General features: G+C 46.3%; 46 protein-coding genes (2 of these 46 cut by a window edge). 27 read left to right on the top strand and 19 right to left on the bottom strand.

All coding sequences use genetic code 11. The features are described 5' to 3' along the window. Window positions 1–1,452, bottom strand: partial view of a sodium:solute symporter gene (locus R7Z47_RS01050; RefSeq protein WP_225473766.1) — the 5' portion only. Its footprint begins 90 nt before the window's first position; the window shows 1,452 of its 1,542 coding nt (coding positions 1–1,452); its start codon is at window positions 1,450–1,452; its stop codon lies beyond the left edge, outside the window. Between the two features lie 339 nt (window positions 1,453–1,791). Between R7Z47_RS01050 and R7Z47_RS01045 the strand changes: the two genes are divergently transcribed. The 3 genes from R7Z47_RS01045 to R7Z47_RS01035 all read left to right on the top strand — a co-directional run bounded on the left by R7Z47_RS01045 (window position 1,792) and on the right by R7Z47_RS01035 (window position 5,468). Beyond that, window positions 1,792–3,087, top strand: a complete 1,296-nt coding sequence (locus R7Z47_RS01045; RefSeq protein ID WP_053303918.1) for an MFS transporter — start codon at window positions 1,792–1,794, stop codon at window positions 3,085–3,087. A gap of 101 nt (window positions 3,088–3,188) precedes the next feature. Next, window positions 3,189–4,205 carry a nuclear transport factor 2 family protein gene (locus R7Z47_RS01040; protein WP_005374772.1) on the top strand — a complete coding sequence of 339 codons (1,017 nt, stop codon included), beginning with the start codon at window positions 3,189–3,191 and terminating at the stop codon, window positions 4,203–4,205. Between the two features lie 177 nt (window positions 4,206–4,382). After that, the gene (locus R7Z47_RS01035; RefSeq protein WP_054576566.1) at window positions 4,383–5,468 is read left to right on the top strand and encodes a porin; all 1,086 of its coding nucleotides are present in this window, start codon (window positions 4,383–4,385) and stop codon (window positions 5,466–5,468) included. A 69-nt stretch (window positions 5,469–5,537) separates the two neighbouring features. Here R7Z47_RS01035 and R7Z47_RS01030 read toward each other — a convergent pair whose 3' ends face one another. From R7Z47_RS01030 to hisD, 4 genes are all read right to left on the bottom strand, one after another. Further along, a complete protein-coding gene (locus R7Z47_RS01030; protein ID WP_054576565.1) occupies window positions 5,538–6,251 on the bottom strand; it encodes an alpha/beta fold hydrolase in 714 nt (237 codons plus the stop codon). A gap of 1 nt (window position 6,252) precedes the next feature. After that, window positions 6,253–7,257, bottom strand: coding sequence for a cupin (locus tag R7Z47_RS01025; protein ID WP_017634482.1), 1,005 nt, complete (start codon window positions 7,255–7,257; stop codon window positions 6,253–6,255). A gap of 83 nt (window positions 7,258–7,340) precedes the next feature. Beyond that, window positions 7,341–8,075, bottom strand: a complete 735-nt coding sequence (locus tag R7Z47_RS01020; protein WP_017820108.1) for an SDR family NAD(P)-dependent oxidoreductase — start codon at window positions 8,073–8,075, stop codon at window positions 7,341–7,343. A gap of 1 nt (window position 8,076) precedes the next feature. Next, window positions 8,077–9,369 carry a histidinol dehydrogenase gene (gene hisD / locus R7Z47_RS01015; protein WP_005442059.1) on the bottom strand — a complete coding sequence of 431 codons (1,293 nt, stop codon included), beginning with the start codon at window positions 9,367–9,369 and terminating at the stop codon, window positions 8,077–8,079. Window positions 9,370–9,658: 289 nt separating this feature from the next. Here hisD and R7Z47_RS01010 point away from each other — a divergent pair, with 289 nt between their 5' ends. From R7Z47_RS01010 to R7Z47_RS00955, 12 genes are all read left to right on the top strand, one after another. Continuing rightward, a complete protein-coding gene (locus tag R7Z47_RS01010) occupies window positions 9,659–10,408 on the top strand; it encodes an HpcH/HpaI aldolase family protein (RefSeq protein ID WP_262606638.1) in 750 nt (249 codons plus the stop codon). Window positions 10,409–10,558: 150 nt separating this feature from the next. After that, on the top strand, window positions 10,559–11,515 hold the full coding sequence (locus R7Z47_RS01005; RefSeq protein ID WP_053350174.1) for a LacI family DNA-binding transcriptional regulator: 957 nt from the start codon (window positions 10,559–10,561) through the stop codon (window positions 11,513–11,515). Between the two features lie 267 nt (window positions 11,516–11,782). Further along, window positions 11,783–12,778: a TRAP transporter substrate-binding protein gene (locus R7Z47_RS01000; protein ID WP_213866684.1), complete on the top strand. Its 996-nt coding sequence runs from the start codon at window positions 11,783–11,785 to the stop codon at window positions 12,776–12,778. 57 nt (window positions 12,779–12,835) lie between these two features. Then, window positions 12,836–13,399 (top strand): TRAP transporter small permease, encoded by a 564-nt coding sequence (locus R7Z47_RS00995; protein ID WP_085569423.1) that lies wholly within the window; start codon window positions 12,836–12,838, stop codon window positions 13,397–13,399. Beyond that, complete coding sequence (locus R7Z47_RS00990) at window positions 13,396–14,676, top strand: TRAP transporter large permease (protein ID WP_047102426.1); 1,281 nt, start codon at window positions 13,396–13,398, stop codon at window positions 14,674–14,676. Before R7Z47_RS00995 ends, R7Z47_RS00990 begins: the two co-directional genes overlap by 4 nt. Before the next feature lie 512 nt (window positions 14,677–15,188). Next, window positions 15,189–16,163 (top strand): ester cyclase, encoded by a 975-nt coding sequence (locus R7Z47_RS00985; protein ID WP_017820104.1) that lies wholly within the window; start codon window positions 15,189–15,191, stop codon window positions 16,161–16,163. A 49-nt stretch (window positions 16,164–16,212) separates the two neighbouring features. Next, window positions 16,213–17,208: an ester cyclase gene (locus tag R7Z47_RS00980; RefSeq protein ID WP_262606639.1), complete on the top strand. Its 996-nt coding sequence runs from the start codon at window positions 16,213–16,215 to the stop codon at window positions 17,206–17,208. After that, a complete protein-coding gene (locus R7Z47_RS00975; protein ID WP_005383442.1) occupies window positions 17,201–18,934 on the top strand; it encodes a sodium:solute symporter family transporter in 1,734 nt (577 codons plus the stop codon). The genes R7Z47_RS00980 and R7Z47_RS00975 overlap by 8 nt, the downstream gene beginning before the upstream one ends. A 216-nt stretch (window positions 18,935–19,150) precedes the next feature. Further along, a complete protein-coding gene (locus R7Z47_RS00970) occupies window positions 19,151–20,158 on the top strand; it encodes a LacI family DNA-binding transcriptional regulator (RefSeq protein WP_005374731.1) in 1,008 nt (335 codons plus the stop codon). 146 nt (window positions 20,159–20,304) lie between these two features. Continuing rightward, window positions 20,305–20,949, top strand: coding sequence for a recombinase family protein (locus tag R7Z47_RS00965; protein WP_318129761.1), 645 nt, complete (start codon window positions 20,305–20,307; stop codon window positions 20,947–20,949). Then, window positions 20,946–22,130 carry a multidrug effflux MFS transporter gene (locus R7Z47_RS00960; protein ID WP_262606640.1) on the top strand — a complete coding sequence of 395 codons (1,185 nt, stop codon included), beginning with the start codon at window positions 20,946–20,948 and terminating at the stop codon, window positions 22,128–22,130. The genes R7Z47_RS00965 and R7Z47_RS00960 overlap by 4 nt, the downstream gene beginning before the upstream one ends. 77 nt (window positions 22,131–22,207) lie before the next feature. Further along, window positions 22,208–22,852, top strand: a complete 645-nt coding sequence (locus R7Z47_RS00955; protein WP_262606641.1) for an START domain-containing protein — start codon at window positions 22,208–22,210, stop codon at window positions 22,850–22,852. Window positions 22,853–22,932: 80 nt separating this feature from the next. Here the strand turns inward: R7Z47_RS00955 and R7Z47_RS00950 are convergent, their stop codons facing one another. Next, window positions 22,933–24,687: a hypothetical protein gene (locus R7Z47_RS00950; RefSeq protein ID WP_262606642.1), complete on the bottom strand. Its 1,755-nt coding sequence runs from the start codon at window positions 24,685–24,687 to the stop codon at window positions 22,933–22,935. A 427-nt stretch (window positions 24,688–25,114) separates the two neighbouring features. Here R7Z47_RS00950 and R7Z47_RS00945 point away from each other — a divergent pair, with 427 nt between their 5' ends. Both R7Z47_RS00945 and R7Z47_RS00940 read left to right on the top strand, forming a co-directional pair. Further along, window positions 25,115–26,068, top strand: a complete 954-nt coding sequence (locus tag R7Z47_RS00945; RefSeq protein ID WP_005374721.1) for a M23 family metallopeptidase — start codon at window positions 25,115–25,117, stop codon at window positions 26,066–26,068. Then, complete coding sequence (locus tag R7Z47_RS00940) at window positions 25,972–26,424, top strand: polymer-forming cytoskeletal protein (RefSeq protein WP_080659230.1); 453 nt, start codon at window positions 25,972–25,974, stop codon at window positions 26,422–26,424. The genes R7Z47_RS00945 and R7Z47_RS00940 overlap by 97 nt, the downstream gene beginning before the upstream one ends. Window positions 26,425–26,511: 87 nt before the next feature. Here the strand turns inward: R7Z47_RS00940 and R7Z47_RS00935 are convergent, their stop codons facing one another. Further along, window positions 26,512–29,262, bottom strand: a complete 2,751-nt coding sequence (locus R7Z47_RS00935; protein ID WP_017820097.1) for a M16 family metallopeptidase — start codon at window positions 29,260–29,262, stop codon at window positions 26,512–26,514. A 364-nt stretch (window positions 29,263–29,626) separates the two neighbouring features. Between R7Z47_RS00935 and R7Z47_RS00930 the strand changes: the two genes are divergently transcribed. After that, on the top strand, window positions 29,627–31,513 hold the full coding sequence (locus tag R7Z47_RS00930; RefSeq protein WP_262606643.1) for a methyl-accepting chemotaxis protein: 1,887 nt from the start codon (window positions 29,627–29,629) through the stop codon (window positions 31,511–31,513). 117 nt (window positions 31,514–31,630) lie between these two features. Here R7Z47_RS00930 and fecE read toward each other — a convergent pair whose 3' ends face one another. The 6 genes from fecE to R7Z47_RS00900 all read right to left on the bottom strand — a co-directional run bounded on the left by fecE (window position 31,631) and on the right by R7Z47_RS00900 (window position 39,717). Further along, window positions 31,631–32,395 carry a Fe(3+) dicitrate ABC transporter ATP-binding protein FecE gene (gene fecE, locus R7Z47_RS00925; protein ID WP_054700603.1) on the bottom strand — a complete coding sequence of 255 codons (765 nt, stop codon included), beginning with the start codon at window positions 32,393–32,395 and terminating at the stop codon, window positions 31,631–31,633. Between the two features lie 2 nt (window positions 32,396–32,397). Continuing rightward, window positions 32,398–33,369, bottom strand: coding sequence for a FecCD family ABC transporter permease (locus R7Z47_RS00920; RefSeq protein ID WP_005383459.1), 972 nt, complete (start codon window positions 33,367–33,369; stop codon window positions 32,398–32,400). Then, entirely contained in the window at window positions 33,366–34,325 is a 960-nt protein-coding gene (locus R7Z47_RS00915; protein ID WP_373417389.1) for a FecCD family ABC transporter permease, read from the bottom strand. The genes R7Z47_RS00920 and R7Z47_RS00915 overlap by 4 nt, the downstream gene beginning before the upstream one ends. Window positions 34,326–34,399: 74 nt before the next feature. Further along, window positions 34,400–35,323 (bottom strand): Fe(3+) dicitrate ABC transporter substrate-binding protein FecB, encoded by a 924-nt coding sequence (locus R7Z47_RS00910; RefSeq protein ID WP_213968218.1) that lies wholly within the window; start codon window positions 35,321–35,323, stop codon window positions 34,400–34,402. A gap of 101 nt (window positions 35,324–35,424) precedes the next feature. Beyond that, window positions 35,425–37,560, bottom strand: coding sequence for a TonB-dependent receptor family protein (locus tag R7Z47_RS00905; protein ID WP_262606644.1), 2,136 nt, complete (start codon window positions 37,558–37,560; stop codon window positions 35,425–35,427). Window positions 37,561–37,680: 120 nt separating this feature from the next. Further along, window positions 37,681–39,717, bottom strand: coding sequence for a TonB-dependent receptor (locus tag R7Z47_RS00900; protein ID WP_025768678.1), 2,037 nt, complete (start codon window positions 39,715–39,717; stop codon window positions 37,681–37,683). Between the two features lie 250 nt (window positions 39,718–39,967). Between R7Z47_RS00900 and R7Z47_RS00895 the strand changes: the two genes are divergently transcribed. The 5 genes from R7Z47_RS00895 to R7Z47_RS00875 are packed head-to-tail and all read left to right on the top strand — an operon-like array spanning window position 39,968 to window position 47,216. Next, window positions 39,968–41,179, top strand: coding sequence for an acetyl-CoA carboxylase biotin carboxylase subunit family protein (locus tag R7Z47_RS00895; RefSeq protein ID WP_213875784.1), 1,212 nt, complete (start codon window positions 39,968–39,970; stop codon window positions 41,177–41,179). Further along, window positions 41,176–43,008, top strand: a complete 1,833-nt coding sequence (locus tag R7Z47_RS00890; RefSeq protein ID WP_262606645.1) for an IucA/IucC family protein — start codon at window positions 41,176–41,178, stop codon at window positions 43,006–43,008. The genes R7Z47_RS00895 and R7Z47_RS00890 overlap by 4 nt, the downstream gene beginning before the upstream one ends. A 6-nt stretch (window positions 43,009–43,014) precedes the next feature. Then, window positions 43,015–44,220 carry an MFS transporter gene (locus tag R7Z47_RS00885; RefSeq protein ID WP_047731545.1) on the top strand — a complete coding sequence of 402 codons (1,206 nt, stop codon included), beginning with the start codon at window positions 43,015–43,017 and terminating at the stop codon, window positions 44,218–44,220. Further along, window positions 44,192–46,021 (top strand): IucA/IucC family protein, encoded by a 1,830-nt coding sequence (locus tag R7Z47_RS00880; RefSeq protein ID WP_213875780.1) that lies wholly within the window; start codon window positions 44,192–44,194, stop codon window positions 46,019–46,021. The genes R7Z47_RS00885 and R7Z47_RS00880 overlap by 29 nt, the downstream gene beginning before the upstream one ends. Next, window positions 46,014–47,216 (top strand): type III PLP-dependent enzyme, encoded by a 1,203-nt coding sequence (locus tag R7Z47_RS00875; protein ID WP_137282962.1) that lies wholly within the window; start codon window positions 46,014–46,016, stop codon window positions 47,214–47,216. The genes R7Z47_RS00880 and R7Z47_RS00875 overlap by 8 nt, the downstream gene beginning before the upstream one ends. Before the next feature lie 82 nt (window positions 47,217–47,298). Here R7Z47_RS00875 and R7Z47_RS00870 read toward each other — a convergent pair whose 3' ends face one another. Beyond that, window positions 47,299–47,745, bottom strand: coding sequence for a DUF302 domain-containing protein (locus R7Z47_RS00870; protein WP_318129759.1), 447 nt, complete (start codon window positions 47,743–47,745; stop codon window positions 47,299–47,301). A gap of 227 nt (window positions 47,746–47,972) precedes the next feature. Here R7Z47_RS00870 and R7Z47_RS00865 point away from each other — a divergent pair, with 227 nt between their 5' ends. Further along, on the top strand, window positions 47,973–49,964 hold the full coding sequence (locus R7Z47_RS00865) for a peptidase U32 family protein (protein WP_086047185.1): 1,992 nt from the start codon (window positions 47,973–47,975) through the stop codon (window positions 49,962–49,964). Window positions 49,965–49,994: 30 nt separating this feature from the next. Here R7Z47_RS00865 and R7Z47_RS00860 read toward each other — a convergent pair whose 3' ends face one another. From R7Z47_RS00860 to R7Z47_RS00840, 5 genes are read right to left on the bottom strand one after another with little or no spacing between them, the layout of a single operon-like run. Beyond that, on the bottom strand, window positions 49,995–51,644 hold the full coding sequence (locus R7Z47_RS00860; protein WP_262606647.1) for a glycosyltransferase family 39 protein: 1,650 nt from the start codon (window positions 51,642–51,644) through the stop codon (window positions 49,995–49,997). Beyond that, window positions 51,641–52,357, bottom strand: coding sequence for a class I SAM-dependent methyltransferase (locus R7Z47_RS00855; RefSeq protein ID WP_154204080.1), 717 nt, complete (start codon window positions 52,355–52,357; stop codon window positions 51,641–51,643). Before R7Z47_RS00855 ends, R7Z47_RS00860 begins: the two co-directional genes overlap by 4 nt. Before the next feature lie 13 nt (window positions 52,358–52,370). Further along, on the bottom strand, window positions 52,371–52,748 hold the full coding sequence (locus R7Z47_RS00850) for a GtrA family protein (RefSeq protein WP_025520528.1): 378 nt from the start codon (window positions 52,746–52,748) through the stop codon (window positions 52,371–52,373). After that, window positions 52,735–53,685, bottom strand: coding sequence for a glycosyltransferase family 2 protein (locus R7Z47_RS00845; RefSeq protein ID WP_137282956.1), 951 nt, complete (start codon window positions 53,683–53,685; stop codon window positions 52,735–52,737). Before R7Z47_RS00845 ends, R7Z47_RS00850 begins: the two co-directional genes overlap by 14 nt. Window positions 53,686–53,693: 8 nt before the next feature. Next, complete coding sequence (locus R7Z47_RS00840; RefSeq protein WP_262606648.1) at window positions 53,694–54,866, bottom strand: glycosyltransferase; 1,173 nt, start codon at window positions 54,864–54,866, stop codon at window positions 53,694–53,696. A 266-nt stretch (window positions 54,867–55,132) separates the two neighbouring features. On the opposite strand from R7Z47_RS00840, the gene R7Z47_RS00835 reads away from it, so the two are divergent. The 3 genes from R7Z47_RS00835 to R7Z47_RS00825 all read left to right on the top strand — a co-directional run. Then, window positions 55,133–55,378: a DUF3297 family protein gene (locus tag R7Z47_RS00835; protein WP_005374689.1), complete on the top strand. Its 246-nt coding sequence runs from the start codon at window positions 55,133–55,135 to the stop codon at window positions 55,376–55,378. 487 nt (window positions 55,379–55,865) lie between these two features. After that, window positions 55,866–56,576, top strand: a complete 711-nt coding sequence (locus R7Z47_RS00830) for an ABC transporter ATP-binding protein (protein ID WP_213901547.1) — start codon at window positions 55,866–55,868, stop codon at window positions 56,574–56,576. Beyond that, window positions 56,563–57,671 carry the beginning of an ABC transporter permease gene (locus tag R7Z47_RS00825; RefSeq protein ID WP_318129758.1) on the top strand. The gene runs 1,402 nt beyond the window's last position, so only the first 1,109 of its 2,511 coding nucleotides appear in the window; its start codon is at window positions 56,563–56,565; the stop codon falls past the right edge of the window. The genes R7Z47_RS00830 and R7Z47_RS00825 overlap by 14 nt, the downstream gene beginning before the upstream one ends.

Raw genomic sequence — 57,671 nt, 5'->3', positions numbered from 1 at the left:
GGTTGGCTTTGCAAAAAGATGTTTTTGATTATTGATAAAGATTTGTTGCTCGGCAGTCACAGCGCCCCAACGACGGCTCACTAACACACCAAACAAAAGGAAGACGAATGTACCAATTGGCGCGAACCACGGCCAAGCCACGTCGAGATACATCGCAGTAAACACCGCAATCACACTCATGATACTGCCAACGATCACGCCTTTCTCATTGGCTTTTGCCCAGAATAAGCCAAGCACGAATGACCCAAGACGGATACCAACAAAGATGGAAGTCAGGCTAGCGATGGTTTTGAGTACCGATTCATTCGATACAGCCAGAAGAGCTGGCACTACCACCATAGCCGCAGCGAGCAAACTCATCTTTCTTGCGACTTTTTCGTAGTGCTCATCATCGGCACTCTTGCGAACGAAACGCTTGTAGATATCAAACGTTGCGACGGTCGCCATTGAGTTGTAGGTAGAATCCAAGGTCGACATTGCGGCCGCCGCCAATGCGGAAATGATCAAACCAACGACGATTGGGTTAGTGTGGTTGAAGACGAAATCCAAAATCACTTCGTTGCTGTTTTCAAACGATTGATCTTGATAGAAAACACTCAAAAGAACACCGAGTACCGCGAAGAATAAGTACACAAAAAATGCACCGTAACCACACAACAGCATCGACTTCTGCGCCGTCTTTTCACATCTCGTCGCTAACGTGCGTTGGATGATCAATTGGTTGGTGCCGTACACACTCAAATGCAAAAAGCTCACGGCAACCACGCCTGCCCAGAGTGTGGTATCTACGCCTAAATCAAAGTCTAAGTTGATGATATTCAAGTGATCACGAGAAAGGTAATCTGCCGCATTAATCTCTGTCATTAGAATGGCAAAGATAGCGATGCTGCCTGCTACCAATACTGCAGATTGCAACATATCGGTCCAGATCACCGTGGAAATTCCGCCCGCATAGGTATAGCAAGCGGTGAAAATACTAATGTAGATAATGGCTTCAGAAATACTGATAGGCAGAACTTGCACTAAGATCAGCGCCACGGCATACAGAATCACACCCGCAGATATACATTGAACCACAATGAACACAATCGAGTTGATGGTTCTTGCATACACCCCAAAGCGGTGCTCAAGATATTCATAAATCGAAGTCAGGCCCAGCTTATAGAAGACAGGTACAAAGAAAATGACAGTGAAAAAAATAACGATGGGATAGTTAAGGTGAATACTCATCGCTTCCATGCCAGAGCTATAAACCCAACCTGGCATCCCTACAAACGTCATCGCACTAATGTAAGTCGCAAGTATCGAAACACCTGCCGTAAACCAGCCAAATTGCTTTCCACCCGTAGAAAAGTCGCCACCATTGCTGTAGCGATTATTCACTAAATAGCTGATTAATATGGTGATTAACACGTATAACGCAATCACCACAAAACTTGAGTACGTAACCATTTAAGGGTTTCCATAATTCTGGGTGCTAATTATTTGTGCTTGGATATTACTTTAAAAAAGCATATCTAAACGATAATCCCGCCATAACTGTGACTATAGTCACCAATATAGACGGTTATATATTCAAAAATGCCAAAAAGACCGATTTAATGAGACTCCTATCACTAAAAACCACTAATTGGGTACGCATTCATTTTAAAATTGATATTGATCACGGATCTAATGACCTTAAAAAAACTATGATTCACCACGACACGAAATCGAAGATGATCCCAATAAGATCGTGTTCTTTAAGTTTGAATAGCAACAAATCCTAAGTGAAATAGAGGTTTATCGGTCATGAATGCCAAAAGACACATGAGCGAAGTTCCTATGATTCAAAGGGTAGCTGCCTATCTAGCGATACTGGTTGGTTACTTTTTCTATTGTTATAACTTTGTAATTATTGACTACGTACGCCCATACATCGTTGAAGCGTATGATGGTATTAGCCTGTCAGACACTGCCCAGTTCTATACATGGCAGTCGGTTGGTGCACTTATCGGTGCATTGAGCTGTGCTTGGTTCGCAACAAAATTTGGTAAGAAATCCACTCTTATTACCATCACAGCCCTAAACGGTGGCGCAACGATCATCAATATGATGTTCACCGACTACACAACATGGGCAGCAATGCGTTTCATCATTGGTTTGTCACTGGGTGGTTACTTCACCGTGGCAGTAAGCCTAATGATCGGCCTATTTACGCCAACGGTACGTGGTAAGTTGACGGCATTCGCGTCTTCTATGTTCTCTGTAGCACTGATGGTAATGGGTGCGTATGCAGCGTTTATTGCAAGCATCGATGCACCATGGGAAAGCCTAATGCTTGTAGGTGGTATCCCACCATTGGCAGCCGCTGTGGTCATGATCTTTGTACTACCTAACGACAGCAAAGTGATCGCTTACGGTGAAGAAGAACAAGCAAAAGCGGAAGAATCAGACGCACCAGCGAAAACAGGCTCTTGGGGCGAAATGCTAAGCAAGCCTTACCGTAAGATCACACTAACGTGTCTATTGCTGGCTGGCCTTAACTTCTACGGTTTCCAGTTCTTTGGTGGCTTCGTAACCACTTACCTACGTGATGTACGTATGTTCGACGGTGCAACCATCGGTCTCATCTTCTCTATCTCAGCGTTTGGCTCACTTTTTGGTGCGTGGTTCTGGGGTTGGGCGGCTGACAAATTCGGTCGTAAGGTGAACGCATTTGGCTTCATCCTCGCGGGCATCATGGTTTCAATCTTCTTTGTTGCACCTGGCGACATGGTGATTGGCGGCCTAAACATGCTGGCTCTACTCGGCCTGATTTACAACTTCGGCCTGTCTTCTTCAGCGGTATGGGGTGGTTACTTCTCAGAACTGTTCCCAGCACACCTACGTAGCTACGGCGCAGCGCTATTCCACGGCGGTCGTATCCTCGGTATGTGGGCACCAATGGTACTTATCTTCATCCAAGAACGTACCGACCTACAAACCGCAATGTGGGGTTCACCAATCGTATGGATCCTTGCTGGTCTTCTATGGCTATCACTGCCAGAGACACTAAAAGGCGGCGTGTTCGATAAGAGCAAAAAAGCCGAAGCAGCAAAAGCGTAACTGAATTTCAAAAACTCCGGCTGGCTCCCCGGCCGGATGAAAAAACTTAATTTCGAGTCCTGTTCCCAAAGCCGACTCGACAGCAAATAAGAGAGTTTATTATGTCTAAATATCAAGAAGCGAAACGCGTTGTACGTGAATACTTCAGCGCAATGGAAAACGCAACTCACGAGAACGTGGCAGAAGTACTAAAAGCACACACTTCAGAAGATTACCTATGGCGTGGTGTTTACCCATTCCGTGAGCAACAAGGCGCTCAAGCAGCGGCTGACGTTTTCTGGGCTCCTTTGATGAAATCAATGACTCGCATGCAGCGTCGTCAAGACATCTTCATCGGTGGTGAGAACGAAGTAACATCAGGTGAAATCTGGGTAATGAGCATGGGTCACTTCATGGGTCTATTCGACGCTGAATACCTAGGCATGCGCCCAACTGGCAAGATCATGAACATCCGTTACGCAGAATTTAACTGTGTTGAAAACGGCAAGATCACTAAGACTGGCCTATTCCTAGACCTTCTAGGAGCGATGGACCAAGCGGGTTGTTACCCACTACCACCATCAACAGGTAAGCACTTCGTATACCCTGGTCCTCGTAACCACGACGGCCTACTGTTCGAAGACGCAGCACCAGAAGAAGGCGTAGCAACACTAGCACTAGTGAACAAGATGGTTGATGACCTATCTGCACTAAACGACAGCGGCGCTATGGGTTGCCCACCAGAAGTTCTTGAAAAGAGCTGGTCTAAAGACATGATCTGGTACGGTCCATGTGGTATCGGTGCGTCTTACACAATCCCTCGTTACCAACAGCAGCACCAATTGCCGTTCCGTAACAACCTGAAAGACAAGAAGTTTAATGGCCACGTATGTCGTTTCGCAGAAGGTAACTTCTCTTGTTTCTTCGGCTGGCCAAACCTATCTAACACACCAATCGGTGGTTTCCTAGGTATGACAGGTGGTGAAGTACGTGCAGACATGCAAGTGGTTGATGTTTACTACCGTGACGGCGACAAGCTATCTGAGAACTGGGTACTGATCGACCTTCCTTACTGGCTAAAACAGCAAGGTCTAGACGTGTTCGAACGTACTCAACAGATCCTAAACCCTTCTCTATAAGAAGTCCTAGGGGCGGATTGTCAACCCGCCTTTATGTTGCCTGAATACCCTCTCGGTTCAGGCGACATGCTCCCAACTCGTGCCTCAAGGATGGGGCACAACCTCAAGATAGAACCCTTATTCAAAACGGGCATGAACGCACGGTGGCTTTCTGCGCCCTGAATAATGAGATTGATGATGAAAAAGTCGACCCTTTCTGCAGTGATTTTAGCAGCGCTTACTTCTAGCTCAGCCTTTGCTGCACACACTTTTGTTAATGACGCTGGCGACAGCCTAACCATCGATGGCCGTTTCGATCTTCGCTACCAAGACCGTGGCGGTGATGACAACGGCGAATGGAACAGCGGCAGCTCACGTTTCGGTTTGAAAGGCCAAATGGGTCTGGATAACGGCTGGACTGGTTTCGGTCACGCGGAATGGGGCTACAACTCTGGCGCGAACGGCGAAAACATTTACGACCGCTTGCTATACGCAGGTGTTGATCACGAAAAATATGGCAAGATTGCTGCAGGTACTAAGCAGTGGTCTACCTTCTACGACGTAGCATGGTACACCGATTTAGGTCGTGTATTCGGTACTCGTGGCTCAGGTGTTTACAACCTAGCTGACTGGGGTATCGCATCCGGTGCTGGTCGTGCGGAAAACTCAATCACGTACCGTAATTCAATCAATGAAAAAGTGAGCTACGGCTTTACTTACCAAACCACGCGTGAAGATGTTGCTCTAGCAAGCAATGCGACAGCCTCACTGAAAAACGGCATGGGTGCGTCGATCACTTACAAACCGGTTGATGGCGTAACACTGGGTGCGGCTTACCATCAAAATGAAGTTGCGGATCTAGACGCAAGCGTCGTTGGCGCAGAAAACGGCGACAACATGCGCATCATGCTATTGGGCGCAAACTACAGCAACGGTGGCTTCTACGCGGGTGCGACTTTCCACGTTGGCGAAAACTGGGAAGCAGTGAGCCAAGGCGGTACGGACGTAATGTTCGATACCCTAGGTGGCGAAGTCTACACTTACTACCACTTCGACAACGGCCTACGCCCAACGTTGAACTACAACTACATGGAAGATCGTGGTGACGAGACACAAGGTTACGAGCGTAACTTGCTGATTCCTGGTCTTGAATACCACTTCCAGAAGAACAAATTCCTAGTTTGGACTGAATACCAGTTCGACCTAGGTAAAGATCAGTACGATGGCAGCAAATTCGAAAACCGTGATGATCAATTCGCGGCAGGTATTCGCTACTACTTCTGATAATACTCATCGCTCACCACCTATACCCAAGTAACCTTAAGGTGGTGAGTGATGAAGTTCTTATCAACACTAAGCAAAGTTATCTTGAAGCCAAGTAGTCATCACTTCACTAACAATTAAAGGCTGCTCAAGCGTAGATAGATGCCCACACTCCGGGATAACATGAAGCGTGACGTTTGGGATGCATCTCTCCATGAGCAGATGATTGTCTAGCGGACAAAGCTTATCTTCTTTACCTGTTATCACCAACGTAGGAGCTTGAATGTCCGCCAATAAAGGTCGAGCATCCGGGCGAGTTGCTAACGCTTTAGCATGCGCTTCAAATGCCTCCAAACCTACATTGACCGCCATGCCTTCTATACGCTCAGTTAACGCTTTGTCTTGCAAACGGCTTGGATGAATCAGCACAGGCATCAGAGTATCAGGTGTAATGCGTTCAAACTCACCACTTAACGCACGGCTAACCAGTGCATCACGCTTTTGTGTCACCTCTGGCTTTTCATCTGCTGCATTGGTATCCATGAGGATCAAGCCTTTGACTCTGTTTGGCGCTTGACGGTACACCTCAAAGGCAAGAATCCCACCCATTGATAAGCCACCCAAGACAAACTCCTGCGGTGCGTCTTGCAACACTCTCTGCGCCAGCTGTTCCATTGACGGCAATGAAGCCAGCGTCGGGCATGAAGGCTCAACCCAACTTGGCAACGCTCGGTTGACTTCCTCAAACAATGTGCCATCACAAAGTAGTCCGGGTAGCCAAACTAACGAGGTGGGTTGTGTCATTTTATTCTCCTGCAAGCGGCTTTGGTTGATCAGACCCAAGAATGCAATACGTCAAACTATTACCACGCAAGTTCGTCAGTGAGTATGACGCACCTTCTGGAACATTCAGCACATCACCGCGCGTTAAAACAACGTTAGCTTGTTCGCCTTGATGTGTGAGCACCACCTCTGTATCCCCATCAAAGTTGATAAGCACTTGTTTTTCTTCTCGGCAGTGTTGAGGAATCGAGCCACCTTCAGAAAGCTCATAAGCCATGATGCTCACTTCATCTTCACTCTTTACTTGGAAGTCATAGCTCGCCAAAGGGTGACCCGTTAAGGCGTATTGTTTCACGTTGCTTCCGCTGAAATCGCCTTTGATTTCACGATAATCTTTTTGCAGAGCGACAAATGGCATCATCTCTTCTGCGGTGTAGGTATCGAAGGTCGCGAGCTCTTCTTCGGTAAGCAGCGGCATCAATTCTGATTCTTGTGGCACCGGGTCGCCATTAATGGTGTCCACGAGTGTGCCATCGGCTTTGAGGTATAAACCATAACCTTGACTGTCTTTAATAACGTTTGGATGCCAAATAACGCCGCCACCTGAATCGTCGCCGCCAAGTACCGAGAACATAAAGCCGTAATCGCGGCCAACCACTTCAAATCCACGGAAGAGATTGGTTGGAATCGAGATGACGTCACCGTGAGACAACACCGCCTCGTGTTCGCCATCGTTCCCCCAATAAAAACGGAACTGACCTTTGAACACCAAGAAAAGCTCGGCGGTACGATGAGAGTGCAACGAATTTTTGATGCCCGGCGGTTGGCCTGCGGCACCAATATTAAAGCCCGCCGTATCGCGAATATGAACATGCTGACGACTGCTCTCTGCCACCCCAGCACCGATAATGCAGAAGTTATCTTTCAGATCACTGCCTGGCGTGCGCGCATCAATAAACGCACTCGTACCCGGAATCAGTTCCATGTAGCGGACCAGGTTATTATTCATTTTAGATTGTAGAGTCATTGTAAATCCTTGTTGTCCTTGTTTGGACCTAGCCTTTGAATTGTTAGTTACAAGCCTAAAGTTAGTTACAGACCGAAAGTGTGTTACAGACCTAAAGGTCGCCCACCATCAACCGCGATGGTATTGCCTGTCGAGAAGGTCAGAACCTCTGCCGCGGCGTACACGGCTTGAGCAACCTCTTCATCATTGGCTAAACGCTTGAGCGGTGTGGATTGTTCTTGTTGGTTACGCCAAGCATCGTCCAAGCCTTTGACAAATTCGGTGTCGACAAGCCCAGGCGCTACAGCCAAAACGCGAATCTCAGGGGACAATGCGCGAGCTAAAGAACGGGTCATGTTTTCTGCGGCAGATTTACTCGCGCAATAAGCAATGTTGCTGCCCATCGCAGTCTGTGCCGCGATAGAAGTAATGTTCACCACACAACCATTGGCTTGCTGGAGCAAAGGCTCAAACGCTCGAACCATGGCAAAAGGCGCACGGACGTTCACTTGGAAAATTTGATCAAATAATTGGTCATCCAAACTTTGCAGATCGGCATGCGCGACGAACTTCGTCATCCCCGCACAATTGACCAACAAATCTAGCTTGTCGCTCATCTCACTGACTTGATGTTTAAGCTGCTCAATCGCACTAGAATCTGCCACGTTCAGTTTGAATGCCAAATGCTCGTTACGTGGTAACGAAGAAAGCACGTCGTCGGCTGCTTTCTGATTACTGTTGTAAGTCAGAATTACGCGATATCCAGATTGAGCTAGCTTGCGACAAATGGCGGCACCCAGTCCGCCACTGCCGCCTGTGACTAAGGCAAGTTTCGACATATTACGCCTCTTCCACTTTGCCTTTGTAACGGCGTACACGAATATCTGCTTGCTCTTTGTGACCTGCAAAGCCTTCTAGTGCACACAAGCGAGAGCAGTATTCACCCACTTTTAAGGATGCTGCTTCCGTTACTCGCTGGTAAGTACAAGTCTTGATGAACTTACCTACCCAAAGACCACCGGTGTATCGCGCCGCTTTCTTCGTTGGCAGTGTATGGTTGGTACCAATACATTTATCGCCGTAAGAAACGTTGGTTTCACGACCTAGGAACAAGGCACCGTAGTTGGTCATGTTAGCTAGGAAGTATTTAGGATCTTCCGTCATCACTTGAACGTGTTCAGAAGCGATATCGTCTGCTACTTCCACCATTTCTTCGTAACTATCACATACGATCACCTGTCCGTAATCTGCCCACGCTTTACCCGCAACTTCCGCCGTTGGGAGAATGGTTAACTGACGTTCAATCTCTTTGATGGTCTCTTGTGCAAATGTCTCGCTGTTGGTCAACAAGACAGCTGGAGAGTTGTAACCGTGCTCGGCCTGCCCAAGCAAGTCCGCCGCTGCCAATTCTGGGTCACAGCCTTTCTCATCAGCAATGACTAAGGTTTCCGTTGGGCCTGCAAACAAGTCGATACCGACGCGACCAAACAACTGACGTTTTGCCTCTGCTACAAATGCGTTACCCGGCCCTACAATCATATCGACCGGTGCAATAGTCTCCGTCCCCAGAGCCATTGCACCTACCGCCTGAACACCACCGAAGCAATAGATTTCATCCGCACCCGCCATTGCCATCGCAGCGACAATCGCCACATTCGGCTGGCCATTAAACGGTGGTGCACAAGCAATAACACGTTTTACGCCCGCGACTTTCGCCGTCAGTACACTCATGTGAGCGGATGCAACCAATGGGTATTTACCGCCAGGGATGTAACAACCCACGCTGTTGACTGGAATATTTTTATGCCCCAGTACCACACCAGGCATGGTTTCTACTTCGACGTCTTTCATTGAGTCACGTTGAATTTGAGCAAAGTTTCGAACTTGTTGCTGAGCGAACTCGATATCATGACGAGTCGATTCATCAAGCGCATCCACACAGGCTTGGATTTGCTCTTCTGACAGGCGGAATTGCTCCGGCGACCAGTTATCAAACTTTTCAGACAACTCACGTACAGCGCTATCACCTTTCGATTCAATATCAGCAAGAATGTTTTCAACAATCTGACGCACTTTTGCGTCGTTTGATGCTGATGCTTCTTCAGTGATTCCGTTTTTTAAAATGCGTGCCATTGGGTTTCTCCTTGAACATTGAGGCTGACGAACGGTTATTTTTATGCGTTTGGATACGAATGCAAAATCAGATTAAACACTTAATTAACATTTGACAAGTTAAGTCAACAAACCACAAAAATAATCCTTAAGCCTTTGTATTGATTAATTTAAACAAATAAAATCAAGTAATAAGCACCTTGATTGAGTTTAATTTTTAATCAAAAATGAGTTTTAGATCACATCATTTTTACTCATCATTTATATTTCTACATGTTAGTTTTTGCATACCTTTGCAAAGGAGAGAATTATGAGCAATTTTAAGCAACGTCTGACTAAAGAAACGCTATTAGGTACATTTGTTAAAACCCCTCATCCTCACATTATCGAGGTATTGGCACTGGCAGAGTTGCCTTTTGTGGTACTGGATGCAGAGCACGCACCTTTCGATCGTTCCTCGCTTGATCTGTGCATCATGGCGGCCAGAGCGAATGACCTCGCGTGCGTGGTACGAGTACAAGACAGCGCTCCTTCAACCATTTTGAACGCGCTTGACTTTGGCGCGGCGGGTGTACAAATTCCCCATGTTTGTACTGCTGAGCAAGCGACGCAACTGGCGAAAATCTGCCATTACGGAGAAGGTGGCCGAGGGTATGCTGGTTCCAGTCGAGCAGCGCAATACGCCACTAAGCCCATGGTTGAACACTTAAAAGACAGCCGTGCGAATACGATTGTCATTGCACAAATTGAAGACCCTCAAGGGGTTGAAAATGTTGAAGCGATTGCCAATGTTGAAGGAATTGATGCGCTCTTCATTGGCCAAGTTGATCTCACTGTCGCTTATGGTGCTGATAGCGTTCATGATGAGAAAGTCGCACAAGCAAGTATGCGAGTAATCGAAGCGGCCAGAGCCGCCAATAAACCTGTTGGCATGTTTGTCGCGACGGCTCAACAAGCTCGGGAATGGCGTGAACTCGGCGTTAGCTTCTTTTGTGTTGGCTCTGAACACAAAATGATCATTGATGGCTTCAAGCAAGAGAGAAATGTGATGAATTCTTGAGTTTTCTCTGATATTTACGCCTTATCAATGTAATGCTCTAGACACAGAAATCCCCTAGCCCATACACTCAGCACGTATGAGAAGGTTCAATGGCCTTAAATAAGGAGTATCACCATTAAAGCGAAAGTAACTTCGATCGACGTCGCGAAGATGCTCGGCGTCTCTCAATCGACGGTATCTAGAGCATTCAGCCCGACTGCGAGTATTAGCGAGAAGAAACGCAAAATGGTGATGGATGCCGCAGCTAAGCTCGGATACACACCGAATGCCATCGCCCGAGGTCTGATTTCGAATCGTTCAGGCTTAGTGGCGATTGCGTTAGATAGCGAATCAAACCCAATGTACGACATGCAATCTCGTGCTTTGGCTGTCGAAATTCAAAAGCGAGGCGGACAAGTTGTGCTTTGCCCTATCGACAAGGACGACCTCGATCTCGCCATTTCACGCGCCATTGAATACCAAGTGGACGGACTCGTTATCGCCACCAGCCGTTTAACCTCACGCGCGTTTGCCCAATGCGAAAAGTTTGGCGTTCATTTAAGCTTGATTAACCGCTACGCCGAGGGTATTAATGCCAACAGCTCTGGTATTGATAACCGCTTGGCGGGCCAACAAGCAGCCGAGTATTTAACGCAGAAAGGCGCAAAACAGTGTGCTTATATCAGTGGCGATGCTGGCTCCATGACCAGTGAAGAGCGTTGGCTTGGTTTCTCTTCAAAGTTGCAAGAACTCGGCTCCCCATCACCAACCTTTATCCAAGCCAAGTACAGCTTTGAAGCAGGCTTAGAAGCAGCGAAAGCGATCTTGTCGCACACTAGCAAACCCGATGCAATTTTTTGTGCAAACGACATCCTCGCCATGGGTGTGATGGATGGCTTGCGACAAGCCGGAACAAAGATCCCCCAAGACTTCTCTGTGATGGGTGTAGATAACATTCCGATGTCTGCATGGCCGAGCTATGATTTGACCACCATTGCTCAACCAGTCGACAAAATTGTTAAACGAGCGGTTGAAGACTTGATGAATCGAATCAACGGCAACCTGGATGCAACTGGCGAATACCTTTTCGAGCAAGGCACCTTGATCGAACGTAGTAGCACCATTTAATAAATCCATTTTTATTCATTCTTCATAAACAAAATGCCTTGCTTTCGAGTAAGGCATTTTCTGTGATCGCGATTAAATTTTCACCAATCGTTATTTAATTCCTCATCAATTCATCAATCTTGTTATTGACTTGTTACTTTAATGTTTTATTTTGGATTCGTATGCAAAATGGATATGAATTGCTCAACTAATTTATAAAAACATAAAAAGTTGTGTGACTTGCCGACGAATGCCAATGGCAGGTCATACTAGAAACAAGGAAGAACGATGAAGAAAGCAATCCTTACTTCACTTACCGCACTGGGGCTTGCATTTAGCAGTATGAATACGTTTGCAACCAGTGTTATTCGTCTTGCTCATGACAGTCAAGAAACCTCTCCCGTACACAAAGCAATGCTCTATTTCGAACAACAAGTGGAAGCTCGCTCAAACGGTGAGATAGAAGTTGAAATCTATCCGGCAAGACAACTAGGCGATGTGCGTGAGACGACTGAACTCGTACAGCAAGGCAACTTACAAATGACGTTTGGTGCGTCAGTTTTACTCTCTCCCTATGTCCCAGAGTTTAACGTGCTGGACGTGTTCTACCTTTTTGATAGTGAAGAACAAGCCCACAAAGCACTCGACAGTGAGAAGATCGGACAGCCATTGCTAAGCGCTATGGAGTCAAAAGGCTTCCATGGTCTTGGCTTTATGGAGGTCGGCTTTCGTAGCGTGACCAACAACAAACAGCCAATTGATAGTATTGAGGACCTGAAAGGGCTAAAGATTCGCTCGGCATCTAACCCCACTCAAATAAGCGCGTGGAAATCTATTGGTACTGCGCCAACACCTCTGTCTTGGGGAGAAATTTTCACCTCGTTACAACAAGGCCTGATTAACGCTCAAGAAAGTGCTATCTACTCTATTTATGCCGAACGTTTTTACGAGGCACAAAAGTACCTCTCTTTAACTAACCATATATACACCAACTACGTGTTGTTCATGAACAAATCGTTTTGGGATTCACTGCCGGCCGAACAACAAGCGCTGATCAGTGAAGTAAGCAAAGAAACCATCGCAAAACAGCGTGAGCTCGCCGCTAAGCAAAACCAAGAAGTAATCAAAGAGCTCGAAGCAAAAGGCATGACGGTTAACATCGTCCCAGACGAGGTACGCAGCATCATGAAAGAAAAAATGAATGCAGCCGTGTACCAAGATCTGCGTAGCAAGACAGGTGAAGACTTGTTTGACAACGTGATTGCCGGGATAGAACGCCTATAACTCCCACTCTTTTGTACGATCTGGAAACAGGTCGTACTTTCCGTTTTGGAGGTGAATATGAAGTGGTTTCGCTTACTAGACAAATACCTAGAACCTACCCTTATCGTTATCGCGATCTCGACGATGACAACTTTACTGTGCTTGCAAATCGCCCTACGCCTGTTCGATGCAACGATCGCGTGGGCTGAAGAGCTGGCTCGTTATTTATTCGTATGGGCGATGTACCTGAGCATCAGCTACTGTATCCGAGATGATCGACACATCCGCATTCGTGTGTTCATCGATAAACTTCCGGGCAATTGGACGCAATTCAGTTTGATTGTCTCTGATCTTATCTACCTTGCCTTTAGTGCAACTGTCGCCTGGTTTGGATTTAAGGTTATAAACCGCAGCCTGCAACTCGGTCAGATTGCACCCGCAATGGAAATTCCTATTGCATGTTTGTATGCCTCTGTTTTAGTTTGCGCAATCTTAAGCTGCGTGCGCTTGGTAACCAGCATTTATCAACGTGTGAACGCGTGCTCCACCAGCAATGAACGAGTTCGCTTTTCTCGCCAACGCTATCGCCATATCAAAGCAAAGTACCGTACTTCTAACCGACTATTGGAGTTTAACGCATGACGTCTGCACTTTTGTTTGGCAGCTTTGGTCTGCTTCTGCTCATTGGCGTTCCGGTCGGTATTGCTCTGGCGGCAGCCAGTATGGTCGCGATACTCAGTCTGCCGTTTCTTAACATCGAGTTTTTAGTCCAAGGAATGGTAACAGGGCTCGACTCTTTCCCTCTCCTCGCCGTCGTTCTTTTTACCTTAGCAGGTAACCTTATGAGCCAAGGAGGGATCTCAAAACGATTATTGCATGTGGCGGAGGTCTTCTTTGGCCACTTTACTGGCGGGCTTGGCATCGTGGCCATTGTGGCGTGTATGTTCTTCGCTTCCATCTCTGGTACAGGGTCTGCCACTGTTGCCGCTATCGGCCTGACGATGATTCCCTCGATGGTGAAGAAAGGCTACGACCGCAGCTTTGCAGGTGCTTTAATCGCTTCCTCCGGCGGAATTGGCGTCATTATTCCACCCTCTGTGGTGATGATCGTCTACGCGATCACTGCTGAAGTCTCCGTCACTAAGATGTTCATGGCGGGCATCATTCCTGGCTTGGTCGTCGGTATGGTATTGATCGGCTACTGTCTAATTGTCTCAAAAATGCGGGGCTACACAGGTAACGAACGCAAAGCGACTTGGGCAGAGCGTCTTGCTGCGCTAAAAGAAGCCAGCTGGGCAATGCTACTCCCCGTGATCATTCTCGGCGGTATCTATTCCGGTATCTTCACACCTACCGAATCAGCCGCCATTGGTGTGCTCTATGGCTTATTCTTTGGCATGTTTGTTTATAAAGAGCTCAAACCAGCGCAAGTGGTGAAAATCATTCTAGAGTCGTCACTGTTAGTTGGCGCAGTGCTCGTTATTGTGGGTGCGTCCGTGACGTTTGGCCGCATATTGACCCTAGAACGTCTACCGACCGAGATCGCTCAGTTCATTCTATCGATTACCGAAAACAAACTGCTGATACTGCTTTGCATCAATGTTCTGTTGTTGCTTGTCGGTACCTTCATGGAAACGCTGGCGGCCATTGTTATTCTCACACCAATTCTGCTACCCATTACGTCAGCACTCGGCATGGACCCCGTTCATTTTGGTATCGTGATGATCGTGAACTTGGCCATTGGCTTTGTTACGCCTCCTCTGGGTGCCAACCTGTTTATGGCAAGTCAGGTAGGCAAAGTACCGATAGAGTCGCTCTCTAAAGCCATCATGGGTTGGATTGGTGCAATGATAGTGGCGTTGATGTTGATTACCTTCATCCCTGCCATCTCGCTATCGTTACCTGCGCTTTTATCCTGATCGTTGCACTCATAGAGCGCTTATGACTGTTATAGCCACTAGATAAATACCTTTCTAGTGGCTTATTCGTTATCTACTTCCGATTTAATAAAAAAGCCTTTAAGCATTCGTATGCAAAAGGAAAATTTGAAAGATATAAGTATAATTGACACCAAAATAACTGAATATTAGCGATAAAGTCTATTTGGGTGCCTTGATCTGCATGATTATCAGTTTTGGCTTAATCATTTGTTTCCATTCAAACAGATAAAAATAAATTAAGCGATTAAAAACAATAAGATATTAGAAAATTCATACAAAAAACTTTGACCTCCTTTCTTATTAACACGTCTCGATAAGAGATAGCTTCCATCTCTCCTGTACTTTTTTAGTTTATTTTCCGCTCAATTGTTAAAAATCCGATCATCAGCACGCTATTTAAACAATCGAAAAACAATCCGTTGACAAAATGGCAACATGATATATTTTGAATACGTAATCAAAACATAATTATTCAATTACGGAGGTGATTTATGGCCATGGTTGGCTTCGATGAAAAGTGGCGTGACTTTCCCGACTACATTCTTGGTATCACAAAAGAGATTTGGGAAGACCGAGGTTTAAACACCTTAGAACACTACTACTCTCCCGACATTGTTGTGCGTACTCCACTCTCTATCGTTCAAGGAAACGAAGGGGTGATCAGTGCAACAATGGCGACACTGGCCGAGTTTCCCGATCGCACGCTATATGGCGAAGACGTCATTTGGTCAGGCACCCCGGAACAAGGCATGCTTTCTTCTCATCGAATCATCTCTACTGCAACACACAGTGGCAACGGCTTCTATGGGCAAGCTTCGAACCGCAAGCTTCGTTTCCGTATTATCGCAGATTGCCATGCTATCAATAACCAAATCAATGACGAATGGTTGGTTCGCGATCAAGCCGATATCGCGAAACAACTGGGCATGACGTCAGAAGAGTTTGCACGCCAACAAATCGAATTTGAAGGTGGCGTGGAATCAAGCCCATTTCCGTTCACTCCTGAAGTCGACATTCCTGGACCTTATTTGGGCGTAGGCAACGACAACGAATATGGTCAGCGCTACGAAGCAATTCTCAGAAGCCTTATGAATGCCGAGTTCTCTATAGTACCGAAAGAGTACGACCGCGCTTGCATCGGCGAATACACTGGCGGTCAAACTGCCCTATCACACTCGGAAGTCGATCATTTTTGGATGGCACTTCGTGCGTCTTTCCCAAATGCTCAATTTACCGTTCACCATCGTATTGGCCGAGATGACGACATGATGTCACCACGCGCTGCAATTCGATGGTCTTTGCACGGTAAGCATGAGGGATATGGGATGTTTGGTAAACCTTCAGGAAAAGAGGTTTACATCATGGGGATCAGCCACGCTGAGTTTGGCCCTTGGGGTCTTCGTCGCGAATTCACTTTGTTTGACGAGACCGCAATCTGGAAGCAAATCCTGCTTCAGCAAGGCTAACGGCTGACTAAACACTATTTATTAAAATCACAGACAGTAAGGAAGCAACATGTCACTCAACATCATCGAACAGTTCTACCAGAACTACTTCAAAGCCGCAGACATCGAGCAAAAACAGGCCGCTCTGCAAACTTTGAACCCTGACGTAAAATGGTGCGTGGCGCACCCTGTGAACGATCTTAATGGCCCAGATGCAACCCACGAATCTTTCCTCTCACCACTTGTTAATGCTTTGCCTGACGCCGAGCGCCGACCAATAATTGTGATGCACGGCGAATACGAAGGTCGCACTTGGTACAACTCTACCGGCTATTTTATCGGTACATTTGAACAACCACTGTTTGGCATCCCAGCAACAGGGAAAACACTCTACTTGCGTTACACCGAAATGGTGTGTGTGGAGAACGACCAAATCACCGAATCTTACATGATCCCAGACTTCATCGACGCGATGAATCAAGCAGGCTGCAACCCTCTTCGTAAAAGCTTAGGTCACGATGGCTTGGTCCCTTCTCCTGCGACTTCTAATGGTATCCAACATTCTGTTGTGTCTTTGGAAGAAAGTGAAAAGAGCGCCCAGCTGGTTGAAGATATGCTGTCTTGCTTGGGTCGTTTTGATGGCAAAGATCTTTTCTCGATGGATCTTGAAAACTACTGGCACAATGACTTCATGTGGTACGGCCCTGCTGGTATTGGTACTACGCGCGGTATCAAAGGTTTCCGTAACCACCATCAAGCGCCATTTGTGTTTGCCTTCCCTGACCGAAGTGTCGATATTGAGGTCAATTTTTTGGCCCAAAATGACTACGTATCCACAGGTGGTTGGCCACATATGCATGGTACTCACACTGGTCACAGTGGCTGGCTCGGTCTTGCCCCAACCGGAAAACACATCGAACTTCGCGTTATGGACATTTGGCGACGCGAAGGCGATTTACTGAAGGAAAACTGGGTGGCGATCGACATCGTTCATATCCTGCTGCAACTTGGCTATGACGTGTTTGCACAAATGAAAGAACAGTTAGAAGGACCTAATTATGCATGAGTTTGGCGCACTTAACTGGAGCATCCTTGGTGGATACATAGCCCTAACGCTAGTATTGGGTGCGGTGATTGGTAAGCGAGTAACTTCAGCTAGCCAATTCGCTTTGGGTGATAAGAGCATCCCTTGGTGGGCGATCGGTATTTCTGTCGTTTGTACTTACGTGAGTGCCATGTCGTTCCTTGGCGGGCCAGCTTGGTCTTACAAAGAAGGCCTGTCGGTTATCGCGATTCACCTCAATTATCCGCTGGTGATCTTCTTCATCGTGGCTGTGTTTATGCCGTTTTTCTACAACAACGGTTTAACCTCTATCTACGAGTATCAAGAACGACGCTTCGGTAAGGCTTCACGACTGACTTTGTCGTTTATCTTCCTTATCAAACAAGCATTGAGCTCGGCAGCCGTACTCTATGCGACAGCAATGATTTTAGAGTTCATTACTGGTATCGACGTGATGTACTGCATCATGATCGTCACTGCAATTGCCCTTATCTACACCGTAATGGGCGGTATCGCGGCTGTCATTTGGACCGATGTGATTCAAGCAGTAATCTTATTTATTGGCGCATTCATCATCATTGAAGCCGTTTGGAATGGCATGCCTGCTCCAATGACGGAGGTCATGGCAGAACTCAAAGCGAAAGGAATGACCGATGCCCTACAGACAAGTTTTGACCTAAGCCAAGTAACGACGGTATGGGCTGGTGTTATCGCAATGACGATGTTCCACACCACCGTGTATGGCGGTAACCAGATGATGGTACAACGATGTATGGCCGCGAAAAACATGGGCGATGCGAAAAAGGCAATGCTGATGATGGGCTACGTGGCCTTCTTTATTTACTTTGTCTTTATCTTGCTTGGCGTCCTGTTCAACGCTTATTACGACGGTAAAGAGTTCGAAAACGGCAACACCATCATTCTTCATTATGCGAGTGAATATGGAATGCCAGGCTTGATGGGCATCATTGCCGCTGCGATTCTGGCGGCAAGTATGTCGAGTCTCGATTCCGCATTTAACTCAATGGCGACCGTTTCTGTGGCTGACTTTTACAAACGCTTCTACAAGCAAAACGAGTCGGAAGAGCATTACTTAAAGGTATCGCGTTTCTTCACGGTGGCGTGGGCGATTTTGGTCATCATTCCAGCGATCATGTTTGCCACCAGCACAGGCTCGGTACTGGAAGTGCTGAGTAAGGCAGGCTCTTACTTTGTCGGTGCGAGCTTCTGTATGTTCGTCCTTGGTTTCTACTCAAAACACATTACGGAAAAAGGCTTGTTAATTGGCGTTGCTGCTAGCTTCTTGGTGATTTGGTATGTAGCCGTTGCGACCGATATTGCGTGGCCTTGGTATTGCGTGATTGGCGTCCTTGTGAATGCCGTTGTCGCTTACATTGCTAGCCTTCTCCTGACGGGTAAACAAGATGAAATGCATCTTTACACAGTGAAAGGCCAGCAAGCGGAATATGCTCGTCTAAATAAACCAATCAAGGAAGATGGTTGGTATGTCGTTCCCGGCAAAATCGATGCTCCATGTTATGGTTTACTAGTGATGTTTGTATTCTCTCTCGTGATGCTTTGGGGGATCAACGCGTTTACCGACAACGCTCCTATGCTGATTAACTTTATGCGTGGCTGCTCTATTCTTGTCGCTACCGCTTGCATCGGATACATGGGGTATTCACTCCTCTCCCCGAAACGTAAAGTTGCAGTCAAACAAGCAAATTAATCTTCTTTACGTAGATACTGTACGTCCAACAAACGGACAGTATCTACGCACTAGCTCTAGTGCTAGCTCAAAGCAAATCGAATGGGTTAACCCACATTTTGCTTTTTAATACTCCAAAGCCATTATTCTACTTAGGATACCCGTTAGAACATTTATGAATACGTACCTATTTATGCTAGTCTTATGACCTCAATTACTGGCAACTAAGTTTTATTCATGAAATCAATTAAACACGTAGTCACATCAAAAGATGTGGCAAAGATGGCAGGCGTCTCTCAATCTACTGTATCGCGCGTGTTTGTTCCGGGTAGCTCAGTATCCGAAAAGACCAAGCAAAAAGTCTTTGAAGCGGCTAAAGCCCTTAACTACCGCCCTAACGCCTTTGCACGTAGCCTGACCACAAACGAATCGAAATTGATAGGTTTGGTGTTTCCTGATGCGGATTACCCTATCCATATGAAAACACTGCAATTAATTTCCAGTGAGTTACAGAAAAAAGGTTATTCTGCCGTATTGATTCCATGGCAAGTGGATGAAGAAGAGGGTCACTCAATCCCAAATATCTTCCAGTATCGCGTCGATGGTGTCATTGCCGCTTCTGCAACCTTCAATAAGTCCCTTTATGAAGAATGTGAAGAGTTTAATATCCCAATTGTTCAATACGCACGAGTTGTTGAAGGTACTAGGAGTAGCTACGTTATCAGTGACAACTACGAAGCAGGCCAACAAGCCGCGCAACTTCTGCACAAAAGTGGCGTGAAGAACGCGGTTTATTTGACGGGAGAAGTGCCAACCTTTACGAATGACGAACGTCAAAGCGGCTTCTGCTCTGAATTTGAAGACCTAACCGGCAAGACGCCACGCATCATTGAAGCCAGCTATGACTACGCGAGCTCACTTGATAAAGTCCGTGCCATACTGGCAGACAAAAATCGGCCTGAAGCGGTGTTCTGTGCAACCGATAACCTTGCTATGGCGGTCATGGATATCGCCCGTATAGAATGCGGGTTGAGCATTCCTCAAGACTTACAAGTCATTGGCTTTGATAATATTCCTCAGACAGAATGGTTAAGCTATCAATTAACCACATTCCGCCAGGATTTCCGTCGCCTCGCTCGCGAGTGCGTGAAGATCATTGTTGATCAAATTAATACGAAAAACGGAAGCCTAGTAAAAATGATGGTGCCAGTGAAGTTAATCGAGCGACAGACAACAAAAGCTTAAATAGCTATAGCCAGCCATTCGGTTGGCTTTTTTATTTGCCTCTGACTCCCAAACGGCTCATTTAGTGTTGTCAGCATTAATGAACTCATGTATATTTATGAGCCATTACACTATATGAACCAAACAAAAAAAGGCTCATAATCCTTATGACCACGTATCTTTACACTCGTTATTCGCCAAAAAATCGAGTTTACCAAGAGCACCTCAATACTCTAAAAGCTTTTGCGCCCGAAGCTCAGCATTTTGAGGATAAGGTTCGTGGTTGCATGCCTCCAACCGAGAGAGAGGCATTCTTACAACTGCTCGATTCCGTCAGAACTGGGGATACGATTGTGCTCTGGTGGCTGACCGCATTTGGTCGCGACTTTAGTCAAGCATTGAACACAATAAAAATGCTACTCGATAAAGGGGTAACATTGAAAACCGTATGTGAATCAATAACTTTTGAGCCAGGTTCTGTTCAAACTCAAACACTACTCACAGTGTTATCTGGATATGGGAAAGTGCAGACTGAACATCGCCTGTTTGCCGCAGAGCAAGGGCGACAGGCCATTAAAGAGCAGCCAGAATTATGGAAACAGAAGTTTCGCGGCCGCCCCGCAAACAAAACCAAACACCAACAGATCGCAACGTTGCTGCTAGAAGGCTACACATTGCAAAACGTAGCAGAGCAATGCGAAGTCAGTCTATCGACTGTGAAGCGGGTCAAAGCAAAGCTAAATGAAGTGGATGACGAAGGCGGCTTAAGATCACGACGCCAAAAAGGTTGTTTGAATGGAGACCAGTCATGAGTCGCCCAATCAACTTTCATACTATACTACTAGCCTGTCTTATTATTAGCGTTGGCCAGTTGAGCATGGGGCTAGTCATGCCCTCTTTGCCATGGATAGCAAAAGACTTTTCCATCTCCCTCGACCAAGCTCAACTACTTGTGAGTATTTATTTGCTCGGCTTTGGCCCCTCTCAATTTATCTACGGGCCAGTGTCAGATGCTTTAGGACGAAAAAGAGTATTACTTACCGGTTTACTCATCGCGATGTCTGGTCTGCTGATGATTATTTTCTTCAGTGACACATTTACAGGGATGGTGATGGGGCGCTTTTTACAAGGGTTAGGTACAGGATGCTGCGCGGTACTCGCGAGGGCGTCGACTCGAGATAGATTTAGCGGGGATGAACTCCCAGTGGCAATGTCTTACATCGCCATGGCGGCTTCAATCACGCCACTTATTGCACCTGTGATTGGCGGCTTTATCAACTTCCACTTCGGTTGGAGTATGGTGTTTATTTCTCTATTGGGCTATGTCTCGCTGGCCTGGGTAATCATCGCCTTTAAGTTCACAGAAACCATCACAAAACGTTCTGTCATTCCGTCACCCCGAAAAATGTCACTCCAATACAAGAGCTTACTTACGTCTCGTTACTTTATGAGTTTCGCCAGTATCAGTTGGTTAAACTTCAGCTTAATGATTACGACAGTCTCTGTGATGCCATTTATCATGCAAGATCAAATTGGCATGACCTCCGCTCAATACGCGATGTGGGCGCTCATTCCCGCTTTGGGTATGTTATGTGGTACCACGATTTGTAACCGAGTAAGGCCAATTATTGGCAATAAAAAAATGCTGCTTTGCACCCCATTTCTTCACCTCGCTGCCGCAATATGGTTATTTTTCTGCCCTGTTGAGCCTCTATTTCTGATGCTAGGACAGCTATTAATGATCTTGGGTAATGGTATTGCCCTACCTTGTGCACAAGCGATGGTAATGCAACCTTATAAAAAGCAAGCAGGTGCCGCAGCGGCAATGTCTGGTGGTGGACAAATGGTCGTCTCCTCATTGGTCAGCTTAACTCTGGTGCAGCTTGGATTGAGTCAAGCATGGCATCTAGCGATCGTTATCGTAATATTTGCATCGCTTACCTTCACCAACATTCAACGTGGCTTCAGTACAGAGCAACCTTCAGAACAATAACAAAAAACATACTATTGTCCTTATAGCTACAACAAATCGTATAAACTTAAATTTAGGAAAAGTTGGCGGATACTAACATGATGTTGCATTTAAGAATTGGCGCCTTAACACTCTCCACATTGATATCCGCTGGCACTGATGCGAGCGCCAACGAGAACTGGCAGTTCGAGAGTGACAAGGATGGAATCACAATTTACTCCCGAGAACATAGTGACGGTTTAGTTGAGATCCGTGCCCGGATGTTCACACCCACCAGCTATGGTGCATTTTTAACGCTACTGGAAGACAGTGACAATATCCCGAACTGGATTGACAATGCCAGTCATAGCCGGGTTTTAAATCAGATATCGGCCACCGAGAACATCGTTTACACCCAGTTTAAAGCACCATGGCCTGCCAAAAATCGGGATATGGTCACCTACTCAAAGTACTGGGTCGATGAGCTGGGATTCACCATAGAAATCAAAAGCGCACCTGACTCATATCTTGCTGAACAAAATGGTTATGTTCGAATTCGCTCGGTTGATGCGACTTGGGAGTTACAAAAACTCACGAACGATACAACACTCGTGGAATACAAGGCGTTTGCTGACCCCGGAGGTCTATTGCCAAACTGGCTGATCAACAAACTCTCAAAAGAAAGTGCATGGGCGACATTTAGTAATTTAAGAAAAGAGTTACCTGAATATCAGCAATACTCTCATCCTCAAATAGATGAGTAAGCGTCGCTCTTCCCACTCGCTTTTTAATACGGTACATAATAACAAAAGGCGGCATATGCCGCCTTTTTCTACTCAATGTGTTACTGTTGTGCAACCGTTACAGGTTTAGTTGCACCACGGTAATCAAACTCAAAACCAATACCTTGGTCTGTCACGTCCATCGTCATACCACCAACAAGCTCGCCTTGTAAGCTTTTGACAACATCATCCGGAACCGGCTCCCCAGTGATTGACGACGCACTCTCTAGCACTTCCAAAATACGCTCTGAATCAAAATCAAAGCTGAACAAGCCATTTGGAGAAAGTGATTGCGCCATCACTTCTTTGCTTGCTTCCGCAGCACTATCACCACTGTAAAGGGTGAAATGGTTTTCGTTTAGACGAGCAAACACGTCCACCTTCATGCCAGTATGCATTTCTAATAGCTCACTGACATTAACAGGTTGGTTATCCGGTTGAATTTGCAATTGAGCAAGTTCAGGAACGAACATTTGCGCAGTTTGAATAAGCATCATTGGATCATTGGCAGAAAGAGACAACATACCATCTAGCTGGCTAAATACTTCACCATGCTGAGCATTAGTATCTACTTTGATATCAAACATTTGCAGGCTTAACCCTTTCAGGCCGTTAACCATGCCTGACCCCATGCTTACAGCGGCTGCTGGATTCTGGCCGCCTATCTCTTGCTGCATTTGTGTCAATAAAGAGCATTGGTATTGAGGCTGAGTCAAGTCAGCCCAAATCTGACCAATCGATGGCGCTAGCGTATTAATGTCTAAGCCAAGCGCCATACTAAAGAAACTCTTATCACTTTTAGACTCTGCCAATACACCACGAATCGACTTGAGCGCATCTAGAATCACTTTATTGTTGGACTCAACAACAAAAGAACCTTTAATGAACGCCTGATCGCCTTTCATCTTGTATTCTGCAAACGCGACGGACTGAGGCCAGTTTTCTGCAACTTGAGTAAGCTCAGTATGGCAGGCTGGTGAACGCATTTCCTCAATAGTTGGTTCAGGATCTATTGCATCCAACGTGCTGATTTGACGAGCAAACATATTGCCATCTTTCGTCGTCAAACCTTTAATCACTTCGCGATGATCAAAGTAACCAAAAGAGTTGTTGTTTTCACCGTATTTGGCTTGCAACGCCTCAAGGCGTCCACTGTCAGCAATATTTTGACTTGGTGCTTCAAGCCCTAATGCCATTTTAATCGGGTTTTGAACGCCCAGTTGCGGAACATCAACCGTTAACGTAAGCACGTTATCAACCACGGCTACAACCAAGCCAATACCTTCCTGCGGGTCAATTGAATCAGTCATCTCGTAACGACGATACTCGACGTCACCAAGCTTAACCAACTCATGCTTAGCGCCGCTCATCTGCTCTTCATGATCCAGTGTTTTCCATAACGCGGCAGGGTCTTCAATATCCACTTTGTACACCGGTACCATACCAATTGTGTACAACACAGGATTAATGTTTTCCCCGGTGCCCAAATAAGCTTTTAATGTTTCTGGCGACGCAGCACTCTCTAGGTACCCATCGAATAAGTTAACTGCAAACTGCTGTTGTGGAGACAGTGGTTCATCGGCAAAAAGTTCTGCAATCGAGCCTTGATTCGCCGTACCGAATGCGTTCATGTATTTATAATGGTTAAAAGGTTCAGTCTGATACGTCACCATAAGTGAATCTGCAGGAACTTGCGTTAACAGTGAGCCTGCATCACTTGTGGTAGTATTGTTTTGGTACAGGTAGCCAGCGCCCCCTGCAGCTGCGACCACTGCTGTAGCCAATAGTAGTTTTTTCACGACCAACTCCGTTGTCATAGTTATGTGTTCCTAAACGAAATGTAACGCTTAGGTTTAAAGCCAATGAATAGTGCTTTATATCAACCGCTATCATAAACAAGTTATCGATGTAATGAATGTCGGTTTGATAAATTATCCAACATTTATAAGGCAAACCGTGAAGTAAGTTGAATTGCGTGCGGATGCTATTGGCAATATTCACAATCCAATTTCTCGGATAACCGCCTTAAAAATCATAATATTCAGTTAAATGAAGCGATTTGGAGTAATTACGACCAAAATCAGCAGAATATTAAATCTTTATTGAGTCTTTTATCTAATATCTGAAAACGCCTCACGACCTGACACTTCTTTCCAATTTGCCTCTGGCAGTCCCTACTCGTTTTCCTTACATTCCTACTAACTCAGTGACGAGACGTATACCAAATACGAGCAATAGAAGACGATGAAAGACCAGTTGACGATCTCTATATCAACTATCAATGGCTCAAGACATTGGTACTTCAGTAAAAGGATGCAACGCAACATAAAAACGTTTTTCGTTTTTTTTGTTGTTGCTCTGGCCGCGACCGTAATCTTAATTCATCACTTGTACACTCGCGTTGATAATGCAGCGTTAAAACAAGCTGAATTGACAGAGCATTCACGCACCATGGGTGAAGAGCTCAGCACACTGAAAACACTTAAATCAGAGCTAGAAAATGACCTTTCAGAACGGGAAGAACGGGTACAACTTGTTTCGGAACGTTTGGGGGAATTAGAGAAAGTGCTTGGGGTTGGGGAACATACCTCGACAAATAACTTGGATGCTAGGCTCGATGCAGCAGCGATAACCTCAAACGTTCGCATGGTGTTATTAAACCAAATACCAAGTGGCTCTCCAGTCGGCAACGTACGACTATCTTCCGGATTCGGTAAGCGTATCCATCCGGTGACAAAAGTTGCCAAGATGCATCGTGGGCTCGATTTTGCCGTAAATATCGGCACCAAAATTTATGCCCCTGCCGATGGGGTAGTGGAAGTCACCCGCCGCAGTAATAAAGGCTCTGGTAACTTCCTCAGGCTACAACATTCTTTCGGTTTTTCGAGTTCTTATTCGCACTTGAAAGCGTTCAAAGTAAAAAGTGGTCAGTTCGTCAAAAAAGGGCAGCTGATTGCAATTTCCGGCAACAGTGGGCTCTCTTCTGGCCCTCACCTGCATTACGAGGTGCGATTTGTTGGGCGAGCACTGAATCCGAAACCATTTGTCGATTGGAGCCTTAATGATTTCGAAGACATTTTTACTAAGGAGCGAAGAATACGATGGGAATCTTTAATCAAAACAGTGGAACAACGAGTAGCTCAGCAGCTTCAACTCTCATCGCCAAAGGCTGTTCTCTTAGCGGAGAACTCAAAGTAGAAAACGATGTCCAGATTGATGGCATCGTCGATGGTCAAATTAACGTGGAAGGCACTCTCGTTGTCGCAGAAAGCGGGCGAGTAAACGGTGAAATTTACGCTAAACAGCTGATCATTAACGGCATGATGGACGGAAACTGTCACGCAGAACACATTCAAGTGCTTGCCAAGGGACGCGTAAGCGGTAGGATCTGGAGCAATAACCTCAGCATTGAACCTGGTGGCAAATTCTTTGGTGAAGCAGCCGAATTACCTGAAAAGGAAGTGGTAACGTTAAAGGGTAAGGCTCAAGACAGTGCGAACACAAAAGAAAACAACACCAACAATGAAAAGCGACTTGCGCGTAAATCAGCATAAAACGCTCTGATTAAAGTGCTTAAAAAGACGGCTTTCACGCCGTCTTTTTTATTACTATTGCCACGATTTTCGTCAGAAACTACGTGATTATTCGGCCGGATTTAAAACCATCACCGAGCGTTTTGCTTGTGGACCAAAAGCTGATTTTGCATGCGCTTTCACTTCATCTAACGTCACACTCTTAGCCACTTTCTCAACGTCAAGCAACACATCGACGCCGTAATCATGCACCAAATAACGAGTATATGCCCATGATCTCTGTGCTGGGTTGTCATCCAATCCTTGCATCGCGACTGCCAGTTGTTTCGCGGCCGTATCCACTTCTTTTTGGGTAATATTTGACGCTAAACCATCAAACACTTTGCCCAGTTTACTCTCTAAAAGTGCCACGTCTTCGGGCTCAACTTGAGACTCCAAGAGCCAATCAGAGATGGGTTCGCGATCTTGTGTCATGGTGTAAATGCTCGGGCTGTAATCAAGGCTAGACTCTTCTCGCACAATATCCAAAACACGTGCATTACTAATACGTTGCAAAATATCTTCGATAACCGTGTCTCTTGCCGTACGTTGGTAATCGCTCGTATTAGTCAAACGCATTACATACAACGATGAAGGTTCATGCCCATCCGAAACCACAGTTCGCTCCGGCACTTCCGGGTTAAACGCAACGTGATAATCAATCGAACGACTCGGTTTCATTTCGATAGAGGCCACATATTTACGCAAAAGTGGTGTAATTTCTTCCGGCTCTACGTTTGCAACAATAACCATCTTAAAACCATCATTGGTTTTGAAAAGTTGCTCATGCACCGCTAGTATCTGCTCGGAAGTCACTTGTTCAACATCATCACTGGACACTATACGATGACGACTACCCGGCAAATAAGAATTGCCGTTTGCTTTTTGAATCAGTTTTCCCATCGGTGATTCAAAAAAAGCGCCGCTCTGCTGTTTAAACTCTTGCTTCGCTGCCGCCATCTGGCGCTCGTCGACTTTAATCTCCGTCGCTAGGTTGTATAGTCCATTCAAAGCATCAGTTAGGTGCGTATTTGGCGCCGTAATTTGCGCTCCGTGACTGGTCGCATCAAGCATCGCGCCAAGCGCAATGTTGTTTTTGCGTAAGTAGCTATCTAGCTCTGAACCAGAAAATGCCCCTAACCCACTGCGTATTGCCGTTGTTGCTGCGATTTCATAAGCGGCATACAACGTCGGATCAACAGCGGCTTTACCACCTTGACTCGCATAATAAATATACGCTCGACCACCCGCTTTAGTATCTTTTTGGAACCACACTTCGACACCGTTTGATAGCGTATAGACTTGAAAACCACCCGCTTCCTGACGCATGCTCGTGATGCTGCCTTCCTGGGTAGGCTTTAAGAATCCATCCACTTTGTCATACATCTCTAACGGTTTTTCGCCAGTTTGAAGATAGGCACTGTTTAGAGCGGCAAATACACCATTGAACTGTTCTGACGTTTCGCTTTTCCCCAAACCAATAAAAAAGCTTGGCTGCTGAGATAACAAGGCATCCAATTGTGTGTTAATGCTCTCTAAATTCTCGTTGTTGATGAATTCTGCCAAACTCTGGGCATAATTCTCTTTTGATTGGCTGACACTGTCTTGTCCAATTTGAAAAACACGTGCTTCTGCGTAACTGTTTGGCTTACGCTGACTCCAATCTGAATCAATATTTGCAAGTTCACCTTGCCAATTTGACATAACGCTATCTAACTCGGATTGAGTCGCACCATAATCTCTCAACGACGCCAAGGTACGAATGAAAGTCTGGTGCATTTGTTCGCGGCGATCTGGTGCAAACGAAATCCCTGCCGACATCATACGCTGATAGTTAGAGTAATAGGGCTCTGCATAAGCGTATTGAAAAGGTTCAGCGGCATCACTGAGTACACGGATCAAACGCTGTTGAATGAGTTGTGTTGCGACTTCATCACGCCACACTTCATGTTGTTGCTCAATCGTCGTACCGCCACTTAGACCACGCTCAATCACTAAATGAAGACTTGGTGATTCCATCGTGTTACTTGGCAAGATTCTGTTTTCGTTGTTCACTCGAATATCACGGCGCTTCTCTATTACCGTATCCGAGGTACTTTCCCAGTTCGAGAACTTGCTTTTGATAATCTTGGACAGTGAATCTATGTCGATATTACCGGTCACAATCAACTCGGCATTTTGTGGCTGGTACCACTTGTCGTAAAACGCCTTTAACTTACTCGAGGAAGCGTTTTGAATCGCTTCGCGAGTACCAATTGGGTCATGCTCACCATACATAGTGCCTTCAATCGAGGCTTGGTAAGCATGCATAGAAAAGGACTTATCATCCGGATTAGCACGTCGCCATTCCCCGAGAATCACCCCTTTTTCTTTCTCTACTTGCTCAGGAGCAAACTCAAGTCCGTTACCGATATCTCTCATCCACTTCAGGGCATCTTCTAGCTTCGTATTATTCGCAAGGTCAAGTTGGTAAGACGTTTGCTGATAACTGGTAAAAGCGTTGATATCAGCGCCAAAGCTACCACCAGATTGCTCGAAAAGTTTGACAACGTCGTTACCGGTAAAATGCTCACTACCATTAAACGCCATATGCTCAACAAAGTGAGCGTAACCCTTTTGAGAAGATGTTTCTTGGAATGAGCCGATATTCATCACCAAACGGACCGAGACTTCTTGGTCTTCTGTTGGATAAAGATGGTATTTCATACCGTTCGATAACTGGTCCACGTGCCAGTTGGCGTCAGGTTGAATCGGCGTCGACTGTTGTATCAGAGCACACCCTGACACTAATAACGCGGGGACTAACAATATACTGCGCATAACGATTGCCCATAACAATGATTAAGCTAATCAATATATATCCGGTGCTATAACCTTCACATTTTTAATGGATTGTCAGACACGCAAATGTGATAAAGATCACCATTTATTGAAATCAATTCTCATTTACAAAAATCGACAAATCCTTACTTTACAAATACATAAAAAATATCGTTCCAAATCCTTTTGCTTATTTGATGTAAAACTCAAATTCGCGACATGGAGTCAGTATTTATTTTGAGCAATAAAATATAATTATTGAACAGATTCGAATCTGACTTTCTGCTGCATATTCAACAGCACAGAGAGTACTGATGAGAATAAAAACACAACAACTATTATTCAAAGATCTACTATTCGCTTTATGTTCAAAAATCTATCACTAAAAAACAAACTGGCAATCTCTGCCAGTGCCGCCATCATTCTAGGGGGAGTGCTGGTAGAGGGGCTGTCTTTTCGAGATTCATTAAACAGGCTCGATGTCGAAGTCGCACAGCGACTAGAAAGCACTAGCGCATCTTACAATCAATACGTAAAGGACTGGCTACTCTCTAAAGAGCGCGCACTAACTTCACTCTCTTCTGATTCAGAGAAACGTTCTCTGGTTACGCATTTGAAACAAGTCCGAGACTCTGGCGCGTTCGATAACGTTTTCCTCGCTTACCCGGACGGGTCACAAGACAACGCTAATGGGGTGGTTTTGCCACCAGGTAATAACGATCCTCGCAAGTGGGGCTGGTACACCAACGCCATTGCCAATCCATCGAAAGTCTTTATGGATAACCCGACCGTTGCTGCTGCAACTGGTGCGAATGTGGTGTCGCTCGGTAAAGCCCTGCAATTGCATGGTCAAACCGTCGTTCTGGGTGCTGACGTAGAGATCGGTGATATCCTGAACAGTCTGAACCAAGTGATCCTACCGGGTGAAGGTTATATGTTTATTGCCAATGAACAGGGCAATATTTTCACTCATAACAACGGTAAACTGCTGAATCAACCGGTTAGCAAGCTAGGCCTCAACAACAACGACATTACGTCTGCCGCACGTTCAGGTACAGAGCGTCGCGTCTCTATTAACGGCACCGAATATGTGATTTACGCGCGCCACATAGAGGGTACCAAGCTCACAACAGTGACGGTGTTAGATCAAAACTCGTTGGTTGCCCCACTTTACGATGCTGTTTGGGATCAGATCATCGCAACCACCATCGTCGTCGTTATCTGCGTAGCTTTGTTTAATCTGCTATGTAACATCTTGTTCCGTCCGCTCTACAACGTTTCGAATGCGCTTGCACAAATCGCAAACGGTAGCGGCGACCTAACTCAACGCATCAAAGTAGAAAACCGTGACGAAGTTGGTGAGCTGGCTGAAAACTTCAACCAGTTCGTTGAAAGTTTGCAGCAACTTATTGGTCACATTCGTCACCAAGCGGAAGAACTGAGCCAACAATCGGAGCTGAGCACGAATCGCGCGAATCAATCGGTTTCCGATCTGAACCATCAGCAACAAGAAATCACGATGGTGGCGACCGCTGTGACTGAAATGGCATCGGCAACGCAAGAGATTGCAGCACATGCAGAGCAGACGGCTAAAGCCGCTCAAGACTCTTCAGCGAGCACACAAAATGGTCATGAGTTAGTGGTCAACTCCAAGTCATCCATCAACAATTTGTCTTCTGAAGTCAACCAAGCGAGCGTTGTCATCGGCGAGCTCAACCAGCACGCGCAAGACATCTCAACCGTACTATCAACGATTCGAGACATCGCAGAACAAACCAACTTACTGGCTCTGAATGCGGCGATTGAAGCGGCGCGTGCAGGTGAACAAGGTCGCGGTTTTGCCGTTGTTGCAGACGAGGTTCGCGTGCTATCACAACGCACACACACCTCAACCGAAGAGATTCGCTCGACGATCGAGACCTTGCAGCAAACCACACAACGCGCTGTGACCATCATGGATACAAGCTCTCAGCTCGCGCAAGGTTCGGTGGAAGATGCAGATCGCGCAGCACTGGCTCTGGATGAAATCAACGCGGCCGTTGCGCTGATCAGCGATATGGCAACGCAAATCGCGACCGCCGCCGAAGAGCAAACGCACGTAACCAATGAAATCACGCAAAATGTCACGTCCATTAAAGATGTGACCGATCACTTGGTAGTTGGTGCCGAAGAATCGATGAATCAATCTGCTGAGCTGAAATCGCAAGCTGAGGATCTCAACTCGAAAGTGGCGACGTTTAAACTGGCTTAAACGCCACATTAAGGACGCTCTTAAAAACAACAAACCCCGCTAGCAACTTTGTTACTAGCGGGGTTTGTTTTTATGGATCGACGTTTTTATTGCAGATAGCTTTCCAAAGACGTAAACCTACACCGCCACACACATCGGCGTGCCTGAGATTGGGTCATTAAATACTCTCGCTTGTAAATCAAACACCGATGACAACATGCCTTCTGTCATTACCTCTTGCGGTGTTCCCTGCGTGACTAACTGACCTTTTTCCAACACCACCAAATGATCGCAGTAACGGCACGCTTGGTTTAGATCGTGCAGCACTACGACCACTGTTTTGCCTTTGTCGTTCATCTGCCTCATGAGTTTCATCAGCTCAACTTGGTGAGAGAGATCCAAGTAAGTGGTTGGCTCATCAAGCATCACTACGTCGGTATCTTGCGCCATTACCATCGCAATCCACGCTCTTTGCCTTTGACCGCCAGACAACGATTCAACTGGCTTGTCAGCAAACTCAATCACGCCAGTATCTTGCATTGCTTGCTCGACCAAGGCTTTGTCTTGTTGACTTAACCTGCCCCAATGAGAGAGATAAGGCGAGCGGCCATATTCGACCAGTTTTCTGACGGTAATACCTTCAGGACTGACAAGAATCTGCGGCAGCAAAGACAACGAACGCGCCAAGCGTTTATCACCGTAGCTGCTTAGTGGTTTGTCGTCATACAACACTTGGCCAGAAGCAGGTTTATTGATGCGTACCAAGGTTTTTAATAGTGTCGATTTACCGCAACCATTTGGACCAACTAGTGCGGTAATTTTACCTTGAGGAATCGACAAAGAGAGATCTGGAATGATGGTCTGTTTGCCGTACGCGACGGATAAGTTCTGCGTTCGTAACATGCTTACCAACCTCTGTAACGATACAAAAGAAAAATGAAATATGGTGCGCCAATAACAGATGTTAGCACTCCCGCTGGTAGCTCAATTGGCGGCTGTAAGCCTCTCGCTAAACCATCGGCGCAAATCACCAACAAAGCGCCAAGGGTTGCAGCGGCTGGAATCAACAACTTGTGGTTGTGGCCAAACAGCAAACGCGCAAGATGCGGCGCAAGCAGGCCAACAAAGCTGATCGTGCCTGCCACAGACACACTGATGCTCGCCAATAGCACGGCAGCAATCAGCGCAAGAATTTGGATCTGTCTTGGTTTCGTGCCAAGTGTAGTGGCGCTTTCTTCTCCCAGTCCCATAACATCTAGCCGCCAAGCCAGCCAAAACGCCAATGGCAGTAGCAGCAATAAAGCACTCCAAATAAACGGCACTTGTTGCCAGTTTCGTCCCCACAAACTGCCGGTTAGCCATACCATCGCCGTGTTGATTTCAATAGGGTGCACAATCAGAAGAAAATCGATACCGCTGGCTAAAAATGCGCTGACAGCAACACCAATCAGCGCCAAACGTGCTGGTGTTGGTTTCGACCAGTAAGCCAGCACAGCAATAAAGCCAGCAGCAAGCAAGCCTCCCGCCATGGCGACCATCGGCAACATTGCCACTGGCGCATTCGGATACAGCACCAAACAAGCGGTAGCCGCCAGTCCTGCTCCGGCGCTTATCCCCATTAAATCTGGTGAGGCAAGTGGATTACGGATGACGCCTTGAACTAAAACGCCTGACAGCCCCAACCCAGCGCCCACGCCAATGGCGAGCAACATTCTCGGTAATCGATATTGGTGAATCACAAAGTCCGAGTCAGAGAAAGAAAACAGTAATGCAAAAACCTGTTGAGCCGACATGTTCGCCGCACCAACAAACAGCGTGAGAGAAGACGCAATCAGCAACAATCCAACTAATGCAAACAGTTTGGTTTGATTCATCATGATGATTTCCTCATTGCAATCGCGATAAAGCAAGGTGTGCCCAACAGCGCGGTAATCACGCCCACTGGCGTTTCAGCCGGAAAGGCAATCGCGCGTGATAAAGCATCTGACCACGTCACCAATGCCGCGCCACACAAGGCGGAAACCGGAATGAGAATGTGATAGTTGTGACCAACAATCGGGCGTACCAAGTGCGGCACTAACAACCCGACAAAGCCAATTGGTCCAGCAATCGCTACGCTAGTTCCTGCCAACAGCACAACCGCTAAACCACTGATTAATCGCGTAAGACGAATGTTACCACCCAACCCGACAGCAACTTCGTCCCCCAACGCGAGTAAATTTAAGTTTCGCGCTAAGCCCATGGCGAGCACCAAACCTAAAGTCGCAAAAGGCCACAGTTGCTGCCACTGCTCAGAATCTACCGCAGAGAGTGAGCCCGTTAACCAATGCAACACGCTGTAAGCCATGTCATCCGCCAAAATTACCGACGCACGAGTTAACCCTATCAGCAGTGCACTGATGGCAATGCCCGCTAGCACTAAACGCAATGGGTGAGAACGCGCGGAGAAAAAACCACCCAACAACATGACCGCACCACCACTTAGTAGCGCGCCGAGTACTGCGTTGATGATTGGGTTCAATTGACTAAAGAATGGTACGCCGATGGACGCCAAGGCCATAAAACAAGCCGCACCAGCATTAATGCCGAGAATGGATGGCGACGCCAAAGGGTTACGAGTCAATCCTTGCATCAGCACTCCGGATACCGCAAGCGAAGCGCCAATTAATAACCCAGCATAGGTACGAGGCGCACGCAGCGTCGCGAGGATTTGATGCAGCATATTGCCCTCATCAAACGCAAACCAATAGCTTGTCAGATCATTAACGCTCAAAGAAAAGTTGGACCAGCCAATCATTGAGGCTGCATAGCCTGAGAGCGTACACAACGCCATAGCACAGACAAACAAGCTCGCTTTCCAATGCGATTTGCTAACCGAAGACGCGCTTTCCGAGCTTATCGCCGCACTCATGAGCGCTCCAATAACGCTTCAAGATTGCGGGCAATTTCTTCCGCAGCCAACATGCCGCGATTTAACGACCACAGTTCAGGAGAAACCTCAACAAGTTGCTGTTTTTTTGCAGCAGTTAGCAACTTAAACAATGGATTTTTGCGCCACTCATCCACAATATTTGGTTGAGAGTAAAGTCCAACTAACAACCAATCAGGGTTGGTTTTTAGTAAAAGTTCGAAACTGGTTGGGATATACGCTTTTTGCTCAGATGGAGCCAGCGGGCTTTGAATGCCCAGCGTACTCAAAACGCCACCAGCGTAAGAAACCGGGCTATGCAGCCACATCCCTTTGTCAGAGACCACACCAAACTGAATGGTTTCTTGTGTTGCAAAATGCTGTTTGAACTCCGCCATTGTCTGTTTGTGCTGCTCAATGCGTTGTGTCATTTTCGCTTGTTTGCCAATTGCCACGCCGATTTTGTGTGCGGATTCGAGATTTTCTTGATATGTCTCACCACGGCTTTTTAACAGCAAAATTGGCGCAATTCGCTGCAAATCTTGATAAATCGCGCGATGACGTTCTGCATCAGCAATGATCAAATCCGGCTTGAGCACCGCAATCGCCTCTAAACTCGGTTGCGAGCGCATGCCGACCGATTGCCAAGGCTCAACCTTGGCACGAACAGCAGAAATGACTCGTGTGGCATCGTTGTCATCGGCGACGCCTACCGGTGAGACATCGACTGCCGCTAATGCATCGACAAACGAAAATTCTAAAACCACAATACGTTGAGGTATCGCTTCTAGCTCAAAAGTGCCTTGCTCATCTTGCACGCTGCGCACCTGAGAAAATGCGCTAAATGACATCAAAGCTGAGCTCAGTAGCATCAGCAAAACGGTTGAAAAGTGTTTGATCGTAAATTGTTTTTTATTTTTCATCTTGCTTTTTTCCAGTGCTAAGAGTTTTCCAGTACCTAAGATCGGCAAAGTCGCCAAGGTAAATTGGCGACTTTTCTTTTCAAACTCGGTGAACGAAACTCTTAAAACTGATAATTCAGATCCAGTGTGTAAGAGCGTCCCGGAGCTGGGTACCGACCAACTGGGCTTGTATCAATCCCGCGGAAGTAATACTCCTCGTCAAACAAGTTGTTCACCGCAACATTCATGCGTAACTTGCCTTTGTCGTCTTTGTATAAATCCGTGCCTAAGTTGAAGTTCCACACCATGTAAGACGGCACTTTGCCCGTTGCACCTGTTGCGTCTTCGTCACTAGTGTTGGCGTTATCAGTATACGAATCACTGAAGTAGAAGCCCGATAGCGTGGTGTCCATGCCGTAAAATGCGTAGGTTGCATCCCAACCAAGCTGATGCTTAGAGGTGTAAGGCAGTTGATTACCTTTATTCTCGCCCTCATCTTCAAGCGTAGCGTCGAGGTAGTTGTAACTTGCGCCCAAGCTCAGAGCAGGTAGAACTTCAGGCACGTAACGAGCAGAAAGCTCTAAACCTTGGTGAAGGGTTCTACCTATATTTTCAGACGTATTTGTCGCACTCCGCCATTGCAACTGATCCTTAAAGTCAATGCGATACAAAGCTGCATTGAAGCTTGTTGAATCTTGAACATACCGAACGCCCAATTCGTAGTTCCAAGCCAACTCACTGCTTTCCTCACCGACCCCTCGAACATTAACAAGCTGAGGAACGCGAAGAGATTTCTGGGCATTGGCATAGCTCAGCCATTGTTCATTCCAGTTATATGCGATCGTCACACCAGGCAATAATTCAGTCACCTTATTTCCAGATTCTTGCCCGCTGCCCAAATCTTTATAGGACATATCAACAAATTCATAACGAAGTCCGGGCGTGACTTTTAACGCACCATTAAACAACCCGACTTCGTTGCTCACATAGCCTGCGTACGCATCGGTATCAAGGTGCCAATTTCGCGGTACATTTGTGGCTCCGCCTGACACTGGTGTTTGTGTCACTTTATATTGAATGTCTTCATTAATGTAACGAGTCCCTATAATCCAGTTTTGCGTAATGGCACCTCCATCAACAAAAACAGCAAGCTTTGGTTCGATACCATAAACACGGAACTCTCGTGGTGAAGTACTTACTTTCGTAGAAGGCAAAGCCGGATCAGCCCAATGGCCACCCGCGCTGTTAAAGCCCCACTTGAAAAGACGCTCTGACTTATGGCCAAACGTTAGCACTTCTAGCTCAGCACTGTCGGCAAATGGCAAATCGTGGATGTACTTAACACTCCAGCGCGTCGACTTACCTTCATAATCATCGTAAGGACGTTTCGATTGGTGACGATCTTGCTCGTAATCTTGTGGCGAAAGTGCGCCCGGCATTTGCGTTTCAGCATCGTAACGTTGCAGGAATGCTTGAATCTCTTGAGTGTCACTCAATAGCCACTGTGCTTTAGCTTGAAAGTTCTTCACGTCCGTATCGGAATGTTCACGGAAGCTTTCGCCTTTTAGGAAGTTACCCTCCAACTGCAGCGCGAATGTGTCGCTTAACCAGCCGCCCGTGCGCAGGTAAAAATCATTCAGTGGCGCATCACCGCCATCAAACACGGTAAAGCGGTTACTGATTTCAGTTTGCCACGTGTGTGGAATCGGTTTGGTCACTAAGTTGATCACACCACCGACGTTGTTTGGGCCGTACTGTACTGCGGCACCACCGCGTACAATGTCAATACGATCAAGCATCGACAGTGTTGCTGGGAAGATAGACTGACCAGTGTGACCATATGGCGCAAGTGTTAGCGGTACACCATCCATCAAAAACTGAGCATGACCACTACGGCTTGCTTTCAAACCACGTACGGAAATGTTAGGCAATACGCCCGTTCCGCTTTCATCCTGAACTTTAATACCCGGCACGCGCTGCAGCGCGTTATCAATCGAACCTGCGGCGGTTTTCTCAATTTGATCACGGGTAATGACGGTACGAGCACCAGGGTACTCTTTGACGTCTTCAATTTCAGAGTTACCAATCACACTACCAGTGACAACGACAGTTTCCATCGCGGTAGTTTGTTCTTTTTTAGCAGGAGCGGCAACCGCGCTCATGGATGTGGCAGAAGCGATTGCAATCGCAAGCACACTGTAAGTGGTAGACAAACCAGCACGTACACGCACTTTACCATCCAAATTCTGGTAAGACATTAAGATCTCCTTTGCGAGAAATTGAGCCTCGGGCAGAATACATCCCGTAGGCTCTCGGGGCTAAACATCCTCAATATGAGGAAAAAATCGGCTAACAGGCGCTAACTACGCACAAAAAGCCTAGAACTGATATCCGTAGCTGAGCATGAACTCGGCTGGTGCGCCGTAGCCAATCTGGTTTAAGCCAGACGTGCCGTTTGTTGCGCCAAGAATGTATTTCTCATCCAAAATGTTGTAAGCGTTCGCTTGGATTTTGTGACGACCAGTGGTGTACGCCGCCATCAAATCCACCGTTGTGTAATCGCCAAGTGCGACGGCTTCGTCGTTACCTGCGTAACGGTCGCCCACGTACTTCACACCACCGCCTAAACGCCAGTTGTCATCCAATTGGTAAGTGCTCCAAAGAGAGAACAAGTGGTCTGATACATCGTTAGGCTTTTTGCCTGTGGCTTTGTCTTCCGCATCTAAGTAGCTGTAACCCACAGAGATGTCCCACTGTTTGGTGATTTGGCCGCGAGCCTCTAATTCAATGCCTTGGTGACGCACTTCAATTTTATCGATCACATCGCCGTCCACGTTAGTTTGTGGTTGCTCTTGATCAATCTGGAACAGTGCCGCATTCAACATTAATGCGTTATCCAAAAGGTACGCTTTCGCACCCACCTCTTTTAAGTCGGTGTGGAAGAATTCCGCCAATTTTGGATTGATGTAGATACCAGCGTACGGTAACTGCCAAGAGCGCGCTAAACTGGCGTATACGGATGTGTCGGAATTGATGCGGTATACCAAACCAGCACGGTAGCTGACTTTGTCATCATCCAATTTTTCCTTATCTGAGCCCGCTTTTTGTTGTTCTAGCTCCATCGAGTCGTAACGCACGTTACCGATCAAAGAAAGGTCACCCCACGTATAGACGTCTTGCACATACAAACCTGTCGTGGTGGTGGTATTGTCACGAAATGGCTTAAAGCCCGGATCAGGCGTTGGACCAACGACTGGGTCGTAGATATTTTGCGGAGGAAGCGTTTTGTCACTTGCCAACGTTAGGTCGATATCGATCTGGTTGAAATCTGCACCCACCATCAATTGATTGTCCCTGGTTTCCCAAACCAACTCAGATTGTAAAGTGGTCGTAGTACGTGGATCGTAACCAAAGTTGTTAACGGTTTGAGACACTTCATTACCCGTCACTTTGCCCTGACGCGTGCCTTTTTGCTCAAGTTCGATATGGTTGAACGCCGCTCGGTTGTTCCATACCCATTGATCATTCAGACGCCATTCGTAATCCACCGCAATACGGAGACTGTCTGACTCCTGATAGTCGTTTGTGCCGCCAAAGTAAGTGCTTACTGGCAAATCAACTGGCTTGCCATTTTTTGATGGCACACCACGATACGGCACTAGTTCTTGATGGGCGTATTCCACGTCAATATCAATGGTGTGACCTTCCGCTGGTAACACACGAATGGTCGGTGCAATGAAGAAATCGTTTGAATCAACATGATCAACGTACGAGTCGGCTTGACGGTATTCCAAGTTAATACGCCCGTTGACCTTATCTGTAAACGCCATTGAGCTGTCGACCTGACCAACATACTGGTTGTTGCTGCCTACACTACCGTTTACGTGAGTAAAATTCTCACCGTTAGCGCGTTTCGTCACCAAGTTGATGATGCCCCCAGCCGAGCCACGGCCATACAATGCGCCCGCAGGGCCTTTCACAATTTCAACGCGTTCAACGTTCGCTAAGCTGCGGTAAGACTGCAACGTACCGTCATCTCGCAAGCCATCACGATACATATCGTTGAGTGAATCAAAACCGCGAATCATGAACTGGTCACGGCTGCCTTCGCCCAAGGTGTTATTGACCCCGGCTACCCCATCTAGCGCATCCACTAAACGCACCGCGCCTCGGTCTTGCATTTCTGTTTTCGTTACTACAGATACCGCTTGTGGCACATCAAGCCATTCCACATCGGTTTTGGTGCCTGATTGAGGCATGTGTTCAGCATAACCTTCGTACTGATGACCGAAGACTTGAATCGTTTCAGTTGCTGATGAGGTTGAGTTCGTCTCTTCTGAAGCCACTGCGCTTGGTGCTACTAGTGAAGAACCAATCGCGACCGCCAAGGGGGTCAGGGTCAATAATTTATTCATTCCATAATTCCGTTTAGTTGTTATAAAGCCAACGGATGGAAATAAGAACAAATATTATTTCTATTTGCAATATTAATTTTATGCTCTATATTTATTTACCCTAAAAACACAACTAACAACAAAAAAAACCAAACATAATAACAATAAACACTAAAACTTCTGCCCTCCGTCTCGCGAGAGGCACATTGGAAGACGACCGTGAGCGACTTTATCAACGTTAGAAGAAAATGTTAGAAAATTAGGAAAGCTCATGAAATCTACGATGATTATCGTAAGTCATGTCGTTAACGATGCAGTCACTCACGGCTTCGTGCCTGCAGCTAAAGCGATGGACCTTCACGTCGTTCTTATCACCGACCATAAGCTCAGCCATTTAGAGTTGGCGAGTCGTGATAGTCACTTTAATCCGGATACCATTCTAGAATGTGATGTCTTCAACCCATTAGAACTCATCGAAACCATCACGGAGCATGAACTAAAGCCAGACGCTGTTTTCAGCAATAGTGATCACTTACAAACTTCCACCGCCATCTGCGCGCAATTTTTTGGTCTACCAGCCAAAGATTGGTCTGTCACGTTAAAGGCCAAAAACAAACACTTAACTCGACAAGTGTTAAATGAAAAATCCTTACCCAACACACAAAGCTGTTTGCTGCATCGCCATTCGAATGTGGCATTAGGCATGGCCTTCCCTGTCGTAGCAAAACCCAAAGAAGGCGTGGCAAGTATAGATGTACAGCGCTGTGACTCCCAAAGCGAGCTCGATGCATACTGCGATACGTTTTGGCAAAAGCACCCAAACGCCACCATTCTGGTGGAGCAGTTTCTTCAAGGACCGTTGGTTACGCTCGAAACTTTAGGAGATGGTAACCAACTTATCGCCGTGGGCGGTTTTGATGTGTCGCTCTCTGAGCCGCCTTACTTCATCGAAACCGCCGCAGACTGGAACGGACCAAACGGCATTGCTCACCGAGAAGCTTGCTTGGCTCAACTGAAAGCGTTCGGCGTTGGTTTTGGAGTTTGCCACAGCGAATTTATCATTACGGAAAACGGCCCAGTTCTGGTGGAAATTAACTACCGCAGTATTGGAGATGGCCGCGAATTCTTGCTCAACAATCTCGCTCACTTTGGTTGGTTTAGCACAATTTTGGGTCTGCATTTGGGCCGAAGATTGGACGGCGATTACCAAATTCATGGCTCAGCACACGTGCACTATGTGGTTGCGGATCACAGTGGTGTGATTGATGGAGATTCAACCTCCTTCATCCAACACGATGGCGATGTCATCACCCAGCAGCAAGTACTAAAAAACGCGGGAGAACTCTTCCAACAGAGTTATTCCAACAAGGATTATCTCGCCCGAATTTCGATTGTCTCGCCATCGGGGAGAAACCTCGACCAAGCACTGCAGAACGCGCTTAACAATTTCAATCTAGCTCCGACTCGTGAGGTGGCAGCATGAATGACAACGCTTTGTATCTAACGCAACGATTGATCGACACTTGCTTGCGCGAAGACATGTTTGGCATTTTGTCGAAGGCCAAGTTCAGTAGCGACGCGCCAAAAGGGGTAATTGTTCCTCAAGACGAGCAAGTCTGGCTGATATTTGCCAACTCTGATTTCACGTTGTATTTACCCGTTGCGCCAACGTATTACATGCAGCACTGGCGCTACGGTCACGCCAATGACGAAACACCACAAGGTTGGTGGGTGGAGAAAAATGGCCAAGTCGAGCATCAACAGCATTACAAAGAGTGGATTGCGCTACTAACGACACTGGCGCATGAGAGCTCTCACGAGTTGCTGGCGGGATACCTTCAAGAACTGGAATGTGCAGAGAAACACAAAGCGCTGTGTGACCAAGCGTTTTATCATCACGCAGACCACATTTCTCAACCAATATCCGAGCTTGGTTCTTGGCATAAAAAGCTGCTGCTAGCCGACCAGATCGCTTCTTACCTTGACCATCCGTACTATCCAACTGCGCGGGCGAAGTTTGGTCTGAGCGATGAAGACCTTGCTAAGTACGCGCCCGAGTTTGCACCAAGCTTTGCTCTGCATTGGATTGCGATTGAAAAATCACTGGTGACATTAACCAGCGAACAACCTGATTGCTGGCCGACCATGGAGCAAGTTGGGCTTCCTGCTGATTTTGCACTGAGCCACGTTTTGTTCCCTGCACATCCGCTCACCCTGCGATCTTTAGAAGCCTTACCCGAAGGTGTGATAGAAGCGCCGTTTACGTACCTAGACGTGACGCCAACGCTTTCCGTTCGTACTGTGGTAGTCAACGACGCGCCGCATATTCACATCAAAGTTCCGCTGATCATGCGATCGCTAGGCACGAAAAACATTCGCTTAATCAAGCCTTCAACACTGTATGACGGCCACTGGTTTGAACGCCTACTCAGCCACCTTGAACAAACGGACGCCGACTTAAACAGTCGCTTGTTCCATTGCAACGAAAAGCACGGTGGACACGTCGGCGAGGATAAAACCTTCGCGTACATCGTACGTGAGTACCCACTTACTCATTGCGAAGACAAAGCGTTAGTTCCGGTTGCAGCACTGGCTAGCCCAATGCCTGATGGTCGCTTGTTCTTAGAACATTTGGCGGAGCAGTACTATCAACAAGATACGCTGGCGTGGTTCAAAGATTACGTCGACCTATTATGCCAAGTACACCTTACCTTGTGGCTGCGTTATGGCATCGCATTGGAGTCCAACCAACAAAACGCCATCGTTGCATTTGATCAACAGGGCAAAATGACGCTCGCGATGAAAGACAACGACGCGGCGCGGATTTGGCCAGAGCGCTTCCACTTTGCAACAGAGCATGCAGCCCAAAAACACGGCGCAAAACTACTTCCAGTGGATTGCGATGAACTGCTCGATCAACGCATCAAAGTCGACAATGAATTGGCGCTCGGTCAGATGTTTACCACCATCACATTACAATTGGATATCGCAGCGATTGTAGAAGCCATGGCAGCGAAGGGCATTGCCTCTTCAGCATCGCTTTATGCCATCGTGGCCAAAAGCATTGCAGAGCAACTCAACCGATTGGAAGGCGAAGGGTTAGAGACAAAACTGGCACGCGAGTTACTGCAAGAAGCACCTGATTTGCACGCCAAATACTTGTTGAGCTCTGGCAGTTTGCTCTCGAAAGAAGCCTCCGGCGCGAGTGACATCAATAAGTTCTATGGTTTGTCGGCTCCGAACTTCTTGCTGCTTTCTAGCGAAGAAGCGCAACGCGCCTACTTAGAAGCCATCAAAAAAAGCGTACGTTAAACGATTATGACCAAACTCATCTACAGTGTGTTGTTGTGCCACTTTATCGCTGCGTTTGCCGCGTTAGGTATGCCGCTATTTCTACCCGTCGTGTTGCCAACATTAGGCGCAAGCATTGATGCGGACTGGGCAGGGGTATTGTTTATCCTACCTACGTTTTGTACTGCGTTGGCGGCGCGATTTTGGGGCAACTTTGCCGATCGCTACGGTCGCCGCCGCTCACTCTTGCGTGCGCAACTTGGCCTTGCAGCAGGGTTTGCGCTATGCGGCTTGGCAGACAACCTCGCCATGTTTGTGTTTGGTCTTATTGTTCAAGGAACCTTTGGCGGCACCATGGCCGCCTCGAACAGCTACTTATCTAGTCAAATTAAAGAAGCCAAAACACTCGGCAAGTCACTCAATAAAACCCAACTATCTGCTCGCTTGGCGCTGATCGTTGCGCCCATTGGGCTCGGCTGGAGCTTGTCCGAAACCAACCCACTCAACGCGTACCTTTGGTTATGCGTTTTGCCTTTAATTGCTATGGGCATCACGCTAGCACTGCCAGCGGATAAACCCGCCGAACAAAACCTCGAAAAGCCAAACTCAGAATCTCAGCAAGAACAACCCATTGCACAGAAAAACGCAATGCATGCCATTCGTTGGATCTTCTTTGCTCAGTTCGGGTTTGCGTTTTCTATGGTGGTGACCTTTCCTTATTTCTCGCCGTTTGTGCAGCAATATGGCATCACTAACCACGCATGGATCGGTTTTTTGTACGCACTGCCGCATGGTGTCTATCTGTTGCTGGCAGGCAAAATCCACGTGTTGTCAGATGGGCTGAATCGCCATCAACCGCTGCGCACGTTGTGGCTTGGGTTTGCATTGCTTGCCGTGAGCTCTGCCTTGCATTTGATTGCATCCGAAACCGCACTCATTGCTGCGAGAATTATCTTCGGCATCGCGATGGTGTGTTGTTATCACGGATTGCATCAGCATCTTGCGAGCAATCTGGATCGCAAACTCAGTGGCAAAGTATTTTCTCGCTTTGATGCCATGTCCAAATGGGGGGGCGTGGCAGCGGGATTTTGCGCTTCTTTCATTTCTAGCTTGGGGCTACTTGAGGTTCCTTTCCTACTTTCTGCGATAGTCAGCGTAATCACCTTGATCGCGCTGGTTCTCCATTCAAAATTTGGAAATCAACATGTTACAAACTCAATCCTCTCAGACTAGCGAGTTGCGCGCGCATGAGGTGCAGCTCAATCGGGAGAAGGCCCAACTCAACACGATAATGGGTGTTCTTAATTGTTACTTACGTGAATTTGCGCTACCGAATCAACAAGTGGAATGGCACTACCAATCGACATCGCTACCCCAAACGTTAAAACGCAACTATTCCGCTAAGCAGCGGGTAGCCGTTCATCTTTCTCAACAAAATGGCGTGCTGGTTTTGCCGATTCACTACGCGAGCAAACTGGGCAAAATCAAATTGGCAGAACTGCCGTGGGCGAAAATGCCGGGATCTGGTTGGGCGAAATTGGATGCCACGCAAACTCTTACGCTTTTGCTTAACTATCTCAAGCAGGTGTTGGCGATCCCGTTTAACCATGAGCTGATCGAACAACTAGAAAATAGCGTGCTGGTTACCGAGCAGTTTCTCAACGTCGCGCCCAAATCGCATCACAACGAGTTTATCGCTTCGGAACAGTCTCTGATTTGGGGGCATACTTTCCATCCGACCCCGAAAAGTCGTTCGGGCGTCACCATGGATGATCTCTTGGCGTTTTCTCCAGAAGTCGGCGCGCAAGTCCCGTTGTACTGGTTTGAAGTGGATACGTCCTTACTTGATGTGCTGAGTTCCGACGGAGAAGCTAACCCTGCTCAGCACATGCTACAACAGCTCGCGCCACAACACGCCACCAGCAATGGGAAGACCCTCTACCCTTGCCATCCTTGGGAAAGCTACACCATTTTGAGCAACCCAAGCGTGAAGCGTGCCATTGAACAAGGCAAGATCACGCCACTGGGTTTAGGTGGTGAAAAGATGCAGCCGACCTCTTCAGTTCGTACCCTCTACCACCCAGATATGGATTGGTTTGCGAAATTCTCCATCAACGTACGATTAACCAATTGCGTGCGCAAAAACGCGTGGTACGAACTCGACAGCGCCGTGCAGCTCACGTCGATTCTTAAACCAATTAGAGAAAACGAGCAGCTGCACAACCCCGTATTTAAAGTGATGACTGAGCCTTACGCCACCACGTTGAATCTAGAAAGTGTCGCTGAGCACAACTGGGACGACAACACCAAAGCGCGCGAATCGTTTGGGATTTTATACCGCGAAAATTTCTCGCTGAGCGAAGTCGACATATTAAAACCAACCCTCGCTGGCGCTCTGTTTGCTTACGACAAAAACGGCAACAGTTGCATTGCTCAACGCCTTAAAAACAAAGCGCGTACTACGCAAAATCGCTATTCCGACATCGCGACACTGTGGTTTGAACGCTATTTGCATTGCCTGATCCCGGGCGTGTTTAATTACTACTTCAAACACGGGGTGGCGTTTGAGCCGCATTTGCAAAACACCTTAATTGGCTTTGAGCAAGAGATGCCGTGTTGTGTTTGGATTCGTGATTTGGAAGGCACTAAATTACTGCCGGAGTTCTGGCCAGCAGAAACATTAACTGACTTGTCTGAACGCGCGCGACAATCGGTTTACTACAGTCGCGAACAAGGCTGGAATCGCATCGGATACTGCACCTTTATCAACAATATCAGCGAAGCGATTTTCTTCATCGCAGAAGGTGATGAGCCACTAGAGCAAACGCTGTGGAATGCGGTGCAAAGTGCCATTGTGCGTTGGCAGTCAGTGAATGGAAAACAGCCGGAACTAGAAGCGTTGCAGAATGGCGGTCACTTCCCAAGCAAAAATAATTTCACCACGCGTTTGATGCAAAAAGCCGATAAGGAGTCGGGCTATACCCAAGTCGCTGCGCCTTGGCAGCAACACGAAAAAGGAGCGCAACATGTCTAATTCACTCTCTCTACCGACACGCGTTAGCCAGCAAATTCACACGCTCGCACAGCAGCAAAATCAACCCTTGTGCGCGTACTTGTATGATCTAAACGCCTTAGAAGAACACATCAAACAAATGCGCCACGTTTTGCCGAAAAATGTCGAGCTATTTTACGCAGCCAAAGCCAATCCATCAGGCCCGATTCTTAAAACGCTCGCGCCGTATGTCGATGGTTTTGAAGCGGCATCTGGTGGGGAGTTGGCACACCTCCACCAGCAACAACTCGATAAGCCATTGATCTTCGGCGGCCCAGGAAAAATGCCAAGTGAATTGCAACAAGCGATTGAGCTGGATGTCGATGCGATTCATGTCGAAAGCCTCACCGAGCTAAAGCGCATTGGAGCACTAACCGAGCGCCTCAACCGCCCTGCTTCGATCTTTTTGCGTATGAACATTAATATCGGCGACATCACGCTCAGCAAGTTGGCGATGGGCGGCAAGCCGACCCCTTTTGGTTTTGACGAGTCCGAGCTGAGCAATACTTTGATGTTGCTGCGCGATTTCCCGCAAGTGTCACTCAAAGGCTTCCATTTTCACTTGATGTCGCATCAGCTCGATGTTGAACGTCACTTAGCGTTAATGCAGCGCTATTTCCAAGTCGTGAAAGCGTGGCAACAAGAGTTTGAACTCGGTGAGCTGATGATCAACTTGGGTGGAGGCATGGGGATTAACTACCAAAACCCTGAGCAACACTTTCCGTGGATGGAGTTTTGCGACAAGTTGGAATTCCTCATCGCCAAAGAGCAAGTGCAAGATTGGACACTGCGTTTTGAATGCGGACGTTTCATCACGGCGGCATGCGGTTATTACGTGATGGAAGTACTGGATATTAAGCAAAATCTTGGCGAAAACTTTGTCATCGCGCGCGGAGGAACTCACCACTTCCGCACGCCAGCGGCGCAGAGCCATGATCATCCATTCGTCATCCTGAAAAGCGAGCAACACCATGAGATTTCTCATCCAATTCAGCATGCACAAGCGACCTTTGTCGGCCAGCTTTGTACGCCCAAAGATGTGCTGGCACGCAATCAACACGTCGCCCACGTCGATATTGGTGATTACGTTGTGTTTACCTTAGCGGGCGCCTATGCGTGGAACATCTCCCATCAAAACTTCTTGATGCATGAACCGCCGATCTTCCACTATTTTTAAACGGCATACTTCGCTTCATTCAAGCCCCAATCATTGGGGCTTTTTTATTCTTCAACATAACAAGCAGCCCTAATACAGCACTCTACTTCGCCGCCGCGTGGGTTAAATTGCCCAGCACGCCGCTGATTTTGTTCAATACCTCGTCGCAGCCTTCAATATGATGGCGCTGTTTTAAATACATCGGATCGTTGTAAGCTAACCACGTTTTACCTTCAGCATCTTCATACACCAACACTTTTTGGGGTAAATCGAGCGCCACCTCCTGCGCACAGCTCATCAGTGGCGTGCCCACTTTAGGGTTCCCAAACACGATAACTTCAGTTGGTCGCAACGTCATATCGACTTTCGTGGCGTTCTCTTGATGGTTAATGCGCGCAAAGACGTTCAACCCTTTTTCTTGCGCGATAGCGACAAATTTATCCGCCGTATCTTTTGCTGAATGTGTGCTCGCAACGGTTACCACACCCTCCCCAGCCAACGTACTCAATGACGCCAACGCCACTACCAACCCCATCATTACTTTTTTCATTTGTCGTCCCTTCCTCTCTCTGAGTAGAAAACTAAATATAGAAAAACCAAGTGTAGGAAAACTATAGAAGTCAGATTCCGCTATGGCGAATTGCACTCTACCCACTCAAGAGTCGACCGTGTAACACGGATTAATTGATTCAGATTAATAAAGCATTAACTAGCCGAGCATCAAAAGCGTGAAATACGTAACATTTGCAGCCTATTTTAGTAAGAAAGAGAAAAGTAGTGACACGCGATCAATTTGAGTTATTAGCACCCGGTGGTGATTTAGATTCCATCAAAGCCGCCATTGCCGCTGGCGCCGATGCAATTTACTGTGGGCTCGACCGCTTCAATGCTCGTAACCGAGCGACCAACCTCACCTTAGATAACTTAAATGGCGTGTTAACGTTAGCCCATCAGCACAGATGTAAGATTTTCCTAACGTTGAATGTGCTGATTTTAGAAAGTGAAATTCCAGCGATTGTTCGCTTACTCAGCCAACTGAACACCACCAAAATCGATGGCGTGATCGTACAAGATCTCGGTCTGGCCTACATTCTCAAACATCACTTTCCCGATTTGGATGTGCACGCTTCAACGCAACTGAACACGCATAACGAAGGTCAGATCCTCTTTCTCAACCAGCTCACCGCAAGCCGAGTAAACTTATCTCGCGAACTTAACATCAGTGAGATAAAACATCTGGCGCAATTTGGTCGCGAGCACAACGTAATGATGGAAGTGTTTGTCCACGGCTCATACTGCATCGGATTCTCCGGAATTTGCTACATCAGTTCAGCTCGCAATGGCGCATCAGGTAACCGTGGACGCTGTAGCCAACCTTGTCGCGAACAGTACGAAACGACCAAAACAGGCAACAACTACCCACTTAATATGAAAGACAACTCCGCATTTAGCGATTTAGAAGCGCTTGCTGATGCGGGTGTGTATTCGTTGAAAGTGGAAGGCCGCATTAAGAAATCCCACTACGTGTACACCGTGGTCGATAACTGGCGTAAACAGATTGATCGCTTGTGTGAGGGTTTGGAACTCTCTGAAGACACCACAGAGTTATACACGGTGTTCAACCGTGATTTCTCCAACGCATTTTTGCAAGGTGATTTCGGCAAGGCGATGTACATCGACAACCCGCGCGACCACGCTGTAAAGCATTTTTCGAAGGTTTACCAATGCCAGTCTGCTGATGATGTACAAGCGGTGAAAAAGAAACTCTACGACGACAAAACCGCGATCATTGAGAAAGTGGCAGAGCAAACTAAGTCGTTCGATGTCACTTCGACACAAGTATCCGGCAGCAGCTTGAAAGGGTCGATTGATGTGCCAGCTCTGCCAGCGTTACCTCAACCAGAGCCTCGCCAAGGTGCGCCAAAATTATCGGTTCTGATCTCGTCAGCACAAGAAGCCATGCTGTGCGAATACCACGACGTTGATGTTTACTATCAATTGCCAATGGGATTGTCTGGTGAACTGAGCGCGATGATTGAATTGTTCCAAGCCAACCCAATGCTCAAACCTTGGTTCCCAGCCATTTTGATTGGCGAAGACTACCAATCCGCTCGTGTATTTTTGGAAACCATCCAACCTGAATTGTTGATCACCAACAACTCAGGCGTCAGCATGCTCGCAAAAGAGCTCGGCTTAGGCTGGGTGGCAGGCCCACAACTGAACACGGTGAACTCATACGCGTTTAAATGCCTTCAAGACGAGTTCGCGGCAAGTGGCGCGTTTGTTTCTAATGAGCTGAATATAAAGCAGATGCGCTATATCAAGCGTCCGAAAAACATGCGCAGCTTCTACAGCATTTATCATCCAAATACCCTACTCACGAGCCGCCAATGTTTGTTCCAACAAACCGAAGGATGCCGTAAGGTGAAGGTCAACAAAGGCTGTTTGAAACGCTGTGATAAACGCACGTCTATCATCAACTTAAAAGACAATCCTTACGTGGTGCAAAAACAGAAAGGCAGCCACAATTCAATCTACAGCGAGCACAACGTCTTAAACCTGCAAGTGCTGCACGATCTGCCGCAATTGTTTACCGATGTGTTGATCGATCTGCGTGATATCCAGACCGAAACGAAAGTCTCAGCAAGCAAACCTGAGTTGATTGACGCGTTCTTAGCTCTACTTGAAGATCACAGCGAACTAGCCATCCAAACGCTGAATGACATGATTCAACCAACAGCCAACGCGCAGTATTTAAAGGGGTTATAGGGGAACAAAACTAGGTTCTACAACTTTTTGCTAAGGGCCAAACAAATAGGGGGAACTCTCAGGATTGCTTTGCCTGAGCGCCTCAATGCCAAGGTGAGAAAAATACCAATGAAGAGTACAAGTACCATCTTGGGACATCAGTGTATACGCTCCGGAGTTGAGCCATATCTTCTCTCCGACAGACACACCAACACCATCAATAAAGCAACGGTTCAAGCGATCACTCTCAAGCACGTACCAACCCGAGCGCAGTAAATCGCCTCGAACACTAGATTGTGTTTTTAACCCAAGAGTCAGAATAAACGGAGCAATAGATACATAGTGTTGCCGAAGAGCATCACGGTCCTCCTCTAATAACCAATCAGGAATTCGATAACTTTCGACGATGAGTATCGGCTTTACTGCACGAATTTCCTGCCAAACGTCATACTTACCCCGATAGTAGTTGTCTATCTTGATGGCAGATGTTCGCCAATGATAAGTAGATGGACGAAAAAGACCTATTCCTTCATAGGCAAAGACAGCGTCGTCAACTTGCGTGTGCCTTTCTATGAATGTTTGTAGGGCGACTTGGTGCTGATTATTATGTTGTACCGGATAGTGGAGGATACGAGCAATCACAATCAAGAATAGTACGATACAAGTGACGACCGTCCCTTTCGACCACTCCCGAGTAGATGAAACAACGTACTGGATTGAGAACGCAACAAATACCGCAAGTATAGGGTAAAGTGTGACCAAGTTATATGCATGATAGTGGGGGTTAGCCAAAACCGACAACACAGCTAGTATAACCAAAGCTATCAAAAACTGAGCTTGCTTAAACGACAGTACTTTCCACTTACCGACACATATTCCCACTCCTATGAGAGCAAACAGCCAATAAACAATATCATGTAAAAAGTACTGTATCAGTACATCAACCTTCAGAGAGTTTGCGTCACTAACATGCGATGTCGAATACAGAAATAAATCAAACGTCGTGTACAAAAACAGTTCAAGTGAAGAGATTCCAACGGTCGCAACAAACAAAGCCACGCAAGAGATAATGCCTAACAAAAGCGCACTGACATCCAAGACAAAGTCACGTACGGAGCGCTTTTGAATTAGCCGAATAAGCCCGAAGAGCCCAATCACTACGCCAATCAAAATCGCCTTAAATTTGAAGAGTATCGCAAGCCCGAATAATAACCCCACCCAAAACAATTTATGAGCATCACTTCCTGGGCACACATACAACACAATGATTATTTGTAACCAAAGAAAAAGAATAACGAGGTCAGGACGAAGGTCAATGCCACGCATCACCATCGCAGAAGAGGCAAAGAGCAATAACAATGTAGTGAGTGCAATATTGACTGTAAATATTTGGCGAAGAAGCACATAGACTTGCCAACCTATCGCCAACAAAAACAAAACAAAAAACGAACGAAAAACGTAAATAAGCTCGAATCGTTCGCCAAAGAAAAAGTAAACTGGCGTCATCCAATCAAAAAGCAAAGTATAGCTATCAACATTGAAGTCAAGATTCGGCCGTTTCCCAACGCTCATTAACCATGTGGTATAAAGCGCCATGTAATCATCATTAACGAGCGCGAGATTGAATATGATGTAAACGTAAAAACCGAATAACAGACTTAAGTTAATCCCAAGTAGCCATCTAACTCTTGCTTCACTCATCGCTTCTTAAGTATCCAAACTTGTTTCGTTTTGAGTAAACTCGGCCAAATTGACTCAAGCCATATCAACGGGCGCATTAAAATGCCTGGAATAAAGTTATAGACAAAGCTAGGAAAGAGCAGGATCACTTGAGAGTCTATAACCTCGAAACCGTGTGCATCTGCCAGCTTGTAAATACTAGATGTGCTATTGGTGTAAACATCTCCTCCTAGCTGTTCAGAAAAAAGTCGGGTCCAAGTTCGCGGAGACCACCTTAGGCTATCAAAAATAAGATATCCTTCTGGTGCAATTACCCGTTCAAACTCCGAAAACAACCGATCTTGATCATCGCAATGAAACAGAAAACGACTAGATAATACTACTGAAAACTGCTGCTCTGGATATGTCGTTGAATAGATGTCTTGTTTAGAAAAATGTGTTTTTTGGAACAAAGGGTTCTCGTAACAAACTGCGAGCATCTCATCAGAGTAATCTGCCGCATAAACTTTTTTAAAGCCAGACGCCTTAATAGTTGGAAGCATTCTTCCCGTGCCACAGGGTATATCTAGAATTGACTCTTGCAAGGAGCAGATATTAAGAAACTGTGAAAACAAAGACACTTCAGACTGATGTACAAATTGTCCACCAACATTTGAAAAACGTAGATCTTCATACTTTTTCACCGTTTCAGAATCACTGTAGAAATCTTGTTTTTCTTGCCGATTCGTTTTCATAAGTCACCTCTTTTCAGCGCTGAAACAAATGAGCTTGATTAAAGACAATGCGTTTCATTAATAGATATACAATTGGGAAACGAATCAACACGACCAAAATCTGCGAAATGAGAACATGAATGCCTACAATACTTTTAAAGATATAAAGCAGTAAAACACTCAAGAACAATGATCCTGCCGTTATGGTGATGAATTTAAAAAAGCTTCTTACATTTGCACAAACAGAAAACGTATATCTTGAGTTCATGATGTAACTAAAGGCAGAACCCACTAAAAAAGACAAAACAGAAGATGTCAAATAATAGACATCAAAATAAATAAGAACACAAAAAACGAGGTAACTGACCAGAGTATTCATGATACCCACTGAACCAAACTTAACTATCTTCATCGCTACTCTTTATATTCCTTGTGTAACGAATAATGTAATCGGGTCGGTCTTGACCTTGCTCGAAAATTCGCCCGACGTAAGAGCCGATTAAGGCAATAAAGAACAATAAAATCCCTGAGAAAAAGACTTGGAAAAAGATGATTGATGTCCAACCATCGACAGTTGTGCCAAAAACGAACTTACTTACTAGTGCTTTGGTGAGATATAACAAGCCAAGTGACCACATCAATGTTGAGATAACAAACATCAGTTGAATAGGAAAGCGGGAAAAATTAAGTACCGCGTCTGACGCTAAAGCAAACATCTTGGTAAGTGAATACTTCGTTTCTCCTGCATGTCTACCATCACGTTCATATTGAATAATGGTTTGATTAAATCCGATAATGGCAAAAATACCCCTCAAGTATTTGTGCTTCTCTCGGTAACATGAAATGGCCTCTCTAACTGGCTTAGTAAATGCTCGAAAATCACCGCAATCTTCAATTAAATTAGCGGGAGAAGTAAGGGATAAAAAACGATAAAACAATTTTGCACTAATTAGCTTAAAAGCGGTTTCATTTCGTCTTGACAAGCGTTGGGCATGGACGATATCAAAGCCTTTATCGATCTCTTCCAAGAACTGTGTAATAACTTCTGGGGGATCTTGAAGATCGATATCAATGGTAATATTAATATCTCCAGTTGCAGCTTCGATTCCAGCAAACAAAGCGGTTTGCTGCCCAACATTCGCAGCAAGATGCACGATCACTAATCGTTCATCCGCCATAGCCAGCTTGTCTAAAATTACTGCACTTTTATCAAAACTAGCATCATTAACTACAACAAACTCAAACAAATACTGATCGTATTGCTTAGCAATTTCGCACAAACGCGAGTAATACTCCTCGATGACAGACTCTTCATTAAAACACGGAGCGATAAAGCTAATTTTATCCATACTCCCTCCTACCCAAGGCCGAGTGTTCGCGCATAGCCAGACACAAAACTTTCTAACGTATAACGAACTTTAAACTGCTCTATTTGATTTCTAGACATCTGGTCAAGTTGACCTAACTTAAAACCGTTCTCTATCGCACTTGCACTCGCTTCTAAATCATCCAGATCAATTTCAATGGCATTAGAACCGAATTGAATGACATCCGATAATTGCTCGAAATCAGGAATCGCAATCGGTAATCCGCAAGATACCGCCTCCACGATTAGGTTAGGTGTTAGGCTCGTTCCGACACATGTCCTTAGTGGTAAAACCAACAAATCTGCACTCGCCATCTCAACTGAAATATCAATGCTCTCTTTAAACTCTATTTGGTGATGTAGCTCATGTTTAGAAACAAGTTTCTCTATATTTGCTTGGTCGCCGAAGCCACTGAGACAGAGCGTTAGATCAAAATCGATACATTCTCGCTTCTTTAGTATTGCAGCCAATTCAATTAAAGCGTCAACGCCTTTTGATGGCTTAGAATGCCCGATATAAAGTAAAGACATTCTTTGTGTCTTCTTTGCAGGGTTAGGTCGCGAAAAGTGCTCAGAAAAAACCCCATTTTGAATGAAATAGACTGGCAAATGAGACAGAGAAGATAACTGAAATTTCTGGTAGTTACTGTGCACAATCGCTTGACAAAAATTGTCTAACAAACGCTTGTATAAAGGCGCACTGATAAACGAATTAAATAGCAATAAATGTAAATACTTAAACCAATTCCGAAAAAAATAATGCTTGTTATTACGGACCTCGTCTAAGGTCAAATATGACTGCCAAATGGATAAAGTCGTCTGCTTTTGATATCGAGATTTTAAAAAGAAAAAAACCACCAATAGTTCTATAGGCGTAGCAATATGTAGGTTAACCTTCGCACTGTTGGTTTTCTCGATCAGCCTGTTGAGCTCTCTACATAAGTAAATAAGATTCATCAGCCCCTCAAACAGAGATTCATATCGACTCTCATTACGAAAGGTATGTTGTTCAACCTTAATATGAGAACGAAACTCAGTTGGAGTAACAGTGACAACATGATGTCCATTCTCAGTTAAGCACTGCGCTAAATTGACGAAGTTTTTACTCATTGCTTCTTTTTGATCACTTCGAAATCTAGCGATAGCTAAGATCACAAGTTCCATTTGTTTTCCTAATACTTATCGCACCTAATAACCATAGTATAAACAACGAGAACCTGAGAAACTGTTTACTAGTAAGAGAATCAAAATGATAAAAAGATAATGATTGAATTAGTTTTAAAAGGGCTCACCGAAAGAGCAAAAGGAGATAGATAAAAATCAGGGCTTTATTGCAGTTCGGTCCATTAAAACCAGTCACAGTCCTTGAACACTCGCCTTGCACTGACTACAATGACGCACTTTTTTTAATGACTTCAAGGTCACACAAAATGACAGATACAGCTAAACCAGCTCTACCAGATCGCCTAGCGGGTAACCCACGTAGCCCATTCTTCATCAAAGAATGCTTCGAGCACCAAATCGGTATTCGTATCAACGGCCAAGAGCGTACTGACGTAGAAGAATACTGCATCAGCGAAGGTTGGGTAAAAATTGCTTCTCCTAAAGCAAAAGACCGTTTCGGTAACCCAATGCTAATCAAGCTTAAAGGCGAAGTTGAAGCGTACTACGTGTAAGCTGACCACGCTGAATATATTTGAAAGCTCGAGTTTGACTCGGGCTTTTTTAATGCCTGTCATATCCCTTCCTCATTTAATCTCTTCCCTCTTCTTTTCAGTACAAAGTAGGGTCTGTTTATCTTTCGAGATTAAGTTTTGTTCGAGATAAAATCGTTTTAGGCGAGGCAAGGAGTGTGTAGCCTAGCATTCTAAGTAAATACTCCTTAACAAAGCATAGAACGATTTTAGCCGAACCCTTTGGACAGCGTTTGTTAGTCATTTCTACTGCGTTATCAGCTTTTTTATGTAGGCTAACTACACATCAAAGCTTCTGCCTTGCACAAATACCCAACAATTCGCTGCAAAAATCAGCTCGAAAGGTCAACAGACCCTAAACTCGATGTAAATCGCTGTTTTTATCTGATTGTTGTCTAAAGTTTCTAAAGAACGAACAGCAATAGAGATTGCCAAAAGAAACGACACCTTTTGAATACAGGGAGAGGAAATGGAAAGCCCACTTGTCACACTCAAACACGCCAGCAAAAGCTTTGTCGATGGCAAAGAGACACATCGCGTGTTGGAAGGCGTCGACTTTACGTTGAACACAGGAGCGAGCGTTGCGCTGACGGGTGCAAGTGGTAGCGGCAAAAGTACCTTACTCAATGTCATCGCTGGCTTTGAGCCGCTTTCCGATGGTGAGTTGTGGTTAGATGGCGATAACACGGCGGCTTGGAAAGACCCACAATGGAGCCGATTTCGACATAAAAAACTCGGTGTTATCTTTCAGCAATTTAATCTATTAACGCCACTCAACGTGCAGCAAAACATCGCCTTCCCTCTGCATTTGAATCAACAAAAATGGAACGACTGGTGCAATTATTTGGTCGAGACTCTAGGCATCAGCCAACTGCTCGACAGGCATGTTTCTGCCCTTTCCGGTGGCCAACAACAACGAGTCGCTATTGCGCGCGCATTGGCACACAAACCTAAACTGCTACTTGCTGATGAACCCACAGGAAACCTTGACCAAAAAGCAGGGTTAGAAGTGATGAAACTGCTCAGTGAAATCACCACCCAAGGCAATACCGCCGTGCTCTTGGTGACCCACAGCCATGAATGCGCTGAATTTATGAAAGCACGGCTGCGATTGGATAACAGTCAGCTACAGAACAGCCATCAAGTAAACAAACATGAGCTTCACCATGAAGCAAACTAAGCCATCAAACACCAGATTCACTCATACTCGACTCGCCCTGAATCTGTTTGCAGCGCACTATCGGCAGGCGCCACTGCAAGCCGCCGCAATTCTGATCGGTATCGTGCTGGCCGTGACCTTGTTTGTTGCGGTGCAAGCCATCAACCTCAATGCCAAGCGCAGTTATGCGGAGTCTACCGAGCAGCTTAGCGCACAAGCTCAGAACGTAATTATTCCACCAGCAGGGCAAAACTATCTGCCCGAATCGCTCTACTTCACCCTTAGACAAAACGGGCTCAGTGCAGCGCTACCTGTAATCGAAGGGCGAGTGAGAGACGAACAAGGGCGTCGCTGGTCAGTACAAGGCAGCGAGTTGATTGCCGCCATCTCTTCACGTTCGCGCTATTCTTCAGAAAACCAACAAAACGTATCTTTGTTCGATAGTGCGTTACCTTTACCTGAGCTTTTAGCTGGCAAGCCAATCGTGATGATGAGTCAATCTCAACATCAAAACTTAGGAGAAGTAGAAACCCTAACTCTGGACGACATTCCAACCCAAGTGGTGGTGCTACCCGACGAATGGCAGTTAGGTAGCCGAATGTTGATGGACATTGGTTTTGCCCAGCAACTGCTCAATAAACAAGGACAGCTCAGTTACATTGCGGTTTTCCATTCGGGTGTTAAAGGGAATAAAGACACGCAAGCAAATTGGCAGAAGCTGATTGGCGATCAAGGGCAATGGATTTCCAACAATCAAAGCACAGACCTTGGCTCGCTGACCGACAGCTTTCACCTCAATCTCACAGCAATGAGCTTACTTGCCTTTTTAGTCGGGCTGTTCATTGCCTACAACGGCGTAAAATACAGTTTGCTGAAACGCAATCGTCTGTTAGTACAAATCCAACAGGCAGGTGTTGCGCCGAGCATTGTGTTCTCTGCGCTGTTGGTTGAACTCACTATTCTCGTTACCATCGGTGCTTCACTGGGTTTTGTATTGGGCATGCAGCTCAGCCATTGGTTGCATCCGACCGTAGCACTGACTCTAGAACAACTTTATGGTGCGACACTGCTGCCCGGCACTTGGCAGTGGCAATGGTGGGCGCAAGCCCTGCTGCT

It is taken from the genome of Vibrio sp. 1641, assembly GCF_033339995.1.
GTDB classification, from domain to species: Bacteria; Pseudomonadota; Gammaproteobacteria; order Enterobacterales; family Vibrionaceae; genus Vibrio; species Vibrio alginolyticus.
Note: the sequence above shows the minus strand (reverse complement) of the source record. Positions and strands in the feature narration are given on the sequence as shown.

Excerpts from the sequence above, each read along its gene's own strand:
- R7Z47_RS01005 (WP_053350174.1), top strand. The coding sequence starts at position 10,559 with ATGCTCGGCGTCTCTCAATCGACGGTATCTAGAGCATTCAGCCCGACT.
- R7Z47_RS01000 (WP_213866684.1), top strand. The coding sequence starts at position 11,783 with ATGAAGAAAGCAATCCTTACTTCACTTACCGCACTGGGGCTTGCATTT.
- R7Z47_RS00860 (WP_262606647.1), bottom strand. The coding sequence starts at position 51,644 with ATGAGTGAAGCAAGAGTTAGATGGCTACTTGGGATTAACTTAAGTCTG.
- R7Z47_RS01040 (WP_005374772.1), top strand. The coding sequence starts at position 3,189 with ATGTCTAAATATCAAGAAGCGAAACGCGTTGTACGTGAATACTTCAGC.
- R7Z47_RS00995 (WP_085569423.1), top strand. The coding sequence starts at position 12,836 with ATGAAGTGGTTTCGCTTACTAGACAAATACCTAGAACCTACCCTTATC.
- R7Z47_RS01010 (WP_262606638.1), top strand. The coding sequence starts at position 9,659 with ATGAGCAATTTTAAGCAACGTCTGACTAAAGAAACGCTATTAGGTACA.
- R7Z47_RS00900 (WP_025768678.1), bottom strand. The coding sequence starts at position 39,717 with ATGAATAAATTATTGACCCTGACCCCCTTGGCGGTCGCGATTGGTTCT.
- R7Z47_RS00955 (WP_262606641.1), top strand. The coding sequence starts at position 22,208 with ATGATGTTGCATTTAAGAATTGGCGCCTTAACACTCTCCACATTGATA.
- R7Z47_RS00895 (WP_213875784.1), top strand. The coding sequence starts at position 39,968 with ATGAAATCTACGATGATTATCGTAAGTCATGTCGTTAACGATGCAGTC.
- R7Z47_RS00910 (WP_213968218.1), bottom strand. The coding sequence starts at position 35,323 with ATGAAAAATAAAAAACAATTTACGATCAAACACTTTTCAACCGTTTTG.
- R7Z47_RS00945 (WP_005374721.1), top strand. The coding sequence starts at position 25,115 with ATGAAAGACCAGTTGACGATCTCTATATCAACTATCAATGGCTCAAGA.
- R7Z47_RS00935 (WP_017820097.1), bottom strand. The coding sequence starts at position 29,262 with ATGCGCAGTATATTGTTAGTCCCCGCGTTATTAGTGTCAGGGTGTGCT.
- R7Z47_RS00970 (WP_005374731.1), top strand. The coding sequence starts at position 19,151 with ATGAAATCAATTAAACACGTAGTCACATCAAAAGATGTGGCAAAGATG.
- R7Z47_RS00985 (WP_017820104.1), top strand. The coding sequence starts at position 15,189 with ATGGCCATGGTTGGCTTCGATGAAAAGTGGCGTGACTTTCCCGACTAC.
- R7Z47_RS00920 (WP_005383459.1), bottom strand. The coding sequence starts at position 33,369 with ATGATGAATCAAACCAAACTGTTTGCATTAGTTGGATTGTTGCTGATT.
- R7Z47_RS01035 (WP_054576566.1), top strand. The coding sequence starts at position 4,383 with ATGAAAAAGTCGACCCTTTCTGCAGTGATTTTAGCAGCGCTTACTTCT.
- R7Z47_RS00990 (WP_047102426.1), top strand. The coding sequence starts at position 13,396 with ATGACGTCTGCACTTTTGTTTGGCAGCTTTGGTCTGCTTCTGCTCATT.
- R7Z47_RS00875 (WP_137282962.1), top strand. The coding sequence starts at position 46,014 with ATGTCTAATTCACTCTCTCTACCGACACGCGTTAGCCAGCAAATTCAC.
- R7Z47_RS00880 (WP_213875780.1), top strand. The coding sequence starts at position 44,192 with ATGTTACAAACTCAATCCTCTCAGACTAGCGAGTTGCGCGCGCATGAG.
- R7Z47_RS01045 (WP_053303918.1), top strand. The coding sequence starts at position 1,792 with ATGAATGCCAAAAGACACATGAGCGAAGTTCCTATGATTCAAAGGGTA.
- R7Z47_RS00940 (WP_080659230.1), top strand. The coding sequence starts at position 25,972 with ATGGGAATCTTTAATCAAAACAGTGGAACAACGAGTAGCTCAGCAGCT.
- R7Z47_RS00850 (WP_025520528.1), bottom strand. The coding sequence starts at position 52,748 with ATGAAGATAGTTAAGTTTGGTTCAGTGGGTATCATGAATACTCTGGTC.
- R7Z47_RS00885 (WP_047731545.1), top strand. The coding sequence starts at position 43,015 with ATGACCAAACTCATCTACAGTGTGTTGTTGTGCCACTTTATCGCTGCG.
- R7Z47_RS00835 (WP_005374689.1), top strand. The coding sequence starts at position 55,133 with ATGACAGATACAGCTAAACCAGCTCTACCAGATCGCCTAGCGGGTAAC.
- R7Z47_RS00975 (WP_005383442.1), top strand. The coding sequence starts at position 17,201 with ATGCATGAGTTTGGCGCACTTAACTGGAGCATCCTTGGTGGATACATA.
- R7Z47_RS01030 (WP_054576565.1), bottom strand. The coding sequence starts at position 6,251 with ATGACACAACCCACCTCGTTAGTTTGGCTACCCGGACTACTTTGTGAT.
- R7Z47_RS00965 (WP_318129761.1), top strand. The coding sequence starts at position 20,305 with ATGACCACGTATCTTTACACTCGTTATTCGCCAAAAAATCGAGTTTAC.
- R7Z47_RS01025 (WP_017634482.1), bottom strand. The coding sequence starts at position 7,257 with ATGACTCTACAATCTAAAATGAATAATAACCTGGTCCGCTACATGGAA.
- R7Z47_RS00950 (WP_262606642.1), bottom strand. The coding sequence starts at position 24,687 with ATGACAACGGAGTTGGTCGTGAAAAAACTACTATTGGCTACAGCAGTG.
- fecE (WP_054700603.1), bottom strand. The coding sequence starts at position 32,395 with ATGTTACGAACGCAGAACTTATCCGTCGCGTACGGCAAACAGACCATC.
- R7Z47_RS00930 (WP_262606643.1), top strand. The coding sequence starts at position 29,627 with ATGTTCAAAAATCTATCACTAAAAAACAAACTGGCAATCTCTGCCAGT.
- R7Z47_RS00960 (WP_262606640.1), top strand. The coding sequence starts at position 20,946 with ATGAGTCGCCCAATCAACTTTCATACTATACTACTAGCCTGTCTTATT.
- R7Z47_RS01020 (WP_017820108.1), bottom strand. The coding sequence starts at position 8,075 with ATGTCGAAACTTGCCTTAGTCACAGGCGGCAGTGGCGGACTGGGTGCC.
- R7Z47_RS00980 (WP_262606639.1), top strand. The coding sequence starts at position 16,213 with ATGTCACTCAACATCATCGAACAGTTCTACCAGAACTACTTCAAAGCC.
- R7Z47_RS00830 (WP_213901547.1), top strand. The coding sequence starts at position 55,866 with ATGGAAAGCCCACTTGTCACACTCAAACACGCCAGCAAAAGCTTTGTC.
- hisD (WP_005442059.1), bottom strand. The coding sequence starts at position 9,369 with ATGGCACGCATTTTAAAAAACGGAATCACTGAAGAAGCATCAGCATCA.
- R7Z47_RS00915 (WP_373417389.1), bottom strand. The coding sequence starts at position 34,325 with ATGGCGTTGTGTACGCTCTCAGGCTATGCAGCCTCAATGATTGGCTGG.
- R7Z47_RS00840 (WP_262606648.1), bottom strand. The coding sequence starts at position 54,866 with ATGGAACTTGTGATCTTAGCTATCGCTAGATTTCGAAGTGATCAAAAA.
- R7Z47_RS00855 (WP_154204080.1), bottom strand. The coding sequence starts at position 52,357 with ATGAAAACGAATCGGCAAGAAAAACAAGATTTCTACAGTGATTCTGAA.
- R7Z47_RS00905 (WP_262606644.1), bottom strand. The coding sequence starts at position 37,560 with ATGTCTTACCAGAATTTGGATGGTAAAGTGCGTGTACGTGCTGGTTTG.
- R7Z47_RS00845 (WP_137282956.1), bottom strand. The coding sequence starts at position 53,685 with ATGGATAAAATTAGCTTTATCGCTCCGTGTTTTAATGAAGAGTCTGTC.
- R7Z47_RS00890 (WP_262606645.1), top strand. The coding sequence starts at position 41,176 with ATGAATGACAACGCTTTGTATCTAACGCAACGATTGATCGACACTTGC.
- R7Z47_RS00870 (WP_318129759.1), bottom strand. The coding sequence starts at position 47,745 with ATGAAAAAAGTAATGATGGGGTTGGTAGTGGCGTTGGCGTCATTGAGT.